This window comes from Kitasatospora saccharophila (genome assembly GCF_039529925.1).
Lineage (GTDB): Bacteria > Actinomycetota > Actinomycetes > Streptomycetales > Streptomycetaceae > Kitasatospora > Kitasatospora saccharophila.
In genome coordinates, this window is record NZ_BAAANS010000068.1 from 1 (window position 1) to 40,430 (window position 40,430).

34 protein-coding genes are annotated in these 40,430 nt (G+C 75.1%); 25 read left to right on the forward strand and 9 right to left on the reverse strand.

Going from position 1 to position 40,430, the window contains the following annotated elements:
* Positions 1 to 525: 525 nt before the first annotated feature.
* Both ABD345_RS33680 and ABD345_RS33685 read left to right on the forward strand, forming a co-directional pair.
* Positions 526 to 2,364, forward strand: coding sequence for an ATP-binding protein (locus ABD345_RS33680; RefSeq protein ID WP_344557817.1), 1,839 nt, complete (start codon positions 526 to 528; stop codon positions 2,362 to 2,364).
* A complete protein-coding gene (locus ABD345_RS33685; protein ID WP_344557819.1) occupies positions 2,361 to 4,715 on the forward strand; it encodes a hypothetical protein in 2,355 nt (784 codons plus the stop codon). The genes ABD345_RS33680 and ABD345_RS33685 overlap by 4 nt, the downstream gene beginning before the upstream one ends.
* 27 nt (positions 4,716 to 4,742) lie before the next feature.
* Here ABD345_RS33685 and ABD345_RS33690 read toward each other — a convergent pair whose 3' ends face one another.
* The gene (locus ABD345_RS33690; RefSeq protein ID WP_344557821.1) at positions 4,743 to 5,696 is read right to left on the reverse strand and encodes a cation diffusion facilitator family transporter; all 954 of its coding nucleotides are present in this window, start codon (positions 5,694 to 5,696) and stop codon (positions 4,743 to 4,745) included.
* 171 nt (positions 5,697 to 5,867) lie between these two features.
* Between ABD345_RS33690 and ABD345_RS33695 the strand changes: the two genes are divergently transcribed.
* The 9 genes from ABD345_RS33695 (at position 5,868) to ABD345_RS33735 (ending at position 17,853) form a co-directional block, all read left to right on the forward strand.
* Positions 5,868 to 7,589, forward strand: coding sequence for a threonine/serine exporter family protein (locus ABD345_RS33695; protein ID WP_344557822.1), 1,722 nt, complete (start codon positions 5,868 to 5,870; stop codon positions 7,587 to 7,589).
* A gap of 72 nt (positions 7,590 to 7,661) precedes the next feature.
* Positions 7,662 to 8,693 (forward strand): hypothetical protein, encoded by a 1,032-nt coding sequence (locus ABD345_RS33700; RefSeq protein WP_344557823.1) that lies wholly within the window; start codon positions 7,662 to 7,664, stop codon positions 8,691 to 8,693.
* Between the two features lie 307 nt (positions 8,694 to 9,000).
* A complete protein-coding gene (locus ABD345_RS33705) occupies positions 9,001 to 10,389 on the forward strand; it encodes a C40 family peptidase (protein ID WP_344557824.1) in 1,389 nt (462 codons plus the stop codon).
* 139 nt (positions 10,390 to 10,528) lie between these two features.
* Positions 10,529 to 11,830 carry a GNAT family N-acetyltransferase gene (locus ABD345_RS33710; RefSeq protein ID WP_344557825.1) on the forward strand — a complete coding sequence of 434 codons (1,302 nt, stop codon included), beginning with the start codon at positions 10,529 to 10,531 and terminating at the stop codon, positions 11,828 to 11,830.
* Between the two features lie 56 nt (positions 11,831 to 11,886).
* Positions 11,887 to 12,792: a hypothetical protein gene (locus ABD345_RS33715; protein WP_344557826.1), complete on the forward strand. Its 906-nt coding sequence runs from the start codon at positions 11,887 to 11,889 to the stop codon at positions 12,790 to 12,792.
* Between the two features lie 344 nt (positions 12,793 to 13,136).
* Entirely contained in the window at positions 13,137 to 13,544 is a 408-nt protein-coding gene (locus ABD345_RS33720) for a hypothetical protein (protein WP_344557827.1), read from the forward strand.
* 722 nt (positions 13,545 to 14,266) lie between these two features.
* On the forward strand, positions 14,267 to 14,560 hold the full coding sequence (locus ABD345_RS33725; protein ID WP_344557829.1) for a hypothetical protein: 294 nt from the start codon (positions 14,267 to 14,269) through the stop codon (positions 14,558 to 14,560).
* A gap of 3 nt (positions 14,561 to 14,563) precedes the next feature.
* Positions 14,564 to 16,741, forward strand: coding sequence for a DUF6571 family protein (locus tag ABD345_RS33730; protein ID WP_344557831.1), 2,178 nt, complete (start codon positions 14,564 to 14,566; stop codon positions 16,739 to 16,741).
* A gap of 116 nt (positions 16,742 to 16,857) precedes the next feature.
* A complete protein-coding gene (locus ABD345_RS33735) occupies positions 16,858 to 17,853 on the forward strand; it encodes a hypothetical protein (RefSeq protein WP_344557833.1) in 996 nt (331 codons plus the stop codon).
* Positions 17,854 to 17,913: 60 nt separating this feature from the next.
* Here the strand turns inward: ABD345_RS33735 and ABD345_RS33740 are convergent, their stop codons facing one another.
* Complete coding sequence (locus ABD345_RS33740; protein WP_344557834.1) at positions 17,914 to 18,738, reverse strand: TetR/AcrR family transcriptional regulator; 825 nt, start codon at positions 18,736 to 18,738, stop codon at positions 17,914 to 17,916.
* A 349-nt stretch (positions 18,739 to 19,087) separates the two neighbouring features.
* On the opposite strand from ABD345_RS33740, the gene ABD345_RS33745 reads away from it, so the two are divergent.
* A complete protein-coding gene (locus ABD345_RS33745) occupies positions 19,088 to 19,621 on the forward strand; it encodes a GNAT family N-acetyltransferase (protein WP_344557835.1) in 534 nt (177 codons plus the stop codon).
* A 7-nt stretch (positions 19,622 to 19,628) separates the two neighbouring features.
* Here the strand turns inward: ABD345_RS33745 and ABD345_RS33750 are convergent, their stop codons facing one another.
* Positions 19,629 to 20,861 (reverse strand): MFS transporter, encoded by a 1,233-nt coding sequence (locus ABD345_RS33750; RefSeq protein WP_344557837.1) that lies wholly within the window; start codon positions 20,859 to 20,861, stop codon positions 19,629 to 19,631.
* Between the two features lie 110 nt (positions 20,862 to 20,971).
* On the opposite strand from ABD345_RS33750, the gene ABD345_RS33755 reads away from it, so the two are divergent.
* Positions 20,972 to 21,937 carry a LysR family transcriptional regulator gene (locus ABD345_RS33755; RefSeq protein WP_344557839.1) on the forward strand — a complete coding sequence of 322 codons (966 nt, stop codon included), beginning with the start codon at positions 20,972 to 20,974 and terminating at the stop codon, positions 21,935 to 21,937.
* Between the two features lie 147 nt (positions 21,938 to 22,084).
* Here ABD345_RS33755 and ABD345_RS33760 read toward each other — a convergent pair whose 3' ends face one another.
* Positions 22,085 to 22,708 carry a YceI family protein gene (locus ABD345_RS33760; RefSeq protein WP_344557841.1) on the reverse strand — a complete coding sequence of 208 codons (624 nt, stop codon included), beginning with the start codon at positions 22,706 to 22,708 and terminating at the stop codon, positions 22,085 to 22,087.
* A gap of 262 nt (positions 22,709 to 22,970) precedes the next feature.
* Between ABD345_RS33760 and ABD345_RS33765 the strand changes: the two genes are divergently transcribed.
* The 4 genes from ABD345_RS33765 (at position 22,971) to ABD345_RS33780 (ending at position 29,340) form a co-directional block, all read left to right on the forward strand.
* Positions 22,971 to 24,035, forward strand: coding sequence for an ATP-binding protein (locus ABD345_RS33765; RefSeq protein WP_344557843.1), 1,065 nt, complete (start codon positions 22,971 to 22,973; stop codon positions 24,033 to 24,035).
* Positions 24,036 to 24,063: 28 nt separating this feature from the next.
* Positions 24,064 to 25,884, forward strand: a complete 1,821-nt coding sequence (locus ABD345_RS33770; RefSeq protein WP_344557847.1) for a vWA domain-containing protein — start codon at positions 24,064 to 24,066, stop codon at positions 25,882 to 25,884.
* Between the two features lie 235 nt (positions 25,885 to 26,119).
* Positions 26,120 to 29,182, forward strand: coding sequence for a DEAD/DEAH box helicase (locus tag ABD345_RS33775; RefSeq protein WP_344557849.1), 3,063 nt, complete (start codon positions 26,120 to 26,122; stop codon positions 29,180 to 29,182).
* Positions 29,183 to 29,187: 5 nt separating this feature from the next.
* Positions 29,188 to 29,340 carry a hypothetical protein gene (locus tag ABD345_RS33780; RefSeq protein WP_344557851.1) on the forward strand — a complete coding sequence of 51 codons (153 nt, stop codon included), beginning with the start codon at positions 29,188 to 29,190 and terminating at the stop codon, positions 29,338 to 29,340.
* Between the two features lie 181 nt (positions 29,341 to 29,521).
* On the opposite strand, the gene ABD345_RS33785 is transcribed toward ABD345_RS33780, so the two are convergent.
* Both ABD345_RS33785 and ABD345_RS33790 read right to left on the reverse strand, forming a co-directional pair.
* On the reverse strand, positions 29,522 to 30,346 hold the full coding sequence (locus ABD345_RS33785) for an alpha/beta fold hydrolase (protein ID WP_344557853.1): 825 nt from the start codon (positions 30,344 to 30,346) through the stop codon (positions 29,522 to 29,524).
* Positions 30,347 to 30,389: 43 nt separating this feature from the next.
* Positions 30,390 to 31,013, reverse strand: a complete 624-nt coding sequence (locus tag ABD345_RS33790; protein ID WP_344557855.1) for an HAD family hydrolase — start codon at positions 31,011 to 31,013, stop codon at positions 30,390 to 30,392.
* Between the two features lie 135 nt (positions 31,014 to 31,148).
* Between ABD345_RS33790 and ABD345_RS33795 the strand changes: the two genes are divergently transcribed.
* The 4 genes from ABD345_RS33795 to ABD345_RS33810 all read left to right on the forward strand — a co-directional run bounded on the left by ABD345_RS33795 (position 31,149) and on the right by ABD345_RS33810 (position 34,076).
* Positions 31,149 to 32,543, forward strand: coding sequence for a hypothetical protein (locus ABD345_RS33795; RefSeq protein ID WP_344557857.1), 1,395 nt, complete (start codon positions 31,149 to 31,151; stop codon positions 32,541 to 32,543).
* A gap of 65 nt (positions 32,544 to 32,608) precedes the next feature.
* Complete coding sequence (locus ABD345_RS33800) at positions 32,609 to 32,977, forward strand: helix-turn-helix domain-containing protein (RefSeq protein ID WP_344557859.1); 369 nt, start codon at positions 32,609 to 32,611, stop codon at positions 32,975 to 32,977.
* Between the two features lie 109 nt (positions 32,978 to 33,086).
* On the forward strand, positions 33,087 to 33,641 hold the full coding sequence (locus ABD345_RS33805) for a hypothetical protein (RefSeq protein WP_344557861.1): 555 nt from the start codon (positions 33,087 to 33,089) through the stop codon (positions 33,639 to 33,641).
* A gap of 99 nt (positions 33,642 to 33,740) precedes the next feature.
* Positions 33,741 to 34,076: a DUF2516 family protein gene (locus ABD345_RS33810; protein ID WP_344557862.1), complete on the forward strand. Its 336-nt coding sequence runs from the start codon at positions 33,741 to 33,743 to the stop codon at positions 34,074 to 34,076.
* 117 nt (positions 34,077 to 34,193) lie between these two features.
* On the opposite strand, the gene ABD345_RS33815 is transcribed toward ABD345_RS33810, so the two are convergent.
* Positions 34,194 to 35,678 carry a PP2C family protein-serine/threonine phosphatase gene (locus tag ABD345_RS33815; RefSeq protein ID WP_344557864.1) on the reverse strand — a complete coding sequence of 495 codons (1,485 nt, stop codon included), beginning with the start codon at positions 35,676 to 35,678 and terminating at the stop codon, positions 34,194 to 34,196.
* A 227-nt stretch (positions 35,679 to 35,905) separates the two neighbouring features.
* On the opposite strand from ABD345_RS33815, the gene ABD345_RS33820 reads away from it, so the two are divergent.
* Complete coding sequence (locus tag ABD345_RS33820; protein ID WP_344557866.1) at positions 35,906 to 36,442, forward strand: O-acetyl-ADP-ribose deacetylase; 537 nt, start codon at positions 35,906 to 35,908, stop codon at positions 36,440 to 36,442.
* Positions 36,443 to 36,626: 184 nt separating this feature from the next.
* On the opposite strand, the gene ABD345_RS33825 is transcribed toward ABD345_RS33820, so the two are convergent.
* Positions 36,627 to 37,451: a class I SAM-dependent methyltransferase gene (locus ABD345_RS33825; RefSeq protein ID WP_344557868.1), complete on the reverse strand. Its 825-nt coding sequence runs from the start codon at positions 37,449 to 37,451 to the stop codon at positions 36,627 to 36,629.
* A 177-nt stretch (positions 37,452 to 37,628) separates the two neighbouring features.
* Here ABD345_RS33825 and mshA point away from each other — a divergent pair, with 177 nt between their 5' ends.
* The 3 genes from mshA to ABD345_RS33840 all read left to right on the forward strand — a co-directional run bounded on the left by mshA (position 37,629) and on the right by ABD345_RS33840 (position 40,115).
* Complete coding sequence (gene mshA / locus ABD345_RS33830) at positions 37,629 to 38,972, forward strand: D-inositol-3-phosphate glycosyltransferase (protein WP_344557870.1); 1,344 nt, start codon at positions 37,629 to 37,631, stop codon at positions 38,970 to 38,972.
* 95 nt (positions 38,973 to 39,067) lie between these two features.
* Positions 39,068 to 39,586, forward strand: a complete 519-nt coding sequence (locus tag ABD345_RS33835) for a type III secretion system chaperone family protein (RefSeq protein ID WP_344557872.1) — start codon at positions 39,068 to 39,070, stop codon at positions 39,584 to 39,586.
* Between the two features lie 31 nt (positions 39,587 to 39,617).
* Positions 39,618 to 40,115, forward strand: coding sequence for an SLATT domain-containing protein (locus tag ABD345_RS33840; RefSeq protein ID WP_344557874.1), 498 nt, complete (start codon positions 39,618 to 39,620; stop codon positions 40,113 to 40,115).
* 25 nt (positions 40,116 to 40,140) lie between these two features.
* Here ABD345_RS33840 and ABD345_RS33845 read toward each other — a convergent pair.
* Positions 40,141 to 40,430 (reverse strand): hypothetical protein (locus ABD345_RS33845; RefSeq protein ID WP_425556927.1); only part of this gene is annotated, 290 nt, incomplete at its 5' end.

Genomic DNA, 40,430 nt, shown 5'->3' on the forward strand with positions numbered 1-40,430 from the left:
CCGCTACGAACGCAAAGCCGACCACTTCGCCGCCTTCGCCAGCATCGCAGCAGCCATCATCTGCACCCGCAGACTCACCAAATGAGATGTCTTCTAACTGGTGCGAATGTGGCGCTGCGGGGTGGCCGCCCCGTTCGCGCCGGTTCCTGACGTCGCGTGATCAGGATTGCCCACTGGGCCGTTCGGGTTCCAGTCCGGGCACGCGGGTTCGCTCGAAGGTGTCACTCCGGGGAATAGCACCGGAACCGCCGGTGAGCGATGGAATGCCGTACTGGCAAGGGATTTCACCGCTCCGGGCGGGTCCGTGGCGATTTCCGCACGTCAGCATCAGGTTGACCGGGGGTCGACAGAAACCGGAAATCCGAAAACGGTGGTCCCCCGATTGTCGTACTGGCACACTGTGGGCTTATGCCTGATGCTCTTCCCCCCGCTCCCGGGCCCGAAGGAAGCGGCGCAGAATTCCCCGCGTCCGGGAGCCCGGAGGATCTCCGCACCACGGAGGTCGACCTCGGCGGCCTGGTGGGAGTGCTCGCCACGCACCTCTACTCCACCCCGCTGGTGGCACTGCGCGAACTGGTGCAGAACGCCCACGACTCGCACACCCGGCGGAAGTTGGAGGACCCGGAGGGGGCCTACCGGCCGCTCGTCCGGGTCACCGGCGACCCGGCGGCGCGGACGGTGGCGATCGAGGACAACGGGGCGGGGCTGACCGAGCCGGAGATCCACGCGTACCTGGCGACCGTCGGCACCGGCTACACCCGGATGCTGCGCGACCTCACCGGCAACCAGGACCTGATCGGCGCCTTCGGGCTCGGCTTCCTCTCGGCGTTCTCGGTGGCCGAGGAGGTCACCGTCACCACCGCCTCGCACCGCGAACCGCTGGCCGCGCACACCTACCGCAGCCGCGGCGGCGAGCAGTACAGCGTGCGGCCCGCCCCGGCGCGGCCCGGCCCCGGGACGGTGGTGCGGCTCCGGCTGAAGGCCGAACACGCCCACCTGGCCGACGAGTTCGCGCTGCGCGAGGTGCTGGCCCGGTACTGCGTGCTGCTGCCGATCGCGGTGTACGTCGGCGACGACGAGCAGCCGGTCAACGACGTCGCGGTGCCCTGGCGGAAGGACCTGCCCGGCCCGGTGCACCAGCACCGGATGCGGTTCGCCTCCGCCTTCGCCCGCAGCTTCGAGCCGCTGACGGCCTTCCCGGTGGCGCCCGTCGAGGGCCGCACCGACGCGGTCGGCCTGCTCTGGGTGCAGGACGGCGGGACGTACGGGTCCAGCGACAACCGGGACCTCGCGGTCTACCTGCGCGGGATGCTGCTCGCCGACGACGCCCGCGACCTGCTGCCCAGCTGGGCCGGCTTCATCGGCGGCGTGGTCGAGTCGACCCGGCTCACCCCCACCGCCAGCCGCGAGGACCTGCAGCGCGACGAGCACTACCGGGCGCTCCAGCAGGCGCTCGCCGACGCCATCGTCGACGGCCTGTACGAGACCGCCCGGCTGCACCCGGCGGCCTGGCGGCGGATCCTGTCCCGGCACGGGCAGGACCTGCTGGGCGCGGCGCTCTGCGACGACCGGCTGTTCACGCTGCTCGCCGACGACGTCCCCGTCCCCACCTCGCAGGGCGAGCTGACCGCCGGCGCGCTGCGCGCCGCGGGCTCCGGCGCGGTGCACGTGGCGCTGGGCAGCGGCGGCGGCTTCGAGGAGATGCTGTACCGGGCGATGCAGGTGCCGATCGCCCGCGGCGACCGGTACGCGGTGCTGCCGTTCCTGCGCCGCTACGCCCGGCTGCGCGACTGCCGGATCGTCGAACTCGGCAGCGAGAGCGGCAACAAGGAGCTGTTCCGGGCCCCGGACGTGCCGCTGCCCGCCGAGCAGCAGGCGTGGCTGGCGGCCGCGCTGACCGAGGACGGCGAGCAGCTGGTGCCCGCCAGGTTCGACCCGCCCGCGCTGCCGCTGGTGCTGGTGCCGGACCGCGAGGCCGAGCTGAAGGCCCGGATCGAGGACGACCGGGCGGACGCCCGGATCCCGTCCGCCGCCCTGCGGTTGGCGCGCGCGTTCACCGCCCGCACCGACGGCGCGGTCAAGGCCCGGCTGTACCTGAACCTGGCCTCGCCCGCCGTCCGCGACCTGCTGGCCGCGTACCGGGACGGGCACACCGGGGCGGCCACCGCCGCCGCGCTGCTGCGCTCGCTGAAGGTGATCATGGCGGCGGCCTCCGGCTCCGCGGGCGGCGACCTGGGGGCGGCGCTGTCCGGGGTCTCCACCGCGGTGGCCGCGCTCACCGCCGCGGTGCCGGCCGGCGGGCTGTCGGCGGTGCCCGACACCATCGCCGCAGCAGACCTTCCGCGAGGGGACGAGGAACGATGACCGCCGACATCTGGTCCTGGGTGCACGACACCCACCGGCAGCTCGCCGAGACCGGCCAGCACCGGCTGGCCGACGCGCTCGCCGAGATCGCCGGGCACGCCGTGGAGGGCCGCAACGAGCAGCTCGACGCGATGTTCCCGGAGGCGCTGGCCTCCGCGCGGGCGCTGGGCCTGCCCTGGGTGGAGGTGTTCCTGCGGCACTGGCGGCTGCAGAACCTGCTGAACAAGCGGCACCAGGGCGAGGCCGCGATGTCCGAGGCGGCGTCGCTGCTGGAGTTCGCGCACCGCGAGGAGACCGCCTCCTGCCCGCAGTCGGTGTGCGCCGTCCAGGACTTCACCATCTGCCACGCCAACATCGACGGCCCCGGCTACGTCCCGGAGCGGCTCGCCGTGCTGGAGGAGGCGCTGCAGCGGGTCGAACCGGCCCGGGCCTGCTTCGACTGCCTCTCCCGCGAGTACGCCGACACCCTGGAGGACGACGGCCGCCCCGCCGACGCGCTCACCTACCTCGACCGGGCCGAGACCCGGATCCGGGCGGCGGGCGAGCGCACCTCGCTGTCCTTCGCGCACAGCCGCGCCTCCGCGCTGCACCGGCTCGGCCGCCACCAGGACGCGCTGGACGCGTACGACACCGCCGAGCGCTCCTACGTCGCCGCCGGGAACCGGCCGGACGACGACGACCGGCGCAAGCTCTCCGCCGGGCGGGCCCTGCAGTTCGCCGCGCTCGGCCGCACCGACCGCGCGCTGGAGCTGCTGCCGGACGTCGAGGAGGCCGACCGGTCCCCCGACATCCGCAACCGCTGGTCCGCCGCCGTCGAACTGCTGGTCGCTGCCGGTGAGTTCGACAACGACGCCGCACTCGGTGCCCGACTCGCCTCCTGGGCTGGCGAGTTGGACGCTGTCGGTTCGCACCGCCCCTGCCTCGACCTGGTGTTGCGGGCCGGCCGGCTCGCGCTCGCCCGGGGCGCCCGCGAGGTCGCCCTGACGCTGGCCGGCACCGGCGAGCGCAAGCTCGGACAGCTCCGCCGCACCGCGGGCGTCGCCGAGCAGGTGGCCGGGCTGCGGGCCGCCGCCGAGGCCCTACCGCGCCCCGAACTGCCGGTTCCGGCCGATGAGTTGACGTCCTGGCTGGCCGAGAACCACCCCGACCCGGAGACCGGCGCCGAACTGCTGTCCGCCGCGCTGGCCGTCGCCCGGGCCCGCGGTGAGCAGCCCGACACCGTCCTGGTGGTCAACCTGGCCGGCGCCCTGGGCGCCCTCGGCCACACCCGGGCGGTGGCCGAACTCGCCTGGGCCCAGCTGGAGTTGGACCCCGGCCACGAGTACCTCACCGGCATGCTCGGCCAGCTCCTGATCGACGCCGAGGACGGTGAGGGCATCGACCGGCTGGCCACCCGACTGGCCGCGGCCGACCCGGCCGCCGCGCACTGGCTGCGGGCCCGCTGGGCCTCCGCCCAGGGCCGCTGGGCGGAGGTCGGCGAGCAGTGCGCGGCCGTCCTGGTCCACTCGCCCGAGGCGCTCAACACCCGCCGGCTGGCCGCGGCCGCCGCCACCCGGCGCGGCGACCACGCCGAGGCCCAGCGGCTGTACGAGGAACTGCTCGCGCACGCCCTCGACCCGGCCGAGGCGGGCGAGGAGGACGCGCACCGCACCGTCCAGGAACCCGACCTGTGGCACCTGGTCACCGCCGCCACCGCCAACCGGGACTGGGCGGCCGTCCGCGCCGCCGGCGCCCGGATCGGCATCGAGTTCGACACCGACAGCGGCCCCGTCGAGGAGCAGTGGCAGCTGATCCAACTGCGCGTCCCGCGGGCCAACGGCACCACCACCGACCTGCCCGCCGTCCGCACCGGCCCGGCCACCGCCCGGGTGCTGCCAGTGCTCGGCGAGGACGTCGACCTCAACCACGGCGACATCGTGGTGTTCTCCCCGGCGGTACTGGGCGACCGTCCGGAGCCCGGCTCGGCGGAGGCCGAGGACTGGCAGCCGGTCTTCGCGTTCCTCACCCTGCTCGACCCGGCGGGCTTCACCACCTACTGGATCGACGGCGCCTGCCCAGAACCGGAGCAGTGGTACGCCCTGCGCGACGCCGTCCGGGCCGCCGGGCACGCGGTCTGGGTCTACAGCGGCGACCAGTACCGCACCAACGACCCGGCCGACCCCGAGGGCAGCCTCCCCGGCATCTACGCGGCCCTCGGCGTCCCGCCGACCGCCACCGCCGCCGAGGCCGACGCCCTCCTCACCTCGCTCACCGCCCACCTCGCCCACCCGCTGGCCTGGCCCGCCCTCGCCGAGGCGGCGGGCGCCGACACCGCCCGCCACCAGAAGATCGTCGACGACTACGGCCTCTGATCGCCCCCCGCCAACCGCCCCGCCCGGTCAGGGCCGGGGCGGGGTGGGGTCGAGGTAGACCCGGGTGACGGCGGGGACGGCCCGGCGGATGGCGCGTTCGGCCTGGTCGCAGGCGGTTTCGACCTCGGCGGCGGTGGCCAGGTCGGCGAAGTCGACCTTGGCGGCGACCAGGACGTCGTCGGGGCCGTGGACGCTGGTGACCAGGTCGAGGACGCGGACCACCCGGGGCTGGGCGGCGAGGGTCTCGGTGATGGTGCGCTCGTAGCGTTCGGGGAGGGAGCGGCCGATCAGCAGCGAGGCGTTGTCGCGGGCCAGCACGTAGGCGACCCAGCCGAGCAGGGCGCCGATCAGGATCGAGGCCAGGCCGTCCCAGAGGGCGTCGCCGGTCAGTTGGGCGCCGAGCAGGCCGCCGAAGGCCAGCAGCAGGCCGACCAGGGCGGCGGCGTCCTCCAGGAAGACGGCCTTCACCGCGGTGTCGGAGGTGTGCCGCAGGTACCGGTAGCCGCCGACGGCGAGCCGGCGGGTCTCGCCGCGCAGTTGGCGGACCGTCCGGGAGAGCGAGACCGACTCCAGCACGAAGGCGATGCCGAGGATCAGGTAGGACAGCGTCGGGCTGCCCAGTTCCTCGCCGTGCCGCAGGGTGTGGATGCCGTCGTGCACCGAGAACACCGCGCCGCCGACGAAGGTCGCGAAGGAGGCGAGCAGCGCCCACAGGTAGCGTTCGCGCCCGTAGCCGAGCGGGTGCGCGGCGTCGGCGGGGCGGGTGCTGCGCTTGAGGGAGAGGAAGAGCAGCACCTCGGTGACGGTGTCGGCGAAGGAGTGCGCGGCCTCGGAGAGCATCGCGCTGGAGCCGCTGACCGCGCCCGCGACCGCCTTGGCGAGGGCGATGCCGAGGTTGCAGGCGCCCGCGACGATCACGGTGGTGACGCTCTCGCCGCCGTCGTGCCCGGAGTCCTCGGCCGCCGTCCGCTGCTCGCTCATGACTGGTCAGTATGTCTGATTTAGGGCGTTTCCGGGAGGAGGGGCGGCCGGACGGCCCGGGTGCCGGAGTCCGCGCCACCGGTTGTTCGCACCGGCGCCGCCGATCGGGCAAGGTGGAGGCCAGGAGGCGGCCCCGACCGGGCGGGCGGCCGGGGTGGTGGAGGAAGCGCAGTGTCCGATCGCGAGCCGGAGGGCGTGCCGGCACCGGAAGCGCCGCCCACCGAGGGGCTGCTCGGACCGGACGCGCCGCCGATCGAACGGACCGTCAGCGTTCCGCACGCGCCGGCGCCGGTGCAGACCGAGGGGCTGCTCGGCCGCCACCCGGTGCCCGAGGCCGCCGAGTCCGTCCGGGCCCGCCGCAATCCGCTGGCCCAGGACACCCTCACGCCCGAGGAGTGGAACGCGGCCGGCTACACCCCGTCCCGCGGCATCAACCTGGCCGAACTGCACAAGGGCGCCCCCGGCGACGCCCCCTGGCCGGACCGGATGCGCACCCTGCTGCGGACGCCGATGGCCGAGCGCCCGGCGTTCGAGCGCACCCCCCGCGAACTGCACCCCGCGGCCGGCGCGCAGGCCCAGCGCAACGTGCCCCGGGTGCTCGACCTGTCGCTGCGGATCGGCGAACTGCTGCTGGCCAGCGGCGAGGCCGCCGAGGACGTGGAGGCCGCGATGCTCGGCATCGCCCACGCGTACCGGCTCGACCACTGCGAACCGCAGGTCACCTTCACGCTGATCTCGATCTCGCACCAGCCCTCGCTGATCGACCCGCCGGTCACCGCGGACCGGGTGGTGCGCCGCCGCACCTCCGACTACACCCGGCTGGCCGCCGTGTACGAGCTGGTCGCCGACATCACCGCCGAGCAGGTCACCGTCAACGACGCCTACCGGCGCCTCGCCGAGATCCGCCGCAACCGGCACCCGTACCCGGTGTGGCTGATGTCGGCGGCCACCGGACTGCTGGCCGGGGCGGCGTCCTTCCTGGTCGGCGGGCGGATCGACTCCACGGCCTGGCTGGTGTTCGTCTCCGCCTTCACCACCGCCGTGGTGGGCGACCGGCTGGCCTCGGCGATCGCCCGCCGCGGGCTGCCCGAGTTCTACCAGTTCGTGATCGCCGCGATGCCCGCCGCGCTCTGCGGCATCCTGCTGTCCTTCAACGAACTGCACCTGCGCGGCTCGGTGGTGATCACCGGTGGGCTGTTCGCGCTGCTGCCCGGCCGGGCCATGGTCGCCGCCGTCCAGGACGGCCTGACCGGCTTCTACATCACCGCCGCGGCCCGGCTGCTGGAGGTGATGTACCTGATCGCAGGCATCATCATCGGCGTGATGCTGGTGCTGTACGTCGGCGTCAACTACAACGCCCGGCTGCGGCCGGACGAGAGCCTGGGCGGCACCACCAGCCCGCCGATCCAGCTGGTCGCCGCGATGGTGCTGGCGCTGGCCTTCGCGATGCTGCTGCAGACCGACCGGCGCTCGCTGCCGATGGTGGTGATAAACGCCGCGATCGGCTGGTCCACCTACGGCGTGCTGACCAACAACGCGGGCATCTCGCCGATCGTCGCCACCGGCCTCGCGGCGGGCCTGGTCGGCCTGTTCGGGCAGCTGCTGGCCCGCTACCGGGCGGCCTCCGCGCTGCCGTACGTGACCGCGGCGATCGGGCCGCTGATGCCCGGTTCGGCGCTGTACCTCGGCATGCTGGCCTTCGCCCAGGGCCACGCCGCGTCCGGGCTGGTCTCCGCCTCCCGGGCGGTGGCGCTGGCACTGGCGCTGGCCATCGGCGTCAACCTCGGCGGCGAGGTGGCCCGGCTCTTCCTGAAGAACCCCGGCGCCAGCGACCGCGACACCCCGCACGCGCTGATCCCGCGCCGGGCGGCCAAGCGCACCCGCGGCTTCTGACCGCCCGCGGTTCCCGAGCACCCGCGGTTCCCGAGCAACCCGCGCCACCCCATGAGATAGAGGCACCACCAGATGACCAGTGCACTGCTGGACGGCTACCGCCACCACATCGTGGACGCCCACAAGCAGCCGCTGTTCCTGCTGCTGGTCGGGTTCATCACCTCGTTCGCGTTCATCCGGTTCAGCACCCGGATGATCCGCGCCCAGGTCCGCTGGTGGCCGGGCAACATCACCCCCGGCGGGCTGCACATCCACCACATGGTGTTCGGCCTCGGCTTCCTGCTGCTCGGCGGCATCGGCACCTTCGCCACCGACGGCGGGCACCCCTGGATCGACTGGTTCGGCCTGTCCTTCGGCATCGGCTGCGGGCTGGTGCTGGACGAGTTCGCGCTGATCCTGCACCTGGACGACGTGTACTGGAGCGAACAGGGCCGCAAGTCGGTGGACGCGGTGATCCTCGGCATCCTGCTGACCGCGCTGCTGCTCACCGGCTACGTGCCGCTCGGCGTCGTCCCCGGGCAGGACACCCGCTGGGGGCTGGTCGCGGTGATCGGGGTCAACGCGCTGGTCTGCCTGGTCGCCCTGCTCAAGGGCAAGGTCTGGACGGGGCTGCTCGGCATCATGGTGCCCGGCCTGTCCTGGATCGGCGCGATCCGGCTGGCCCGCCCCGGCAGCCCGTGGGCGCGCTGGCGCTACACCGGACGCCCCCGGCGCATGGCGCGCGCGACCCGGCGCGAACGGCGGCTGCACGCGCGGACGGACCGGGCCCGCACCTGGCTGTTCGACCTGATCGCCGGGGCGCCCGACAAGGTCCCGGCCGGGCACCCGAAGGCGCAGGCGGTGGCCGAGCGGATGGCCGCCCGGGCACTCGCCCACCGCCGCCCGCGGCGGGGCCCGTACGGGGCGGCGGGCGGGTACGGGCCCGGGTACGGCGCCGGGGCCGGTGCGCTCGGGGCCGGGCCGGGCGGCGCGGGGGACGCGGGAGGCGCGCACGGGGACCCGGCCCGGCGGGCCCGGGCCCAGCGCCGCCGCCGCACCGTCCGGGCCGGGCGGCCGCGGACCACCGCGACCGGGCCGGGGCGGCCCTCGGGCCGGGTGCGCTGAGCGGGACCGGTCGGTCGGTGGGTCGGTGGGGGAGAGCGGGTCCTCGGGGGGCGGGTGGGGCGGCTGTTGAAGGGGTGTTGAAACCGGCGGCGGCGCGTCGCTCGGCCGGTAGGGTTCGTGGACGTCCCGCCCGCCCGGCGCATATGCCCGCTCAGACAATCCGACATCTCACCCGCGCGGCCGCATGGCGATCGCGCCGGGTCACCGTCCGGTCTGGGAATCTTGCGGTGCGTGACCGATCCGTCACGTCACGGGACATTTGACCATCCGTCAGGAACCGTCGCCACCCGCCGAGAGGGGACCCGTCATGCCGCGCAGGCTCCTCCCCAGCTTCCCCGCCCTCCCCACCTTCCCCGGACTCCTGCTCGCCGCCGCCGCCCTGCTCTCCCTGCTGCCCGCCGCGAGCGCTCCGGCGGTGGGCGCCCCTGCGGTGGGTGCCCCGGTCGCGGGGGCGCCGGCCGTGGACGCCCCGGCCGTGGGCGCGGTCGCGAACGTCCCCGGGTACGCCGCCGCCCGGCCCGCTGTCGCCCGGCCCGCCGACGACCCGCCGCAGCCCGACTACCCCTCCGCGGACGACGTCGCCCGGGCGCACGCCGACGCCGACGCCAAGGCCGCCGACGCCGGGGCCGTCGAAACCGCACTGGCCGCCGCCCGGGACGAACTGGAACGCGCCGGGCAGGCCGCCGAACAGGCCGTCGAGGCGTACAACGGCGCCCTCGTCCGGCTCTCCCGCGCCGAGGCCGCCGCCAAGGCCGCCGCCGCCCGCTCGGCCACCGCCGAGACCGCCCGGGCCGAGGCCGCCGACCGGGCCGCCGGGCTGCTCGCCGAGATCTACCGGCAGGGCGCCTCGCCCCAACTCTCGGCCATCAACGCCCTGTTGGACTCGCACGGCACCGCCTCGCTGTCCGGCCGGGCCGCCGCCATCGGCATCGCCGGTGCCCAGACCCGGCAGATCCTCGACGACGCCACCGCCACCGCGAAGGCCGCCGCCCGGGCCGCCGCCGAGGCCCGCACCGCCGAGGCCGCCGCCCGCACCGCCGCCGGGACGGTCCGCACCGCCAAGGAGCAGGCCCAGCAGCGGGTCACCGAGCAGCAGGCCCGGGTCGCCGCGACCGCCACCCGCCGGGAGAAGCTGCTCGCCGAACTCGCCACCGCCCGCAACACCACCGTCGAACTCGAACGGCAGCGGCAGGAGGCCCTCGACGCCATCGCCGCCCGCGAGGCCGAGGAGGCCGCCCGCCGCGCCCAGGCCGAGGCCGAAGCGGCGGCCGCCGCCGCCGCCGAGAGCGCCCGGCACCACGCCGCCCCGCAGCGCGAGAGCGCCTGGTCGGCCGGCGGCTCCGAAGCGGCGCTCGCCTTCGCCCGCTCCGTCATCGGACTGCCCTACATCTGGGGCGGCGAGGGCCCGCAGGGCTACGACTGCTCCGGCCTGACCATGATGGCCTGGCGCCGCGGCGGCAAGCAGCTCACCCACTTCGCCGCCGACCAGTACGCCGAGTCCACCCCGGTCGGCTACGCCCAACTCCGCCCCGGCGACCTGGTCTTCTGGACCAAGACCGGCCGCGCCGCGGACATCTACCACGTCGCCATCTACCTCGGCGACGACCAGATGATCGAGGCTCCCCGCCCCGGCACGGCCATCAAGCAGGCCAGCCTCTGGATCATGGGCCGCCCGGACTTCTACGCCCGGCCGTGACGGATCGGCCCCGGCGGTTCCCTCAACGTCCCACTGGGGGCGGGGGTAGCCGCGGAGTCGGTGCGCCGAGCGGGGCCACCGGCTCCGGCCCGGCGGAAAACCGGATGCCGGGGTTCAGGGGCCGTCGTACGGTGGCCCGATGGGCAACGACGCGCAGCAGGGCCCCCACCGGGGCATCGAGATCCGGCCGATCACCCACGAGGAACTGGCCGACTGGGACCGGGCGCTCGCGCTCGGGTTCATGCGCCCGCACGTCGCCCCGGCGACGGAGTGGCGGGAGCTGCTCTTCGAGCCGGGGCGGATGCTGGGCGCCTTCGACCACGACGGCCCGGCGGGGGCGGCGGACGGGCGGCCGCGCTGCGTGGCGACCTTCCGCAGCTTCGACACCGGGCTCACGGTGCCCGGCGGGGCACTGCTGCCGGTCGACGCGATCACCGCCGTCACGGTCAGCGCCACCCACCGGCGGCGCGGCCTGCTCACCGGCATGATGCGGCACGATCTGACCGCCGCCCGCGAGCGCGGCGCCGCCGCCGCGATCCTGATCGCCGCCGAGCACAACATCTACGGCCGGTTCGGCTTCGGTTCGGCCGTCCCGCTGGCCGGCTGGCGGGTCGACGTGCTGCGGTCGGGCGGCCTCCGGGCCGGGCTGCCCGTGCACGAGGGGCACCGGATCGACTTCGCCACCCTGGAGGAGTTCCGCAAGCACGGCCCCGAGCTGCACGAGCGCTGGCGGCCCACCCAGCCCGGCGCGATCGGCCGGTTCGAGGGCTGGTGGCGGCTGCGGGCCGGCGAGGTCGACCTGCCCGGCTTCGACTGGAAGCAGGGCTACACCGCCTTCCACCGCACCGCCGACGGCACCCTCACCGGCATGATCAACTACACCGTCGACGACAAGTGGGACGGCGCCTACCCCGACTGCCCGCTCACCGTCCGGGACTTCATCGCGCTCGACCGGGAGACCGCCAACGCGCTCTGGACGTTCGCCTTCTCCGTCGACTGGGTGCGCCAGGTCGTCGCCCCGCACCTCGGCACCGGCGACGTGCTCCCGCAGCTGCTCAACGACCCGCGCGGGGCCAAGCCGCACGAGGAGAACGCCGACTTCACCTGGCTGCGGCTGCTCGACCTGCCCGCCGCGTTCGCCGCCCGCCGCTACCAGGCCCCCGGCCGCCTGGTGCTGGACGTCACCGACCGGGCCGGCTGGACGGCCGGGCGCTGGGCCCTGGAGGCCGCCCCCGACGGCACCGGCCGGATCACCCCCACCGACGACCCGGCCGACCTCGCGCTCGACGTCTCCCGGCTCAGCGCCCTCTACCTGGGCGGCGGCAGTGCGGCGGCCCTCGCCGACGCCGCCCTGCTCACCGAACTGACCCCGGGCGCGGCCGTCCGGGCCGACACCCTGCTGCACACCGCCCGCGCCCCCTGGAACCCGGACGGCTTCTGACCGGCCCCGGCAATCCGGTTGGTCCCCGGGACGCGGTTCGGGACAGACTGGCGGGCATGGGAGACCGTGCGAACTACGTCCTGCTGGACGGGGCCGGCGCCGTGCACGGGCCGTACGTGGACAAGTACGGCGCCGTCGGGCTCGACCTCGCGCTGCTGGCCGGCCCGGCCCGCACCGCCGAGCGGATCCGGGGGCTCGGGCCCGGCGGGTGCGGGTCCGGCGGCTCCGGCTCCGACGGGTCGGACGGGTCGGACGGGTCCGGGCCGTACTGGCTGGACGACGTGTTCTGCCAGGGCGCGGTGCTGGTCGACCAGCCGCGCCGGGTCCTGCTGTTCTTCGCCTGGGAGGGCCCGAGCACCGATCCCCGGCTGCGCGCGGCCACCTTCGGACTGCTCCGGGAAGCCTGGCCCGGATGGGAGTTGCGCTGGTGCCACGACGGCAACGCCGACCTGCGCCGGTACCTCGGCCTCGACCCGGAGGCCGTCCGCGACCGGGACGCGGGTCCGGTGCCGCTGGCCCTGCTCACCGAGTGGCAGGAGGTCGCGGCGGAGGAGCCGGCCGTCGTCGTGGTGACGGTCGGGCGCCACCGCTGTCACCTGCTCGCCGACCTCGGTCCCCACCCCGTCGCCGAGGGCCCCGCACTACTGCAACGCCTGGCCAGGGCAACCGACTTCAGCCACTGCGAGGTCGCCGCCGACGCGGGCCTGCACCTCGATCCGGAACGCCGCACCCTCGGCTGGTGGACGCTCACCAACCTCCCCGAGCCGGAAGCCGTCCCGACCCGCTGGCCGGGCTGGACGGTGCGGCGCTGGGACGACGACCCCGCACGCCATCTGGCCGCCGCACCCGGCCTGTTCACCCTCCCGGCGGTCGACCCGGACGCGGCCGGGGCCGCCGTGCTGCGGGCCGCCTTGCTGCGGGCCGCCGAGCACGACAATCACCGGCGGGGTGGCTGGAGTTGAGCGGCCCGCCGGGCGTCAATCGCACGGTGGCGTGATTCACCCCTGGGCGTGCCGAACACTCTTGCCGTGGCGCGTAGTTGGCGCACCCCCGGCGCAACTCTTGCGTACCGGCCGTGAGCTGGGGGAACGGGTCGAGCTGTGGCCGCCCGGAGGGGTGAACGCGAATCCGGGGCGGGCGTCGCCGTTCGAATCTGACGGATCGACAGTTCCCTTGCTGGTGCCTAGCGTTCGGGTCAAACGGGTCGCTCTCGACAGAGCAGAGAAATGCCCCGGTGGGTGCAGCGAACACCCCCGGGGCGAGGTCGAAGCGCCCCTTCCCAAACACCCAATCAAGGGACTTCGACGTGTTCCACCTTAGCGCCTGGGTCGCGCCCTGCATCGCCATCGCCGCGCTCTTCCTGGTCTTCGCCCTCGCCTGGTACCTCTCCGGCGCGGGAGAAGCACCAACCGGCCGCCACCGTACGGGGGTTGAGATCCGCAAGGGTCGCCACCGGGCGAGCGCCACCCCCGCTGCCGCACCGACACCCGTCCGACCACCGAACACCCTTCCGGTCTGCTCCCGGTTCCGGCACCCGCTCTCCCTGCACGCGCTGCGGCGCACGATCATGCCCAGACTCCCGCTCGTCCACGGCCCCGCCACCCGGGTCGCCGTCCGCCCGGCCCCCCGCCCGGCCGTCACTCCGCGCGTCATGCCGCTCTGGACCGCGTACGGGGCCGCTGCTCCGTCGGACCGGAACGAGAACGTGGCCTGATGCGGACGTCGGCCGGGTCCGGGGCGTCGCCGAAAGCGGGGAACCCGGGATTTCGGGCCGGGTTGCTGCTGGGCTGGTCCCGGTCGAATTGCCGCGTCCGACCGGGGCGGGGCACGCACGTGGGGGGTACGACTGTGAGTGACCGCATTCCGCCGGAGCGTTCCGGGGGCTGGCACGGTGCGCGCGGCGGAGGTTCGCGGGGGCCGACTCGTACGGCCGCCGCCCGCCGGGAGGAGTTGCGGACCCTGCCGGATCCGGGGGATCCGGGTGACCCGACCGAGGGGAAGGAGCAGCAGATGCCGCAGAAAGAGCCGTCGGGATCGGGCAACAAGGGGATGGGCGGAGCACCCCCGCCGCCGCCCGGTCCGCGCAACCCCCCACCGCCGAGCGGGAATCCGAAGCCGCCGACCGACCCGCCGAAGGGCTAGGAGCCCACCGCCGCCGGGGCGGTCGGACGGACGGGACCGGCTTGCCGGTGGTGCGGGCGTGGGCGATCTTCCGGCGGGCCGATTCGCCTTGAGGGGGGCCGGGTTCCCGCTCGTTCGCTCACTATCGACTCTTGGGCAGAAGTTGGTAAAGTGCTGACCGGGTCGTCACGGGGGAGATCAGCACGGCGACTCAGGGTAACGAACATGGGGGGAAACATGGGCGAATCCATTCGTGCGGTCGGGACCGGAACCGGCGGCACGCGGGCACCGGATCTTCCGTCGGGCACACTCAGGGTGTCCCCGGACGAGATGCGTTCCTGGGCCGCGTCCGCGCAGGAGATCGGGACGTCCTTCCGTACGGCCGGTTCGACCGTCGACGGGGAAGTCACCGACGCGTACGTGACGCTGTCGGGCTGGCTCAGCGGCCCGGCCCTGCGGGATCGTTCGATCCGCTGGGGGGACCAGGAGAGCACCCTCGGCAACCTGATCGCCGATGTCGCCGACCGGTTGAAGCGCACTGCCGACAACTACACCGCCGCCGACACCGCCGCGCAGAACCACATCGCCGCCGCGCACGGCGGGTGGTGACGGGTGCTCACCTTCGAGGCCGTGACGGAGGCCAAGCTCGACCGGGTGAATGCGGCGGCCGATGCGTGGGGCGCGCTGCGCAACCGCTACCTCGGGCTGCACGACCAGTGGATGCAGCAGGTGGTGAACCCGATGATGGCCGGCTGGGAGGGCAGCACCGCCGCCCAGGCGCAGATCCGGGTGCGTCGGGTCGCCGAGCAGCTGAACGCCGCGGCCGAGGAGGCGGCGGACCTCGCCGCGCTGCTGAACGACGCGGAGAGCGAGTTCCGCGACGCGCAGAACCGGCTGCGGCAACTGGTCGAGGAGGAGGCCCCCGCCGAGCAGTTGCGGATCACGTCCACCGGTGAGGTCGTCGACGTGCAGTCCGAACCGGAAGGGGCGCAGCAGGCGGAGGGCTGGGTGGAGCGCCAACTGGGCCGCCAGCAGGCCGTCGTGCTGATGGAGACGAGGATCAACACCGTGCTGGCGCAGGCCACCCAGGCCGACCAGGCCACCGCCTGGGCGCTCGCGCAGGACCCGAACGGGGCGGAGGACCACGGTTTCAACGCCGACGGGTTCAACGACCTCGACCAGGCCGGGTCCGCCGAACGCGACCTCAGGGAGGCGCTCGACCTGGCCCGCAAGGGAGGGAAGCTGTCACCGGCCGAACTCGCCAGACTGAACGTCCTGTTGGAGGCCCACCAGGGTGACCCGGCGTTCGCGGAGGGGTTCGCCACCGGCCTGGGCGCGCGCGGCACGATGGAGTTCTGGCGGAGCGTCAACGACCCCGCGCAGTACGGCGACCCGTTCGGCCCCCGGCTCGGCGGCCAGCCGCCCGAGCGGGCGGAGACGATGAAGAAGCTCCAGGCGTCCCTGGGCGAGACCCTCGGTACGGCCAGCCACAGCCACAGCCAGGCGATGGACGCCTGGAAGAAGGAAATGATCGGCATCGGCCCCGAACGGATCGCGGGCAGCGGCTACCAGCCGATGGGGTTCCAGCTGATGGGCAGCCTGATGCGCACCGGCGACTACGACAGCGGTTTCCTCGACGACTTCGGCACCGCACTGGTGGACCAGGAGCGGAGCGGGGGCGAGCACGCCACCGACTGGTACTCGCGGGGTCTCCACGGTTCCGCGAACTGGGACTACCTCGCCGAGGACGGCACCAGTGCCGACCCGATGGCGGGATTCTCCGCCGCCCTCGGCCACAACCCGGACGCGGCGACCGCCTTCCTCGACCCCGGCCCGGGCGGTGCCAACGACCATCTCAAGTACCTCCTAGAGGTCCGCAAGTGGCCCCTCGACGTGGGGGACGGGATGTTCCACGCGTCCTCCGGGCCGCTCGGTCCCGCCCTCGAAGCGGCCGCCACCGGCGACCCGGCCGGCCAGGCCGACGGTGACCGCCGGCACACCGAGGCCCAGGCCCGGGTGGCCCAGGCGGCCCTGACGGCGCTCGATCCCGATGCCGGCGACGAGGAGTTGCCCAACGGCCTCCAAGGCCCGATCGCCAACGTGCTCGCGGACTACGTGGACGACACCCACGCGGCGTTCGGCGGCGTCGACGACCGGCAGCCCGGCGGCGCGACGGACGGGTCCGTGTACACCACGCCGGACGGCTCCGCGCACATCGCGGTCAACCAGGGCACCCTGATCCGGGTGATGCGCGGCGCGTCGGAGGACCCCGACGCGTACGCCGTGCTGCACACCGCGGAGACCCGCAAGGTGTCGGAGGTGCTGCGGGACATCCCGCCGGGTGCGAGCGAGACCCAGCAGCGTGACCAGATCCAGCAGAGTGCCGCCGCCCTGTCGGTGTACGACGCGATCCGGGACGACGTCCGGTACGACGAGCGCGACGACGACAACGACGCCGTCGAGTGGAACGCCAAGGTGGTGCAGAGCGTCGCGGCGGTGGCCGACATTCCGGCCGGGCCGGCCAAGGACGTCATCGACCCGCTGACGGACGCCTGGCTGACCTCGGTGGTGAACGACAGCAAGGAAGCGACCGACAACAAGGCGTTGGCCGAGGTGGGCCAGCGGGACTTGGAAGCGAAGGGCCAGCTCAAGTTCCAGATCGGCGAGTGGGCCGAGCAGCGTGGTGACGACGAGGACAGCTCGTACGTCAACGTGCTGCAGCGCGAGGCCGAGAACACCCGCGGCACTGCTTACACCTCCGCCATCGAAGCACTGAGGGGTCACTCATGACGCCGGACCAGTACAGCGCGCCGGTCCCGCCGGTGCCCGCCGTCCCGCCGGTTCCGCCCGGCCCCCCACCCCACCGGCCGGCCCGGCGGAACCGGCGGCGGTGGGTGTGGCTCGGGGTGGTCCTGCTCGTGGTGGGGGCGCCGACCGGGTGGTACTTCGGCGGCGGGTACGACCGCTGGCAGGACGGACGTTCGCTGCACGGGCTGTGCGGGGGAACGGTGGACACCACCGAAGTACGGGAACTGCTCGACGGTGCAGGGCGGTTGAGCGGCTACGAGATCCCTTCGGGCGGAGGGCTCGCCAACTGCGTGCTGACGGCACCGGACCGGTCCGGGTCGCTCTCGGTCACCGTCGACTGGGGCGGGTCGGGGGCGTACGGCGCCATGTTCAGGCTCCGGCGCACCCACGCGGTCCGGTCCGAGGGCGTGCCGGTGGTGCCGGTGGGCGCCGGGTGGGCGGGAGTGCTGTCGGCCGGCGACGACGACCGGGCCGACCTGGTGCTGGCCCTGTCCTGCACCGGCAAGGAGGCCGACCGGCAGTTGATCGTCAGCCTGACCGCCGACCCGACGAAGGACCGCGACGGCCCGAAGGACGATTTCGCCTCGGGCGGGCAGCGGGCCCGGCTGGGCCGGATCGGTGCCCGGTTCGCGCAGCGGGCCAACGACATCTGGGGCTGCGGCGCCCGGCTCGGCGGGAGGATCGAGCAGGTGCCGGGCCGGGCGGACATCGCGACCGTCCGGTCGGGGAAGGCGGACGGCACCTGCGCCGGGGTCGCCGGGCCGGTGCGGGAGAGCCCGGCCGACGGCGTCGCACCGATCGAGGACTGTGCCGTCCTGACGCCCGACGGTTCCGGGACGGTCGGCCTGAGGCTGTCCGCCTACTACCCTCCCTTCACCGATCAGGCCAGGGAGGGCATCGGCCTGGAGCGGGGGTCGACCGGACCGGGGACCGACGGGAGCTTCAGTTGGGCGACCGCGAAGTGCCCCGGCGGCACGGTCGTGTACCTGGGGAACCGCCTCGGACCGGTGGACGCCCCGGCGCGGGACGCCCTCGCCGCGTTCGCCCGGCACTCCGCCGAGCGCCACGGCTGTTCGGCGCCGGAGCTGCCCTGACGGCCCGCCGCCCTCCGGCGGGGGCGGGCGGGAATCCCGGGCCCCGGGCCCGGGAGGGCGTCACTTGACGATGGTCTTGCCGATGCTGGGCAGCACGAAGTCCTGGATCAGGCCCTTGGCGTCGCGGACCAGCGGGCGGAAGACCCGGTAGCGGGAGAGGTTGATCAGGCGGGCCACCAGGGGGGTGGAGCGCCTGACGAACTCGCGGGTGCGTTCGGTGTCGGGCGTGCGGTCGAAGACCCAGTACAGGACGACGACCATCAGGTGCAGCCAGAGCACGTCGGGCAGCAACTCGACCAGTTCGGCGTCCAGTTTGGGGGCCAGTTCGGAGCCCTGGAGCACGTCGCGGAAGAGTTCGACGGCGGTGGCCCGGGCGGGGTGGGACTCGTTGGAGAACGGGCTGAGCGAGCTGGTCGGGTCGGCGGCGGTGCGGAAGAACTGGGCGGAGAACTCGTGGTACGGGGCGGCGGTGTCGATCCAGGAGCCGATCGCGATCTGGAGGCGCTCGGCGAAGTCGCGGGTGTGCGCCATCCGGGCCTTGGCGTCGGCGGCGTGCTCGTAGGTCATCTGGTCGTAGAAGCCCTGGATCAGGAACTCCTTCGCCGAGAAGTAGTAGTAGGCGCTGCCGACCGAGACGCCCGCCTCGGAGGCGATCGCCCGCATGGTGGTCTTCTCGTAGCCGCGCTCCTGGAACAGCCGCATCGCGGTCTCCAGGATCAGTGCGCGGGTGGCCTCGCTCTTGTCGGTCTTCGGCTGGGCCCGGCCGCCCGCCAGTTCGCCGGAGGTGGGCAGGCCGGGGGCCTGCTCCGCGCTGTCGCCCGCGTCCTTCGCGCCGCCCGTGCCCACCGGGTGCTGCCGAGTCCGCTGCTGGCCGTTACCTGACACCTCGCCCCGCCTGATTCGCTTCCGTCGCGGTCGTCTACCCGTCCGAGCCTAGCCGGACCGGGACAACTCCGGATCGGGTGGGCGAATCGGAAGCCCGCCGACGTGCCCGGCGCCCCGGCACGGGGTCGGTCGTGCGGGTACGCCGACCGTCCGTCCGGCGTGTCGGGCACGGCGGACGGCGCCCTTCCGGTGGCCGGCGGCAGGATTTCGAACGCGTTCAGAATCCTGTGGGAACGACTGTAGGGCACCGGTTCGGGCACGCTCAACCCCGGCCGCTGGAAAGGCCCGTCGAAGCTCCGGCGGGCCCGCGGGGCGGGGCGGTCGGGACGCGGTGTGCGAGGCTGGCCGGATGGCCGCCCCCGACCGCACTCCGCCCCCGCCCCCGCCCCCGCCCGCCCTGCGCGAGGGCACCGCCGCGGACGCCGCCGACGTCGCCCGGCTGTACCTCGCGAGCCGCCGCTCCGCGTACGCCGGGCTGGTCCCGGCCGGGGTGCTGGACGCGGAGGGGCCCGAGCAGGAACTCCTCTGGGCGCTGCGACTGGACGCCGACTACGGGACGCCCGCCGACACCCCCGTCCTGCTGCTGGCCGAGCGGGACGGCGCCGGCGTCGACGGCTTCGCCTACCTGGTGCCGGACGGCGGCGAAGTCCGGCTGGAGCAGTTGCACGTCCGCCCCGGCCGCACCGGCGCCGGGATCGGCACCCACCTGCTGCGCGCCGCCCTGGAACGCTTCCCGGGCGCGCCCGTCCGGCTGGAGGTGCTGGCCGCCAACCGGCGGGCGATCGCCTTCTACGAGCGGCACGGCGCCCACCGGCTCGGCCGCGGCACCGCGCACTTCCCGGGCGGGACGCAGCTGCCGCAGTACGCGTACGGGTGGAACTGACGCACCGTCACTTGAGCTTTCGGGCAAGGGTGGTGGCCGCGAGCAGGGCCAGTGCGGCGGCGCAGCCGGGCAGCAGGTAGCCGGTGCCGGGCGCGGCGTGCTGGGCGAGCGCGCCGCCCAGGGTCGCGCCGGTGGAGATGCCGACCAGGATCGCCGAGACCGCCAGCGCCATCCCCTCGGTCAACCGGTGGGCGGGCAGCAGGCGTTGGGCCAGCGTCATGCCGCTGATCATGGTCGGCGCGGTGCCCGAACCGGCTGCCAGCAGGGCCGCCCCCAGCAGCGGCACGCCCGCCCCGGACAGGCCCGCCGCCAGCGGCAGCAGCATCAGTGCGGTCATCGCGCCGGTGCCCAGCGCCAGCCGCACCGCCACCGGGCGGCGCGGCCGGAGCGTGCCGAACACCAGCCCCGACACGCAGGACCCGGCCGCCACCAGGGCCAGCAGTCCGCCGCCCGCCGACTGCCGGCCCAGCGCGTCGGTGTACGCGAGCGTGGTCACCTCCAGTGAGCCGAACAGCACCCCGGCGGACAGGAACACCGCGAGCAGCGGTGGCAGGCCCGGCGTCCGGAGCAACGCCCTTGGCCGGGAGGGTGGTTGGACGCCAAATGGGAGGCGCGGGGCCGATGCCGGGCGCGCGGCCGGCGGCGGTTCGGTGGCGCGCTGGGCGGCGAACAGCAGGGTGCCGGCGGTGCCCAGCGCCCAGGCGGCGAGCAGTCCGGCCTCGGGGGCGACGGAGGTGCACAGGACCATGCCGAGCACCGGGCCGGCCATGAAGCACAGTTCGTCCAGCGCCTGCTCCAGCGAGTTGGCCCGGTGCAGCACGGCCGGGTCCGCGCCGTGCAGGTGCGCCCAGCGGGCCCGGGCCATGCCGCCCAGGTCCGGGCTGCTGCCGGACAGCGCCCAGCACAGGAACAGCGTCCAGGCGGGCGCGCCGGAGTGCACGCACAGCAGCAGCGCCGCCGTCGGCAGCGCGGTGGCCAGCACGGCGGGCACCGCCACCCGGGCCTGCCCGAGCCGGTCCACCAGCCGTCCCAGCAGCGGCAGCAGCGCCGCGCCCGCCAGCACCCCGGCCGCGGAGACCGCCCCGGCCAGCGCGTACGAGCCGCGCCGGTCGGCGATCAGCACCACGACGCAGACGCCGTGCATCGCCAGGGCGAGCCGGCCGAGCAGTCCGGCGAGGGTGAAGGCCAGCGTGCCGGGGGCGGCGAACACCGGGCGGTAGCGGGTGAGCGGCAGCGACAAGGAGGGGCTCCAGGGTGGTGGGGGACGCCTCCAGCCTCGGGGGCGGGGGTGCGGGGCGTCCAACACCCGATCCGCCGCATTGACCGCTCTGCGTTGTTAATCTTTCGGGCGTGCCCCGAGACGTCCACCCCCGCCTGCTGCGCAGCTTCGCCACCGTCGCCGAGACCCTGCACTTCGGCCGGGCCGCCGAACGCCTGCACCTGGCGCAGCAGGCCGTCAGCCGTGACGTCCAGGCGCTGGAACGGGAGTTGGGCTGCGTGCTGCTGCACCGCACCACCCGCAGCGTCGAGTTGACCGAGGCGGGGGCCGCGCTGCTCCCCAAGGCGCGCCAACTGCTGGAACTCCAGGCCGAGATCACCGCGCTCGGCGAGAACCGGGCCCTGCTGGTCGACCTCAACAGCCAGGACTGGGGGCCCGAGCACGCCGCCGAACGGGTGCTCGCCGCCGCCCGCCGGCGCTGCCCGGAGGCCGAGTTGCTGGCCCGCTACTGCGGCGGACTCACCGCCGCCGCACGGGAGTTGGCCGCACACCGGCTGGACGCCTCGTTCGGCCGGTACGCCGGACTGCCCGCCGCGGACCGGGCCCGGTTGGTGCACCTGCCGGTCCGGCTGGAGCCGATGGCGGTCTTCCTGCCGCCGGACCACCCGCTGGCCGCGCGACCCGCCGTCCCGCTGGCCGCGCTGGCCGGGCACCGGGTGGACGTGTTCGCCGGGCAGCCCGCCACCGCCGAGTGGACCGACCTGGGCCTGCGGCTGCTGGCCGGGTGCGGGGCGCAGGCCGCGCCCGCGCGCACCCCGCCGGTCGGCGCCGCCGAGTTCGCCCGCCACCTGGCCCGGCACGGCGACCCGGTGCTGACCAGTGCCGGGGCGCAGGAGTTCCCGGGCGCGGTGGTCCGCCCGCTGGTCGACCCGGTGCCGCTCAGCCTGGTCGGCCTGGTGCACCGGCCGGGCGTGCGGCACCCGGGGCTGGCCGCGCTGCGCGCCTGCGCGGCCGAACTCGCCGCCGCCGAGGGCTGGTTGCGCCGCCCGCCGGGCAGTTGGCTGCCGGACGCGGACGCGGCGCTACTGCCCGGCTGAGTTCCCGAGCGGGGCCGGGGGCGTCCGGTCGAGCGCGTTCGAGGGCCCCGGAGCCGTCGAAGGGCGTCCGGAGACGGCGGCGCCCCCGCCGAGGGGGACGGCGGGGGCGGTACCGGGGAGGCCGCGCGGCGGCCGGGACAGGCGGGCTCAGGAGGCTCGCACGGCGGAGACGTCGAGGGTCAGCTTGACCTTCTCGCCGATCAGCACGCCGCCGGTCTCCAGCGCGGCGTTGTAGGTCAGGCCCCAGGCGGTGCGGTCGACGCTGGTGCCGCCCTCGAAGCCGACCCGGTTGGCGCCGTACACGTCGGTGGCCGCGCCGGTGAACTCCAGGTCCAGGGCGACCGGGCGGGTGGTGCCCTTGATGGTCAGGTCGCCGTGCAGGCGGTAGGTGTCGCCGTCGACCCGCTCGGCGCTGGTCGACTTGAAGGTGATCTCCGGGTGCGCGGCGGCGTCGAAGAAGTCGCCGGTGCGCAGGTGCTCGTCGCGCTGGGCCTGGCCGGTGCTGATCGAGGCGACCTTGATCACCAGTTCGGCGGTGGACGCGGCCGGGTCCGTCCCGTCCAGGTGCAGCTTGCCCTCGTACTCGGCGAACTCGCCGCGGACGTTGGTGACCATCGCGTGCCGGACCGCGAAGCCGATCTTGGAGTGCGCGGCGTCGATGGTGTAGTCGCCGGTCAGGTGGGCCAGGTCCGGGCCCTGCGCGGTGGCGACGGCAGCGGCCGGGGCGGCGACGGTGGCGGCGGTGTTCTTGCTGCGGTTGAAGATGCCCATGACTTCTCTCCTCGGGACGGGGGTCGAAGCCGTTTGTTGAGGCTTCAACTTGTTCACGTGGTTCACCGTACGCCGATCTGGTTCAACTTTCAACCATGAAGTTGAAAGTTGTCCAAAATTCTCGGGGGGCGCCACGCACAGCGTTGTCCCCAGCCTGTGGACAAGGACGCGCCGCCCGCCCGGAAAACCGGGTGCGCCCGCCCGCCCCGCCGTCCACACTGGCCGCCGGACCCCCCCGAACCCCACCCGCCTTGGGAGAGCCGTGCAGTCTGCCGTCACCGTGTCGCCGTCCCAGGTCCCCGAGCTGCTGCTCGGCCTCGCCACCGTGCGGCCGGTGTTCCTCTGGGGCGCGCCCGGCATCGGCAAGTCCTCGCTGGTCAACCAGTTCGCCGAGTCGCTCGGCCTGGAGTGCGTCTCGCTGCTCGGCACCCAGCTCGCCCCCGAGGACCTGATCGGCGTCCCGCAGCTCACCCCCGAGGGCCGCTCCCGGTTCTGCCCGCCCGAGACCATCGCCCGCGACCAGCCCTACTGCCTGTTCCTGGACGAGCTGAACGCCGCCACCCCCGACGTCCAGAAAGCCTTCTACTCGCTGATCCTGGACCGCCGGATCGGCAGCTACGAACTGCCGCCCGGCTCCATCGTGATCGGCGCCGGCAACCGCGCCACCGACGGCGCGCTCGCCCGCCCGATGCCGTCCGCGCTGCTCAACCGGCTGATCCACGTCCACCTGCGGGCCAGCGCCGACGACTGGCTCCGCTGGGCCGCCGGACACGGCGTCCACCCGTGGATCACCGACCACCTCACCGACCGGCCCGACCACCTGTGGTCCGCCCCGCCGAAGACCGAGGAACCCTTCTCCACCCCGCGCGCCTGGCACATGCTCTCCGACGCGCTGCACTCCTTCGGCCCCGGCATCGACGAGGACACCCTCAAGGTGATCGCCCACGGCCTGCTCACCCCGGCCCACGCCGTCGCCTTCTGCGGCTACGCCAAGATCGTCCGCAACGCGTACGGGCTGGACGCGATCATGAAGGGCGACGCCTCCTGGCCGCACCGCGTCGAGGACCGCGACCTGCTCTACTACCTCGCCGACTCCTTCCGCGGCCGACTGGTCAAGGAACTGCCCGCCCGCAAGGAACACGCCTCGCCGACCGTCCGCCAGCACGCCTACCGCGCCAAGTCGCTGCTGGTGCAACTCGCCGAGATCTCCGTCGAGGTCGCCCAGACCGTGATCGCCGACGGCTCCGACGGCAACCCCGTGCTGCCGTCCTGGTTCCTGATCGAAGCCGCCCGCGACCTGCCCCGCCTGGTCGAGGCCCGCCGGTGAACTCCCCCCGCCCCGCCGGGGTCCGCCGATGAGCGGCCCCCGCCCCGCCGCCAAGCCGGAGAAGGGCGCGAAGCCCGACCCGGTCAAGGCCGCGTTCGCCGCCGGACTGGCGAAGGTCCACGGCAACCCCGCGCTCGACGCCGTCCCCGCCGGGCTGTGCGTCCGGGACGAGGAGCACTGCCCGCTGCACCCCGCCACCGGCTGGGTCGTCGCCGACTCGCACGGCACCCTGCACCACAACCGCCGTCGCCGCGCCGAACCCGAGGAGTGGGCCTGGGCCCTCGCCCACGCCCTGCTCCACCTCGGCTTCGGCCACCTGCCCGCCGCCCGCGGACGCCGTTCCCAGCCCGACGCCGCCGACCTCGCCGCCCGCTGCGCCGTCGTCAACCGCTTCCTGCACACCTTCCCGATCGGCCGCGCCCCCGACGACCTGCCCGGCAGCTGGCCCGGCGGCGACGAGGAGGAACTCGCCGCCCGCTGGCGCCGCGACGGCGTCCCCGCCGAGTACCGGGCCTGCGGCACCGGCGGCGACCGGCCCGACCAGCACCTCACCGCCTGGGCCGACCTGCAGGACCCGGAGGACTGGACGCTCGCCTTCGCCCACGCCCTCACCCGCACCGTCTCCGCCGCCATGGACGTCGCCGCCGGCCGCCGCGAGACCCTCGACGGCGCCCGCCTCCCGCAGCGCCCCTGGGAACGCGCCCTCGGCTGGTTCGTCTCCAGCTACCCCCTGCTCGGCGGCCTCGCCGCCGGACTCACCCTGGTCGCCGACGCCGAACTCGCCCGCGCCCACGGCATCTCGATCGCCGCCGTCAACGCCGAAGCCGGCGAGATCTACCTCAACCCGCTGCGCCGCCACACCGACGGGGAGTGGCGCTTCATCCTCGCCCACGAGATGCTGCACGCCGCCCTCCGCCACGGCGACCGCACCGGCGGCCGCGACCCCTACCTCTTCAACGTCGCCGCCGACTACGTCGTCAACGGCTGGCTGCTGGAGATGGAAGTCGGCGAGATGCCCGAAGGACTGCTCCACGACCCGGAGTTGAAGGGCCTCTCCGCCGAAGAGGTCTACGACCGGATCGCCCGCGACCAGCGCCGGCTGCGCCGCCTCGCCACCCTGCGCGGCAAGGGCCTCGGCGACGTCCTCGGCGAACCGCTGCCCCGCGACGGCTCCCGCGGCTACGTCGACCTCGACGACTTCTACCGGCGCGGCCTGCAGCAGGGCTTCGACCTGCACGTCCGCGACCGCGGCCTGCTGCCCGCCGGACTCGTCGAGGAGATCCGCGCCCTCGCCCACCCGCCCCTGCCCTGGGACGCCCGGCTCGCCCGCTGGTTCGACGAGCACGTCCCCCGCCCCGAACCGCTGCGCTCCTACGCCCGCCCCTCCCGCCGCCAGTCCGCCAGCCCCGACATCCCGCGCGCCGGACGCCACCACCCGTACGAGGAGACCCCGCGCTGCACCTTCGGCGTCCTCCTCGACACCTCCGGCACGATGGACCGCACCCTGCTCGGCAAGGCGCTCGGCGCGATCGCCTCCTACGCAGCCGCCCGCGACGTCCCCGCCGCCCGGGTCGTCTTCTGCGACAGCGCACCCCACGACGCGGGCTACCTGCCGGTCGCCGAACTCGCCGGCCGGGTCCGCGTCCACGGCCGCGGCGGCACCGTCCTGCAACCCGGCATCGACCTGCTCGCCCGCGCCCCCGACTTCCCCGCCACCGCACCCCTGCTGATCATCACCGACGCCGCCTGCGACGTCCTGCGCGTCCCCCGCCGCGAACACGCCTACCTCGTCCCGCGCGGCGCGACCCTGCCGTTCACGCCGCGCGGGCCGGTCTTCCACCTCAGCTGAGAGCACCGCCAGGGGCTCGGGGAACGGCGAGTCCGTGCTGCTGGCGGCCGGAGCCCATCGGAGGTTCGTGCTGCTGCGTGTCGTGGACAGAACCAGAAGCCGACGCGCTGGGCGGCAGTGAACCTCCCGCAGACCCGGCCTCGCCGTTCCCCGAGCCCCTGAACGCGCGTCCTGCCGATCTGTCGGCGGGCCGATCTACGCTGGAAGGCCCCTGCGCCCGCCCACCGGAGGTCCGATGTACGTCCTGCACGCCCAGTGGCGGGCCGATGCGCGGCTCGGGGTGTGGGCGGAGGACGCCGGGGCGTTCGCCGGGCGGGTGGGGGAGGGGGCGCGGCACCCGTACGCCTGCCCGGCGGCCGGGGTCGCGGAGCTGCTGCGGGCGATCGGGCCCGGCCCGGCCTGGCTGGCCGAGCGGGGGGACGAGCGGTGGCTGACGTTGCGGCTGCCGACGCTCGGCTCGCGGCCGACCCCCTCGCCGGACCTGCCCGTCGGCTCCACCGCCCGGGGGCCGGAACTGCGGCCGTGGCGGGTCCCGGCGCTACTGTTCGACCCGGCCGGGGCCGCGCAGCTGCTCGGCGAGCTGTTCGACCCGTACTGGCCCGGCACCACCGTCGAACTGTCCGGCGGCCGGACGGCGGAACTCGCGTACGGGGCGTCGCTGCGCTGGCTGACCGGCGTGCACGACCTGGCCTGGCGGCTGGCCGGTCGGGGCCGGGTGCTGCCCGCGCTGGTCGCCGAGGACGGCGGCTGGGCGGCCCGCTGGCGGCCCGCGCACCAGCCGGACACCCGCCGGGAGGCCCGCGCGCTGGCGGCCGGCTGCCCGCCGGTCGCCCGCGCCGAGGACGGCCACGAACCCACCGGCAGCGCCCTGTTCGAGACCGTGCTGGACGTCCTCACCGACCACGAGACCCGCGTCGCGCTCGGGGACGGCGCCCCGCCGCCGTCCCCCGGCGGCCCGACCTGGCTGGCCGCCCTGCGCGGCCAGGACGCCCGGCTGCCCGCCCCGCCCGACCCCGCCGAGGTTTCCCGGCTCACCGCCGCCGCGGCCGGCACCGCCCCGCTCGGGCCGGTCCGGCTCGCCTTCCGCCTCGCCGAACCGCTCGGCACCGCCGCCGACGACCCGGACGCCACCGTGGTGGACGAGAACTGGCGGCTGGACGTGCTGCTCGCCCCCGTCGACCGGCCCTCGCTGCTGCTGCCCGCCGCCGAACTCTGGTCCGGCGGGCCCGGCGCGGCCGCCCTGGCCCGGACGGTCGACGACCCGACCGCCGCCTACCTCGCCGAACTCGACCGCGCCGCCCGCCTGTTGCCCGGACTGCGGGCCGCCCTGCACCGCACCCGCCCCACCGGGCTCGACCTCGACCGGGCCGGTGCGCTCGCCTTCCTGCGCGACAGCGCCCCCGCGCTGGCCGCCGCCGGACACGGCGTCCTGCTGCCCGCCTGGTGGCAGCGCCGCCCCCGGCTCGGCCTCGCCGCCACCGCGCACGCCGCGCCCGCCCCCGGCTCCGTCCAGCGCGCCGCCCAGGCCGACCGGGACACCGTCCTGGACTTCCGCTGGCAGCTGGCCGTCGGCGAACAGCCGCTCACCCGGCAGGAGTTGGAGGAACTCGCGGCCGCCCAATCGGGCCTGGTCCGGTTCCGCGGCCGGTGGATCGAGGTGGACGCCGGACAACTCGCCGCCGCCCTGCGCTTCCTCGCCGACCGCCGCGACGACCCCCGGCTGGACGCCGCCGCCCTGCTCCGGCTCGCCGCCACCGACGGCGCCGTCGTCGACGGCCTCCCGGTCACCGCCGTGCACGCCGAGGGCCCGCTCGGCGACCTGCTGGCCGGCCGGCTCGGCCGCCTCCCCGGCGCCCACCGCACCCCGCCGCCGCCCGGCTTCACCGGCGCCCTCCGCCCGTACCAGGAGCGGGGGTTGGCCTGGCTGGACGCCCTCGGGCGGCTCGGCCTCGGCGCCGTCCTCGCCGACGACATGGGCCTCGGCAAGACCGTCCAGACCCTCGCCCTGCTCGCCCTGGAGCACGCCCGCGGCGCCCGCGGCCCCGTCCTGCTGGTCTGCCCCACCTCCCTGGTCGGCAACTGGCAGCGCGAAGCCGCCCGCTTCACCCCCCGGCTGCGCGTCCAGCTCCACCACGGCCCCGACCGCACCGGCCCCGACCCCGCCGCCGACCTGGTGATCACCACCTACGGCGTCCTGCAGCGGGACGCCGCCGCGCTGCGCGCCGTCCACTGGCGGCGGGTCGTCGCCGACGAGGCCCAGCACGCCAAGAACCGCGCCGCCCGCCAGTCCCGCGCCCTGCGCTCGCTGCGCTCCGGCCCCCGGATCGCCCTCACCGGCACCCCCGTCGAGAACCGCCTCGCCGAACTCCACACCGTCCTCGACTTCGCCAACCCCGGCCTGTTCGGCAGCCCCGAGTCCTTCCGCGAGCAGTACGCCGTCCCGATCGAGCAGTCCGGCAACCGGGACGTCGCCGCCCGGCTCCAACGACTCACCGCGCCCTTCCTGCTGCGCCGCCTCAAGAGCGACCCGGAGATCGGCCGACAGCTCCCCGCCAAGCAGGAGTTCACCGTCCGCTGCGACCTCACCCCCGAACAGGCCGGCCTCTACCAGGCCGTCGTCGCCGACCTGCTCGACCGGCTCGGCGGCATCCGCGGCGTCGAACGCAAGGGCGCGGTGCTCGCCGCCCTCGGCCGGCTCAAGCAGGTCTGCAACCACCCCGCCCAACTCCTGCACGACCGGAGCCCGTTGGGCGGTCGCTCGGGCAAGGTCGAACGACTCGTCGCGCTGCTCCGGGAGGCCCTGGCGGAAGGCGACCGGGTCCTCGTCTTCACCCAGTACGCCGAGTTCGGCGCCCTGCTCCAGCCCCACCTGCGCCGCCGCCTCGGCGAACCCGTCCTCTACCTGCACGGCGCCCTCACCGCGCCGCGCCGCCAGGAACTCGTCGACCGCTTCCAATCCCCGGACGGCCCACGGGTGTTCCTGCTCTCCCTGAAGGCCGGCGGCACCGGACTCAACCTCACCGCCGCCAACCAGGTCATCCACCTCGACCGCTGGTGGAACCCCGCCACCGAGGACCAGGCCACCGACCGGGCCCACCGGATCGGCCAGCACCGCGAGGTCCAGGTCCGCAAGCTGGTGTGCACCGGCACCATCGAGGAACGCATCGCCGAACTCATCGACACCAAGCGCGAGTTGGCCGGAGCGGTGATCGGTTCCGGCGAGAACTGGCTGACCGAGCTCCCCACCGAGCAGCTCCGCGAACTGCTCACCTTCGCCGCCGACCCGACCGGAGCCTGACCGCCGTGGACCAGCCGATCGACCAGTGCCTCGACACCTTCTGGCAGGGCGGGTTCACCCTCCGGGACACCCCGCCCGAACCCCCCGCCCCACCCGACCTCCCCCCGGACCTCGCGGAACTCCTCGCCCCGCTCTACCGGCACCTGACCGCCGAATAGGAGGATGCACCATCAGGGGCTCGGGGAACGGCGAGCCCGGGTCTGCGAGAGGTTCACTGCCGTTGCGCGCTTCTGCTTTCGGTTCCCTTGAAGACACGCAGCAGCACGGACACTTCGATGGGTTCCGGCCGTCAGCAGCACGGACTCGCCGTTCCCCGAGCCCCTGAATGCGCGCTCCCCGCTACATGCCGTCGAGGAACTCCCGCACCAGCGAACCGAATTCGACCGGAGCGTCCACCCACGGCCGGTGCCCCGCACCGGGCAGGACGGCGAGGCGGGCGTTCGGGTGGAGGGCGGCGACCAGCCTCGCGGGAGCGGTGCCGATCATCCCGTCCAGCCCACCGGCGACCACCAGCACCGGCACCGACACCGGCCGGGCCTCGCCCGAGCCCGCGTAGAACGCCTCCCGCATCCAGGGCGCGGCCGGCACCAGCCCCGGGTTGAACGCCTCCGCGCGGGCCTGCTCGTTCCAACCGCCCCAGAAGAACGGGGTGATCCGCCGGACCAGCTCCGGCGTGGACTCCGCGCCGTCGGCCAGCAGGGCGTCCGCCCCGGCGGCGTCCCGGTACCAGGGCTCCGCCGCGCGGGCGGCCCGGACCGCGGCGATCTCCGCCGGGTCGGGCTCCCGGGCCGCCCGCCCGACGGGGGCGACGAGGGTCAACGACCGCACCCGGTGCGGGAACTCGGCGGCGTAGCGCTGCGCGGTGAGACTGCCCGCCGAGTGGGCGAGCAGGTCGAGGCGCGCCACGCCGAGGTGCTCCCGGAGGGCCTCCACGTCCGCGGCCTGGGCGCCGAACGCACAGCTCGCCCGGTCGGCGGGGGCCGCCGACCGGCCGCAACCCCGGGGGTCGAACCGGACCAGCCGCCGGTGGGCGTCCAGCCCGCCGAGGGTGCCGAGGTAGCGGGCGTCCATGCCGGGCCCGCCGGGGACCGCCACCAGGGGCGCTCCGTCGCCGAGCCGGTCGTAGTGGAGGGCCGTTCCGTCGGGCCCCCGGAAGATCGTCATGACCAGGATGGTGGCACGCCCCCGCCGCGCGGGGCGCGGGATTTCACCGGGCCCGGAGCAGGCCGTGACCGTCGAGCACCGCGCGCAGCCCGGCCGCGTCCCGGTGGTGGTGGCCGGACATGCCGAGGGCCGCCGCGGTGGTGAGGTGACCCGCGGTGTCGTCCACGAACAGGCACCGCCGGGGCGGGACGCCGGCCCGCTCGGCGGCGGCGAGGTAGATCCGGGGATCGGGCTTGGCCGCGCCGACCCGGGCCGAGTTGACCACCGCGTCCACGGCACCGTCCAGCCCGAGCGCGGCCAGGTCCGACTCCAGCCGGTCGGTGCCGTTGGAGACCAGCACCACGGGCACGTTCCGGCGCACCGCCCCCAGCAGCGCCAGCACCTCCGGGTCCACCCGGGACGGCTGCCGCCCCCAGTCCGCGACCACCGCCCGGGCCCGCTCCGCCGAGCCGCAGACCTCCGCCAGGTCCGCGGCCACCAGGGCCCGCCACTCCCCGTCCCCGACCTGCCCCGTGACGGCGGGCAGCAGCCGCTCCGGCCGGAAGGCGGCCCCCGCGACGGTGCCGGGCGCGAGACCGTGCGCCCGGTCGACGTCCGCGAGGTCCGCCCAGTGCCGCAGCACCCCGTCCAGGTCGCACAGCACCGCGCCGATCCGCCGCTCCGCCATCCCGTCCGGCCTTCCCGCTTCCGCCCGATGTGACCGCCCGCGCCAGTCAAATCCCTTGCTGACGACGGAAGTTATTCGCCATCACCCTACTTCTCCGGATGGCCACCACCCGCGCCGCCGGGCACAATCGCCTCCATGTCCTTCCATCCCCGGCAGCCGCGCACCCTGCTCGCCTACGCCGCGCTGCTCGACCGCTCGGTCGAGCGGATCACCGAAGTCTCGGCCGATGCACGGGAGTTCGACCGCGAGGAGATCTACCGGCTGGCCGACGTGTGGGACAACAACACCGCGGCCCTCTTCGCGGCGGCCGCCGCCCGCTTCCGCTGGGCCCGCTCGCTCCAGGCCCGCTGGGCGCTGCGCTGGATGGCCGACCTCGGCCCCGAACGGCGGGCCTGGGTGATCGAGCAGACCGCCGCCGCGGGCGTCCCGGTCGAGCGCTTCCTGCGCCGGCCCGCGCCCGAGCCCGCCACCGGCCCGGGCGAGTGGCGCCGGTTCCACCGCGGTTTCATGATGGCTGAACTGGAGGGTACGGGAGGCGAGTTGACGGAAGGACTGGCTGCCGAGTACGACCTGCCGACCGCCGGGCTCCGGGGGCTGATGGTCGAGCGGCGCGGCGCCGACCGGCTGGTCGGCTGGTGCGAGCTCGAACTGCCGCGCCGGTACGCCGGCGGCGACCTGCGCGTCGCCCGGCTCACCGTCCACTTCGAGGACCCGGAGGAACTGCGCTTCGACAGCGGCCGGGACACCACCGGCCTCTCCCTGGACGCGGGCCCCGACGGGGTGGTGCTCCGGCTGGGCGCGGCCGGGGTGCTGCGCTGCCGCTCCGTCCGGCTGGACCTGGACGACGACTGGGAGGGCTCGCCGACCGGCCGCCGGTTCGCCGCCGCGCACCCGGAGCGGCGCGGACGCCGCGGCGTCCGGCAGTGGACCCTGCCGGTGTTCCGCTCCGCCGGCGGGCCCGCCGACGCGGGGTGGGTGCTCCGGGCCGCCATGGTCGCCGCCCGGCGGGTCCGGTTCGCCGGTTCGGCCGCGGACGCCCCGCTGCGGGCCGTCACCACCGCCCTGGCCGGGGCGGGCCCGCGGATCCTGGCGGCGGGGGCGGTCCGCCGCCGCGCCGACCGGAACGCCGCCTTCGAGGCGCTGGTCGCCGACTGGTTCCGGCGCGGCGGCCCGGACTTCGCCGAGGCCGTCACCGGCTACGTCACCGTCCCGGAGGAGCTCCGCCCGGTCGGCCCCCGGGCCCGCCCCACCGTCCGGGCCCTCCCCGCCCGGCTCGCCCTCGTCCTGTACCGCCTGCCCGCCACCCCGGCCGAGTACGGCCCCCCGGCCCACGCCCGCCTCACCTTCGCCCAGCCCCCCGCCGGCGACCCGGACGCCCCCTGGGTCCTCCGCTCCCAGGGCTTCGAGCACTCCTTCGCGCTCGCCTTCACCCTGGACGCCTTCCGGTGCACCGCCCTCCCCGAGCCCGCCCCCGACCGCCTCGTCTTCGGCCCGCACCTGACCGCCACCGGTACGCCCGGCCCGCACTGAGCGACGCGTTCGCAGGTGCTAGCAGGCTGCTTGCAATTGCAAGCGGGGCGGTGCAGACTGCCCGTATGGCGTCACTGAACGTGGGCTCGCTCGGCGAGTACATCCGGGAGCAGCGGCGGAGCGCGCAGTACTCGCTGCGGCAGCTGGCCGAGGTCGCCGGGGTGTCCAACCCGTACCTGAGCCAGATCGAGCGCGGGCTGCGCAAGCCCAGCGCGGAGATCCTCCAGCAGATCGCCAAGGCGCTGCGGATCTCGGCGGAGACGCTCTACGTGCAGGCCGGGATCCTGGAGGAGCGGGACGGCGCGGAGCCGGGCCTGCGGGCCGCGATCCTGGCCGACCCGCTGATCAACGAGCGGCAGAAGCAGGCCCTGCTGTCGGTGTACGAGGCGTTCCTGAAGGAGAACCAGGCCGCCCGCCCGGCGGAGCCCGCGTGAGGGGCCGGCCCCCGGCCCGAAGAACGAACCAGCACCGAACGACCAGAGCAGCGTGACCGAGCCCCGCGCGACCCGACCGCGCGGCGGCTCCCGACCGGGAGGACCCGACATGCCGATCAGCGACGAGTTCAAGAAGACCCTCACCGACCCGACCCCGCTGTACGCGCTGGCCGGCGCCGGTGACCTCGCGTACGAGAAGCTCCGCGAGGTGCCCGCCCAGCTGGAGGCGCTCGCCGCCGACCGCAAGGGCACCCAGGAGAAGGCCGCCGCCGCCCTGCAGGACGCGGGCGCCGCGCTGGTCGGCGCGCAGGCCAAGGTCACCGAGGCGGTCACCGCGCTGCCCACCGACGTGAAGGAACTCCAGGCCAAGGCCCAGGAGTTCGCGATGCAGCAGGTCGGCCGGGCGCTGGAGTTCGCGGTGAAGGCCAAGGAGGTCTACGACGAACTGGCCGTCCGCGGCCGCACCGTGGTCGACGCCGCGGGCGTCGCCCCGAAGGACGCCGCGCCGGAGGACGCCGAGGCCGGCCCCGAGGCGGAGGCGGACGTGGTGGTCGAGGAGGTCGTGATCGCCGAGGTCGTGGTGGACGAGGAGCCCGCCGCGCCGAAGCCGTCCGCCAAGAAGGCCCCCCGCCCCCGGAAGAGCGCCGCGCCCGAGGCGGAGTGACCCGAGGCGGAGTGACCCGGGGCGGAACGCCGCGCCGCCGGGGGCCGTTGACCGGGGCAGTGGCCGTGTCAGGATGGAGACGAGAGTGAGGAGCTCAAGGTGATCCTGTACGTCGACCTGCTGAACCCCTTCTGGTGGATCGCCGCGGCGATCATCTGCTTCAAGGTGTTCGCGCTCGGCGACGCCCTGTTCCGTCGGGAGGACGCGTACCGGGCGGCGGACAAGAAGACCAAGGGCTTCTGGGTGATCATCCTGAGCCTCTCCTTGGTCTGGGACCTGATCTTCGGGGCCAACCCGGTCAGCGGCCTGATGACGCTGGTCGGCCTGGTCGCCTCGATCGTCTACGTGGTGGACGTCCGTCCCGCGATCAAGCTGCTCACCGACGGCCGCGGCCGCGGCGGGCGCAGCAACCAGGGCCCGTACGGCCCCTGGTGACGGAGTGACGCGGAGAAGGGCGGCCCCCCGCGCGGGGGGCCGCCCTTCCGGCGTTCCGGCCCGGCGTTCCGGCCCGGCGTTCCGGTCTTGGCGTTCCGGGGACGGCGGGCGGGCCGCTCAGCCCATGGTCACCGGCACCGGGTTGCGCTCCAGCAGCAGCACCGCGACGTCGTCGGTGAGCGCCCCGCCGTTCAGCTCCTCGACCTCGGCGATCGCCGAGTCGACCAGCCGGCCGCGGGTCAGCCCGGCGGCCTGGTGGTCGGTGATCAGCTCGATCAGGCCCTCCTGGCCGAGCCGGGGCGAGCCCGCCCCGACCTTGCCCTCGACCAGGCCGTCGGTGTACATCAGCAGCCGCCAGCCGGGGGAGAGCTCGACCCGCAGGGCGGGCCAGACCGAGTGCGTCGCGTCGCAGGGCAGCAGGCCGAGGGCCGGCCCGGCCTGGTCGAGCGGGAGCAGCACCGGCGGGCCGTCGGGGCCGAGCAGCAGCGGCGCGGGGTGCCCGGCCAGGTACAGATCGGCGGACTCGGGGCCGCCGTCCTCCGGCGGGGCGTCCAGCACGACCATGCACAGGGTCGCGAAGATCTCGTCGCTACGGCGCTCGTGCTCCAGCACGTGCTGCAGGGTGGTGAGCAGGTGCTGGCCGGTCAGCCCGGCGAACACCAGCGTCCGCCACGCTATCCGCAGCGCGACGCCGAGCGCGGCCTCGTCCGGGCCGTGGCCGCAGACGTCGCCGATCACCACGTGCACCCGGCCGTCCTTGGTGCGGACGGCGTCGTAGAAGTCGCCGCCGAGCAGGGCGCGGCGGCGGCCGGGGCGGTAGCGGCGGGTGAAGGCCAGGTTGGCGCCGTCCAGCAGCGGGGTGGGCAGCAGGTGGCGCTGGAGCCGGGCGTTCTCCTGGCCGCGGATCTCGGCCTCGACCAGCCGGCGCTGCGACTCGTCGGCGCGCTTGCGCTCCACCGCGTAGCGCAGGGCGCGGGCCAGCAGCGGGCCGCCGGTGTCCTGCCGGAGCAGGAAGTCCTGGGCGCCGGCGGCGACCGCGGCGGCGCCGAGCTCGGCCCCGGCGGCGTCGGTGAGCACCACCACGGCGGTGTGCGGCGCGCGCAGCAGCAGTTTGCGCAGGCCGTCCAGCCCGTCGGACGGATCCTCGGACAGGTCCCCGGACGGGTCGTCGCCGGGCGCGTCGAGGTGCTCGCCGGGCGTGCCGAGGTCGAGCAGGACGCACTGGAAGTCGGGGGCGCGCTGGCCGCGGCGGCCGGAGCCGGGCTGCGGCGGCAGCGCGGCGAGGGCCTCCCGGATGCCGTCCACCCGGTGCAGTTCGACGTGCTGCCCGAGTTCGGCGGCCAGTGAGTCGAACAGGGTGTGGCCGGGGCCGTCGTTCTCGACCACCAGGACCCGGAAACCCGCGGCGGGACGGGCGGGTTCGGTGCTGCCGGGGGTGCTACGGGGATGCGGTATCGGCGCCGGGCCCCCGTGCTGCCCGGCGAGCGGACCGGCGGTCCGGTCGGGGCGCGGGGCGCTGTGCGCGCGGCGGCCGCGGCTGCGTTCGGCGGTACCGGCGCTGGTGGTCGCGTCGGGTGCCCGCCCGTCTCCCGTAGCGGGCATCGGTCGGTCCTTCCTTTCCCCGACAGACCAACGGCTGGTGTCCGTCCGCAGTGCCCGGGTGGCACCGGGCATCGGGGGGCTTCCCGCGACCATAACGTGATCTCCGAGGATTTCTTCGACTGGGCGGCGCCGATGTGGTTATTGCCACGCGCCTGGTGGCGGCTTTGCCTAGGGTTTCCACAGGTTTCCGCCACTGGAGGACCGGAATTGACCGGAGGTGAGCAGCGGTGACGCAAATCACGCTGGTGCAGGGTGACATCACGGAACAGCGGGTGGACGCGGTGGTGAACGCCGCCAACAGCTCCCTGCTGGGCGGTGGCGGAGTGGACGGGGCGATCCACCGCAAGGGGGGACCGGAGATCCTGGCCGAGTGCCGCAGGCTGCGCGCCTCGCACTACGGCAAGGGGCTGCCCACCGGCCGGGCCGTGGCGACCACGGCGGGACGGCTGCCCGCCCGCTGGGTGGTGCACACCGTCGGTCCGGTGTACCGGGCGGAGGACTATCCGCAGCGCGCGGAGCTACTGGCCTCCTGCTATCGGGAATCCCTTCGGGTCGCGGTCGGGCTGGGGGCCCGGACGGTGGCCTTCCCGGCCGTCTCGGCCGGGATCTTCGGCTGGCCGCTGGAGGACGCGGCCCGGATCGCCCTGGGGGCCGTGGCCGCGGCGGGCCCGGACCTGGACGAGGTGCGGTTCGTGCTGTTCGACGCCGAGGCGTACGCGGCGTTCGAACGGGTGCGGAACGAGGTCGAAGGGCGGACGGGCTGACGGGTGCCCGGGGGACCGCGCCAACAGCCACCCGAACGGCTCCATGGTGGCGTGACGGGGCGTCAACACGCCAGAGCAAATCGATAACTCGTTCGAGTGAACCGTCGAACGAGTGCTCGGTGGACGGGAGTTCCGACGTCCGAGCACCCGTCCGAGCCGGGGCCCGGATCGGGGAGCCCCGGGCTCAGCGCGGTGCCAGCGCGGCCCAGTCCACCGTCAGTTCGCCCTGCCGCCGCCGGTTCGGCCCGTCCCGCAGCGGCCAGTCCGCCGCCAGCGCCGCGCAGGCCGCCGCCCAGCGCTGCCGCGCCCCGAACGCCCCCAGCGGCGCGGCCGCCGCCCAGGCCCGGTCGAAGTCGCGCAGGAAGGAGTGCACCGGCCGCCCGGGCACGTTGTGGTGGATCAGCGCCTTCGGCAGCCGTTCCGCCAGTTCGGACGGCCGTTCCAGGTCGGCCAGCCGGGCCGCGAAGGTCACCGTCCGCGGCCCCTCCGGGCCGAGCGCCACCCAGACGTGCCGCCGCCCGATCTCGTCGCAGGTGCCCTCCACCAGCAGCCCGTCCGGCGCCAGTCGCCCGCACAGCCGGGCCCACACCTCGGCCACCTGCTCCTCGTCGTACTGCCGCAGCACGTTCGCCGCCCGGATCAGCCGGGGCCTGGCCCCGCCGTCCAGCGGCACCTCGAACCCGCCCCGGCGGAACTCCAGCAGCGGCGGCTCGGCCATCGGCAGCGCCGCCGCCACCCGGGCCGGGTCGATCTCGATCCCCACCACCCGGACGTCCGCCCGCACCGCCCGCAGCCGCGCCGACAGCTCCACCGCCGTCCACGGCGCCGCCCCGTAGCCGAGGTCCACCGCGACCGGCGGGGCCACCGGGGCCCGCAGCGCCCGGCCCGCCGCGTGCGCGATCCACCGGTCCATCCGCCGCAGCCGGTTGGTGTTGGTGGTGCCCCGGGTGATCGTCCCCACCGGCCGGCCCGACCGGCCCCGGGACGACGGCGTGTCGCTCGCTGCCATGGTCACCAAGCGTACGCAGCCGTTCCGCCGCCGACGGCACCCGGATCCGCTGGCGGGAATAGGACGACGCGCTGCCCCGTTGCCCTGGCTGGAGTCCATCCGCCCGCTGCCGCCGGCCGCGGGCGGCGGCACGAGAAGAGCAGACCAGACGGCCGGCGCGCAGGGAGGCATCCGCAGGTGACCCAGCCCCTCGTCCGCACGCCCCGCCGGGGGGCGCGGTGGGCCGCCCCCGCGGCCCCCACCGCCCCCGCCGCGTTCGCCGGGCCCGCCCGCCGCCCGCGCCGGATCGCGATGCTGAGCGTCCACACCTCGCCGCTGCACCAGCCCGGCACCGGGGACGCCGGCGGCATGAACGTGTACATCGTGGAGCTGGCCAAGCGCCTCGCCGACCTGGACATCGAGGTCGAGGTCTTCACCCGCGCCGTCAGCTCGGACGACGCCCCCGCCGTCGAGCTCGCCCCCGGCGTCCTGGTCCGGCACGTCACCGCCGGCCCGTACGAGGGCCTCTTCAAGGAGGACCTGCCGGCCCAGCTGTGCGCCTTCACGCACGGCGTGCTGCGCACCGAGGCCGGCCACCGCCCCGGCTACTACGACCTGGTGCACTCGCACTACTGGCTGTCCGGCCAGGTCGGCTGGCTGGCCGCCGAGCGCTGGGGCGTCCCGCTGGTGCACACCATGCACACCATGGCCAAGGTCAAGAACGCCGCCCTCGCCGAGGGCGACACCCCCGAGCCCGCCGCCCGGGTGATCGGCGAGACCCAGGTGGTCGGCGCCGCCGACCGGCTGATCGCCAACACCGCGGAGGAGGCCGCCGAGCTGGCCCACCACTACGCGGCCCGCCCCGACCAGCTCGCCGTCGTCCACCCCGGCGTCAACCTCGACGTGTTCCGCCCCGGCTCCCGGGCCGCCGCCCGGGCCCGGCTCGGCCTCCCGCAGGACGCCGCGGTGCTGCTGTTCGCCGGCCGAATACAGCCGCTCAAGGCGCCCGACGTCCTGCTCAAGGCCGTCGCCCGGCTGCTCGACCGGCACCCCGGCCTGCGCGAACGCCTGGTCGTCCCGGTCGTCGGCGGCCCCTCCGGCACCGGTCTGGCCCGCCCCGAGAGCCTGCACAAGCTCGCCGCCCAGCTCGGCATCGGCGACGTGGTCCGCTTCCACCCCCCGGTCGACCAGCGCAGCCTCGCCGACTGGTACCGGGCCGCCACCGCCCTGGTGATGCCCTCCCACAGCGAGTCCTTCGGCCTGGTCGCCCTGGAGGCCCAGGCCTGCGGCACCCCCGTGGTCGCCGCCGCCGTCGGCGGCCTCCCGGTCGCCGTCCGGGACGGCCTCACCGGCACCCTCGTCCCCGGCCACGACCCCGACGCCTGGGCCCGGGCCCTCCACCCCTACGTCACCGACCCCTCCCTCACCCCCGTCCGCGGCGCCGCCGCCGCCGACCACGCCGCCGCCTTCGGCTGGCTCACCGCGGCCGGAGCCACCGCCGAGGTCTACACGGGAGCGATGACGGCCGTCGCCCGGGCCTGAGGCCGCGCACGGCGGGACGCGCACATGCAGGGGCTCGGGGAACGGCGAGCCCCTGCTTCGTCCCCTTCCTCGTGCGGGAAGCTAGCGTGGGGTGCATGGCTGCCAAGGACGACGCACTGACCCTCCTGCGCACCGCGCTCGACCAGGCGGGTGTCGCCTGGGAGCCGGCCGCCGCCGACCCGTACACGGTGGTCGCCGCGCTGCCCGGGACGCGGAAGCTCTCCACCGCCTGCGCGCTGCGGGTCGGTGACCACACGCTCTCGGTGAACGCGTTCGTGATCCGGCGGCCGGACGAGAACCACGAGGCGTTCCACCGCTGGCTGCTGGAGCGCAACACCCGGATGTTCGGGGTGGCGTACGCCGTCGACCGGCTCGGCGACGTGTACCTGGTGGGCCGGCTGCCGCTGGAGGCGCTGACGCCCGACGCGGTGGACCGGCTGCTGGGGAGCGTGCTGGAGAACGCCGACGAGCCGTTCGACACCCTGCTGGAGCTGGGGTTCGCGACCGCGATCCGCCGCGAGTGGGAGTGGCGCACCAAGCGCGGCGAGTCCACCCGCAACCTGGCGGCCTTCGCGCACCTGGCGAACGGGAAGACCCCTCCCGCCGGGGCGTGATCCGGGTATCCTCCCGGCCGGGGAGGAAACCATGGACACCGAATACGCCGGATCCGCCGAATCCGCCGCCGCCCAGCGGAAGTTGGCCTGGCTGGAGGCCGAGCTCGAAGCCGAGCTGAAGGACCGCCGGCGCCGCCGCGACTGGGACCGGCGCCGCGCGCTGACCCTGCAACTGGCCACCGTGAGCCTGTCCGCGCTGGTCACCGTGCTGCTGGGCCTGAAGGTCGGCGAACCGCTGGCGGCCCGGCTGGCGGACGTGGCACTCGTCTCCGGCGCGCTGGTCACCGTACTGGCCGCCTGGGCGGCGTTCTTCGGCTACCGCACGCTGTGGATCCAGCGCTCCGACACCGTGCACCGGCTGAACTCGCTGCGCCGCCGCCTCGGCCTGCTGAAGGCCGAGTACGGCGGCACGGTGCCGGAGCCGTCCCGGCTGGCGCCGCTGATCGACGAGTACCAGGCGATCCTGGAGGACGACCACGACTCCTGGGTCCGCCTGCGCCAGAGCGAGGCCGGCGGCGCGGCGGGCTGAGCGCCCTGACTGCGGGCAGGTCTGCCTAGCCGTCGTTCTGGTCGGGCGGGGTGTGGACTTCGCTCCAGACGAGTTCGCGGGCGGTGCCGTTGTTGCGGGAGGGTGGCGAGTAGCGGTGGCCCCAACGGTCGCCCAGGGCGAGGGCGGACAGGACGGCCATGTGGTCCTCGGGGCTGGGGGAGCCGTCCTCGGGGCGGAAGATCCGCAGTTCTACGCGGTAGCCGTCCGGGATGACGGTCAGCCTGGCCTCCCCGCCGCCCGCCTCGGCGAGCCGTTCGGCGATCTCCCAGGCGCGTTGCCGCAACACGTCGCTCA

Bases quoted from the DNA above. Each gene is read 5' to 3' on its own strand.
- ABD345_RS33710 (WP_344557825.1), top strand. From the start codon at position 10,529: ATGGGCAACGACGCGCAGCAGGGCCCCCACCGGGGCATCGAGATCCGG.
- ABD345_RS33775 (WP_344557849.1), top strand. From the start codon at position 26,120: ATGTACGTCCTGCACGCCCAGTGGCGGGCCGATGCGCGGCTCGGGGTG.
- ABD345_RS33790 (WP_344557855.1), bottom strand. From the start codon at position 31,013: ATGGCGGAGCGGCGGATCGGCGCGGTGCTGTGCGACCTGGACGGGGTG.
- ABD345_RS33685 (WP_344557819.1), top strand. From the start codon at position 2,361: ATGACCGCCGACATCTGGTCCTGGGTGCACGACACCCACCGGCAGCTC.
- ABD345_RS33840 (WP_344557874.1), top strand. From the start codon at position 39,618: ATGGACACCGAATACGCCGGATCCGCCGAATCCGCCGCCGCCCAGCGG.
- ABD345_RS33770 (WP_344557847.1), top strand. From the start codon at position 24,064: ATGAGCGGCCCCCGCCCCGCCGCCAAGCCGGAGAAGGGCGCGAAGCCC.
- ABD345_RS33815 (WP_344557864.1), bottom strand. From the start codon at position 35,678: ATGCCCGCTACGGGAGACGGGCGGGCACCCGACGCGACCACCAGCGCC.
- ABD345_RS33800 (WP_344557859.1), top strand. From the start codon at position 32,609: ATGGCGTCACTGAACGTGGGCTCGCTCGGCGAGTACATCCGGGAGCAG.
- ABD345_RS33705 (WP_344557824.1), top strand. From the start codon at position 9,001: ATGCCGCGCAGGCTCCTCCCCAGCTTCCCCGCCCTCCCCACCTTCCCC.
- ABD345_RS33700 (WP_344557823.1), top strand. From the start codon at position 7,662: ATGACCAGTGCACTGCTGGACGGCTACCGCCACCACATCGTGGACGCC.
- ABD345_RS33760 (WP_344557841.1), bottom strand. From the start codon at position 22,708: ATGGGCATCTTCAACCGCAGCAAGAACACCGCCGCCACCGTCGCCGCC.
- ABD345_RS33690 (WP_344557821.1), bottom strand. From the start codon at position 5,696: ATGAGCGAGCAGCGGACGGCGGCCGAGGACTCCGGGCACGACGGCGGC.
- ABD345_RS33835 (WP_344557872.1), top strand. From the start codon at position 39,068: ATGGCTGCCAAGGACGACGCACTGACCCTCCTGCGCACCGCGCTCGAC.
- ABD345_RS33795 (WP_344557857.1), top strand. From the start codon at position 31,149: ATGTCCTTCCATCCCCGGCAGCCGCGCACCCTGCTCGCCTACGCCGCG.
- ABD345_RS33745 (WP_344557835.1), top strand. From the start codon at position 19,088: ATGGCCGCCCCCGACCGCACTCCGCCCCCGCCCCCGCCCCCGCCCGCC.
- ABD345_RS33825 (WP_344557868.1), bottom strand. From the start codon at position 37,451: ATGGCAGCGAGCGACACGCCGTCGTCCCGGGGCCGGTCGGGCCGGCCG.
- ABD345_RS33805 (WP_344557861.1), top strand. From the start codon at position 33,087: ATGCCGATCAGCGACGAGTTCAAGAAGACCCTCACCGACCCGACCCCG.
- ABD345_RS33785 (WP_344557853.1), bottom strand. From the start codon at position 30,346: ATGACGATCTTCCGGGGGCCCGACGGAACGGCCCTCCACTACGACCGG.
- ABD345_RS33715 (WP_344557826.1), top strand. From the start codon at position 11,887: ATGGGAGACCGTGCGAACTACGTCCTGCTGGACGGGGCCGGCGCCGTG.